The organism is Sinomonas flava (genome assembly GCF_039531875.1).
GTDB classification, from domain to species: domain Bacteria; phylum Actinomycetota; class Actinomycetes; order Actinomycetales; family Micrococcaceae; genus Sinomonas; species Sinomonas flava.
This window is the reverse complement of record NZ_BAAAQW010000006.1, coordinates 105,590-156,162: the sequence shown is the minus strand read 5'-3', so window position 1 is coordinate 156,162 and position 50,573 is coordinate 105,590. Positions and strand designations below refer to the sequence as shown.

Below are 50,573 nucleotides of genomic sequence, written 5' to 3'. Positions count from 1 at the left end.
CCTTGACGCAGCGTCAACTCCTACCGTGGAACACGGAAGGAGGAACGCATGGACTGGAGCATCCAGGAGGTCGCCCGCCTCGCCGGGACCACGAGCCGGACCCTGCGCCACTACGGCAGCATCGGCCTGCTCGAGCCGACCCGCACCGGCGCCAACGGCTACCGCTACTACGATCGGGACGCGCTCGTGCGCCTCCAGCGCATCCTCCTCCTGCGCCAGCTCGGCCTCGGGCTGGACGACATCGCGGCGGCGCTCGCGCACGACGGCGACCCGGCCCGCGCGCTGCGCCGCCACCTCGCGTGGCTGGGCGCCGAGCAGGAGAGGCTCGCCCGGCAGGCGCGCGCGGTGGAGCAGACGATCGAGGCATTGGAGACAGGAGGGCCGGTCATGGCCAAGGACATGTTCGACGGATTCGACCACACCCAGTACAAGGGGGAGGTCGAGCAGCGCTGGGGCGCGGCGGCGTACGCCGACTCCGACGCGTGGTGGCGCGGCCTCGGCCCCGAGGGGCAGGCCGAATGGAAGGAGCGCTCGCGCAGGCTCGGGGAGGACTGGCTCGCCGCCGCCCGGAGCGGTGAAGCGCCCGACGGCGAGGCCGCCCAGGCGCTCGCCGCCCGCCACGTGCAGTGGCTCGGCGCCATCCCCGGCACGCCGGGCTACCCGCACGGCCCCGCGAAGGAGTACGTGCTCGGCCTCGCCGACATGTACGTCGCCGACCCGCGGTTCGCCAGGAACTACGGCGGTGAGCAGGGCGCGGAGTTCGTCCGTGACGCGCTGCACGCGTTTGCGGAACGGGAGATGTAGGCGCGGCCGGGCCGCCACGGGTCGCGGTCCGTCGTCCCCAGCTCTAGCGGGGTGCCGCGGCTCGGAAAGTGCCTCCATCCGCTTGCCCGCGCGGAGGGACCGGGCCGGAAGCTGGGGAGGACGGCCCAAAGCTGGGGAGGACGGCCCCGTCCCGAGGCGTCCACGCGCCGCTCACGTACCCGGGCCGCTCAGAGGGTGAGCAGCACCTTGGTGACGCGGCTGGAGTGTCCGGCCGGCGGAACAGGAACGCGGCGGCGGCCAGGGCGGCGAGGGCAATGACGACTGCCGCGACCAGCCCGAGGGGGAGGATGCTCAGCGCGCCGGCGACCCCGACGAAGGGCGCCGCGATCCCGCCGAACGCGAACCGCGCCGCGCCGAGCACGGACGACGCCGTGCCCGCCATCTGCGGGTAGTCCGCCAGCGCGAGGGTCGTGGAGGGCGGGCTCACGGAGGCGGCGCCGCCCACCACGAGGAACAGGGAGGCCATGACGACGGCGAGGGGCACGTGCGCGAGCCCCGCCACGAGGAGCCCTGCCGCCCCCGCCCCGCACAGCGAGAGGCCGACGGCGAGCATGCCAGTTACGCTCCAGCGCTCGCTGAGGCGGCCGGATAGGTAGCCGAAGGCCATGAACCCGGCCGAGTTGAGGCCGAAGGCCATCGCATACTGCTGCGGGGAGAGCCCGTAGATGCCCTGCAGCACGAACGTTGCGCCCGCGAGGTAGGCGAAGATCGCCGCATTGACGAACCCCTGCACGAGCACCGCGCCGACGAAACGCCGATCGGCGAGCAGGAGGCCCATGTTCCGGCGGTTCCGGGCGAAACCGCCCGAGGCCCGCGCGTGGGGCGGGTGCGTCTCGCGGAATCCCGTGGCCACGCACACGAGGATCGCCGCGCCGATCACTGCGAGGACGAGGAACAGGCCGCGCCAGTCCATGACCGCGGTGAGTGCGCCGCCGAGCATCGGCCCGACGATGGCGGCGAAGCCGCCCGTCACGGTCAGCCGTCCGTAGAACCGGACCAGCTGGCCCCCGTGGTAGACGTCGCGTCCGGCGGCTTGGGCCATCACGATCCCGACGCCGCCGGCCAGCCCCTGGAGGAGGCGGGCCGCGACGAGGGCCTCGACCGTGGGGCTCGCGGCGCACAGCGCCGAGACCGCGACATAGGTGGCGACGCCGGTCAGGAGCGGCCTCCGCCGGCCGAACCGGTCGGAGAGCGGGCCGGCAATCAGCTGGCCTCCGGCGAGGCCGAACAGGCATGCCGTGATCGTCAGCTGGGCGAGCGAGGTGGAGGCGCCGAGTTCGTCGGTGAGGGCGGGCAGGGCGGGCAGGTAGAGGTCCATCGAGATCGGCCCGAACACGGTCAGGACCAGCAGGAGGGCTGCGAGCCACCCGCCGGCACCGGCCCGGGGTGCCGCTTTCACGGAGGCAAGGGTTTCTGTCACCCCTCCAGCAAACCGTGGCCCGGGCGCCGCAGGGAGTCCCTGCTGAGGCTGGTACTGACAGGGCACCCCTCGCGGCGGGGCGCCATCACGGAGGATGCCTAGGCGTATCCGCGGCCCGCGCGCATACTGGCAGGACTTTCAGAGGCGACCTGCTCGAGGAAGGGGCGTCATGTCTCGGCCGAATCAGTCAATACTGCGCCGCAAGCCCATCGGGGAGATCGAGGAGGAGCCGGGCATCGGCCACCTGTCCCGGACCCTCGGCCTCTGGCAGCTGACCGCGATCGGCGTGGGCGGCATCATCGGCGCCGGCATCTTCTCGCTCGCCGGCGCCGTGGCCAACAAGACCGCCGGACCCGCCGTGCTGATCTCGTTCCTCATCGCCGGGGTCGCAAGCGCCGCGGCGGCCCTGTCCTACGCGGAGTTCGCGGGCATGATCCCCAAGGCCGGCTCGGCCTACACCTACGGGTACGCGTCGCTGGGCGAAGTCGTGGGGTGGTTCATCGGCTGGGACCTGCTGCTCGAGTACACCGCCATCGTGGCCGTGGTCGCGATCGGCATCTCGGGGTACTTCGGCTTCCTCGTGGGGCAGTTCGGGGTCGACCTGCCCGCGTGGATGCTCGGCGCGCCGGGGACCGGGCCGGGGCATGTGGTGGACGTCTTCGCGATCGTGCTGTGCCTGGTCACCGCGTGGATCCTCACGCGGGGCATCCAGAGCACCGGCCGCTTCGAGCTGGTGATCGTCGGGCTCAAGGTGCTGCTCGTCGTCGTGATCGTGGTGCTCGGGGTCCTCCACATCAACACGGCCAACTACCAGCCCTACTTCCCGTTCGGCTTCGGCGGGGTGATGACCGGCGCGGCCACCGTGTTCTTCGCGGTCTTCGGCTACGATGCCATGAGCACCGCCGCGGAGGAGTCGAAGGACGCCAGGAGGCACATGCCCAAGGCGATCATCTACTCCCTTGTGATCGCGATGGTCCTCTACGTGCTGGCGACCCTCGTGCTCACCGGGATGCAGAACTACAAGGACATCGACCCCAAGTCCGGCTTCGCCACGGCGTTCGAGTCGGTGGGCCTCGCGGGGGTGGCCGACGTGATCGCGATCGGGGCGATCATCTCCATCCTGACTGTCATGATCACGTTCATGCTCGGGGTGACCCGCGTGTGGTTCTCCATGAGCCGCGACGGGCTGCTGCCCAAGTGGTTCGCCAAGACCGACCCCAAGCGGCACGTCCCGACCCGCGTCACGTGGATCGTGGGCATCGGCTCTGCGCTCCTCGCCGGCGTCCTGCCGATCACCACCGTGGCGGAGCTGACCAACATCGGCATCCTGTCCGCGTTCGTGGTGGTGTGCCTGGCGGTCATCGTGCTGCGCTACCGCAGCCCCGAGATCCCGCGCTCGTTCAAGACCCCCTTGATGCCCGTGATCCCCGCGGTCGGGGTCCTGTTCTCCCTCTGGCTCATCATCTCCCTGCCCTGGGAGACATGGGTCCGCTTCGCGGTCTGGCTCGTGGTCGGACTGGCCATCTACTTCGGCTACTCGCGGCGGCACTCGCTCCTCAACCCGGAGAGCCCCCGGCACGCCAGCGAGCAGCGCACCGCTCCGTCCTCCGAGCGCTGAGCGCGCTGCCGGGCGCACGACGGCGGGTGCGCACCCGCCGTCGTCCGCGGGCCTTCCCCAGCTTCAGCTGTTGCGCCCGCGCGCCGCGACGCGCCACCGGTCCACGACCTCGCCTCCGCTGACCACGGCGACCTCGTCGACGAGGTTCACCGCGACGCATACGTGGTTGGGGATGACGCGGACGCGCTCACCGAGGGCCGGGAGGTCCGCGCCGTCGGGGAACACCACCGTCGCGTGGTGCTCCGACAGGGCCGTGATCCGGGCGTCCGGGAAATCCATGAGCCGCCCGAAGCCGGTCGCCCACGCGGGCCGGCCGCCCCCGACCACCTTGGTCCCCGCGTCGAGGACGATCCGGCGGGGAGTGGTGCCGTCGCCCTCATGCCGGCTCGTGACCGTGGCGGCGATCGTGAGCGCGATGTCCCCGCGGGCGCAGCGGCCGAGCTCGAGCTGCTGCGCGTCGCCGAACACGTACACGCCGGGGCGGACCTCGGTCGTGGCGCCGGGCTCGGTCAGCAGTGCGCTCGGCGTCGAACCGCCGCTCACCCGCGTGGCCTCGAATCCGGCGTCGGCAAGCAGCGCCGCGGCCGCGGCGAGGGCCTGCTGTTCCTGGTGCGCGGCCTCCGTCGGCATGCCGGGGGCGTAGGAGTGGCCGGGGAACGTGAAGACGCCCGCGACGCGCAGCCCCGCGTCCGCCGCGGCCCGGGCCACCGCGACGGCCCGCGCCGGGGCGACGCCGCTGCGGTGGTGGCCGCTGTCCACCTCGACCAGCACGTCAAGCGTCCCGGCCGCGTCCCCGAGTGCCGCGCCCATGGCGCGGGCGGCCTCGGCGGAGTCCGTGCCGACCGCGATCCTGGCCCGCTCGGCGAGGCGTCGCAGCCGCTCGGCCTGCCGCGGGCCCACCCACAGCGGGTACGCGATGAACAGGTCCTCGACGCCGTGCTCCGCGAAGACCTCCGCCTCCCCGATGGTCGCGACGGTCAGCCCGACGGCGCCGGCCGCGAGCTGGAGCGCCGCGATCTCGGGGATCTTGTGGGTCTTCGCGTGCGGGCGCAGCGCAATGCCCTTCGCGGCAACCGCCTCCGCCATCCGGGAGATGTTCCGCTGCAGGACATCCCTGTCGACCATGATCTCGGGGGTGTCGATGTCGTGCGGGACCGTGGACATGCTCTGAATCTCCTTTGCCGGGGGCTCGTGCGTCGCCCAGCTTAGGCGAGGCGGCGATGCGGGGCCTCGGTCGCCGCCCTGCCCGGGCGCCCACCCGGCGTCGTGCGCTTCGCCGCGCCTACCCCTTTGAGACTGCCGCCGGCTCGCGGACGGGCGGGCGCGCCGTGGAGGCGCGCGGGATGAGCGTCGGCGCCACCACGCGGGCCGCCCCCGCCGCGGTCCCCGTGCGTCCGGCGACCTGGTCGAGGAGGGAGTCCACCGCAGCGGTCGCTATCTCGCGGAACGGCACGCGCACGCTCGTGAGCGGGACGGCGAGCCGGCCCACGAGCGGGATGTCGTTGTAGCCCACCACAGAGAGGTCCGCAGGGATCCGCAGGCCGGCCCGCTGGACCATGGAGGTGAAGCCGATCGCGGTGTTGTCGTTGACCGCGAAGACGGCGGTGGGCCTGCGGGCGGCGGCGAGGAAGGCCTCGGCCGCCGCCTCGCCGCTCTCCATGGAGAACGTCGAGGAGTAGACGAACTCAGGCATCTCCGGAATCCCGGCCTCGGCCAGGGCGCGCCGGTATCCCTCCCGCCTGGCCAGGGCGGTCGGCGCCTCGTCGGGGCCGGTCAGGATGCCGATCTCGCGGTGGCCGAGGTCCACGAGGTGCCGCGTGGCGAGGTATCCGCCCAGGGCGTCGTCGCCGGTCACGCTCGGACTGGAACCGTAGGCCCGCAGGGCGAGCACGTGCGGCACGCCCCGCTCGAGGAGCTCCGTGCACAGGCCGCCATCCGTGGTGGCCGTCGTCAGGATCAGCCCGTCCACGCGCGAGGCGAGCATCGTGTGGCCGTTGTCGCGCTCGAGGCCGGGGTCGCCGTAGGTCGTCGCGACGAGCGCGTGGTAGCCGCGCCCGGCGCAGGCGGAGGCGATCTCCTCATAGAGGGTGGCCATGACCGTGTCCGTGAGCCGCGAGACCAAGACGCCGATGGTGTTGGTCTGCCGGCGCCGCAGGTTCGCCGCGGAAGGGTTCGGCTCGTAGCCCAGCGACTCGGCCACCGCGCGGATGCGGGCCGCGGACTCGCTCCGGTAGAACGTGTGCTCGCGGTTCATTGCGCGGGACACGGTCGAGCGCGCCACCCCCGCAGCCGCGGCCACGTCCGCGATGGTGGGCCGCGAGCCCGCCCTGGCCTCCTTGCCCTCCATCGTTTCCTCCTCGGAACGGGACCCTTGACGTGCTGACGTGACCCAGCTTACCGTTGAAGCAATCGATAACGGAATCGATTCCCTATCTCGAAACGTCCCTACTCGAAGAGGAGCAACCATGAGCAGCATCGACCTCCGCGGCCTCGTCCCCGCCCCGGTCACCCCGTTCACCCGCGAGGGCGACGTGGACGTCGCCGCGATCCACCGCCTCGGCGGGTGGCTCGGCAGCGTCGAGGGCGTCAAGGGCCTCGTGGTCCTCGGCCACGCCGGCGAGGGCACCTTCCTGACCCAGGCCGAGCAGGCGCTCGTCATCTCCGCCTTCCGCGACGCCGTGGACGGCCGGCTGCCGATCATCGCCGGCATCACAGGCGAGGGCAACAAGGTCGCCGCCGAGGAGGCGCAGCGCGCGGTCGACGCCGGTGCTTCCGCCGGCCTCGTCTACCCCTCCCACGGCTGGCTCCGGTTCGGCTACCAGGAGGGCGCGCCGCAGACGCGCTACCGCGAGATCTACGAGACGAGCGGCCTGCCGCTGATCCTGTTCCAGTACCCGGACGCCACCAAGGCCACCTACAACCTCGACACCCAGCTCGAGATCGCCGCCCAGGAGGGCGTGTTCGCGACCAAGAACGGCGTGCGCAACATGCGCCGCTGGGACACCGAGATCCCGGTGCTGCGCGCGGCGTTCCCCGAGCTGCAGGTGCTCACCTGCCACGACGAGTACCTGCTGCACACCATGTTCGACGTCGACGGCGCCCTGGTCGGCTACGGTGGCCTCGCCCCGGAGCCGCTCGTGGAGCTCATCGCCGCCGGCAAGGCCAAGGACTACGCCAGGGCCCGCGAGATCCACGACCGCCTCCTGCCGGTGACGAAGAACGTCTACCACCGCGGCTCGCACATGGAGGGCACGGTCGCGCTCAAGGAGGGCCTCGTGGCCCGCGGCATCCTCGAGCACGCCACCGTCCGCCCCCCGCTCCTGCCGCTCGCCCCCGGCGCGCACGAGGAGATCGCCCTGGCCCTGTCCTCGGCGAACCTCGGCCGGGCCACGGTCCCGGCCCGCGCCTGAGCCCCAGCGCCACAGGGCGCACGACGGCGGGTGCCCGCCCGCCGTCGTGCGCCGCCCCCGCCCGGCCCTGCCCGGGCACCTTCCCGTCCGCTGCCGGCGCCCACGCCCCGGGGCGGTTCGGCGACAACGACGTCCCGACAACTCCGCGCCCATGCGCGGAGGGGAGGAATCCCACCACAATGACTGCTATGGCCAGCGGACAGACCTCCGCGACGCAGACCGACATCGTCGCGCGCCTCGAGAGGCTGCCGATCACCCGGCGTCTCACCATGATCCGCGTCGTGATCGGCTCTGCCACCTTCTTCGACGCCTACACCGTCCTCGCGATCGCCTTCGCGATGCCCCAGCTCGTCTCCGAGTGGCACCTCACGCCCGGGGAGGTGGGCCTGATCCTCTCGTCCGGCTACCTCGGGCAGCTCTTCGGCTCCGTCTTCTTCGGCAGCCTCGCCGAGAAGATCGGCCGCATGCCCACCCTGTTCATCACGATCGTCCTGTTCGTGAGCATGGACCTCGCCTGCCTGTTCTCGTGGGGTGCCTGGTCCATGATCGCGTTCCGCTTCCTCCAGGGCATCGGCACCGGGGGAGAGGTGCCCGTGGCGAGCGCGTACATCAACGAGTTCGTCGGTGCCCGGCGCCGCGGCCGCTTCTTCCTGCTCTACGAGGTCATCTTCCCGGTGGGCCTCATGTTCGCTGGTATCGCCGGGTTCTTCCTCGTCCCTGCCTTCGGCTGGAAGGCGATGTTCATCGTCGGGCTCGTCCCCGCGATCCTCACCATCCCGCTGCGGTGGATCATGCCCGAATCGCCGCGCTGGCTCGCCTCCGTGGGGCGCGGGGAGAAGGCCGACGCCGTCGTGTCGATGCTCGAGCGCGAGGCCGTCAAGGCCGGCCACACCCTCGCCGAGCCCGTCGCGCGGCCCCTGCCCGCGGCTGAGGCCAAGTCCGACTGGCGCGATCTGTTCCGCGGCATCTACCGCCGGCGCACCTTCATGATCTGGGGCCTGTGGGTCAGCGTCTACGTGGTCAACAACGGCCTCATCACCTGGCTGCCGACCCTCTACAAGGAGGTCTTCAACGTCCCGCTGCAGACCAGCCTCGCGTACGGCTGGGTGACCTCAGGGGTCGGCGTCGTGGCGTCCGTGCTGTGCGCCCTGCTCATCGACCGCGTGGGACGCAAGCGCTGGTACTCGGTCGCGTTCGTCGCCGCGACCGTCCCGCTCGTGGTCCTCGGGGCCCTCGGCGCGGTCTCGGCGGTGCAGGTGGTCCTCTTCGCGAGCATCGCCTACGCGATCCTCCAGACCATCTCCTTCTCGCTCTACCTCTACTCGGCCGAGCTCTACCCGACGCGCCTGCGCGCCATCGGGACCGGCTTCGGGAGCGCGTGGCTGCGCGCCGGCTCGAGCGCCGGGCCGCTCCTGGTCGCGTGGATCATGGACGGCTTCGGGATCGGGTGGGTCTTCATCGCCTTCGCGGGGATCGCCCTCCTCGGCGGGCTCGTCACGATCTTCTTCGCGATCGAGACCAAGGGGCGGGTCCTCGAGGAGCTCGCGCCGTAGGGCTGGCTGTACCGACGCACCAGACGAGCGCACGACGGCGGGTGGGCGCCCGCCGTCGTGCGCTGTGCCCTGACGGATGTCGGAGCCTCTGCGTAGGCTGGGCGCATGCGGATCAAGATGTGCTCCATCCACGTGACCGACCCGGCCTCGGCCCATGCCTTCTACACGGAGACGCTCGGCTTCGACACCCTCATGGCGATGCCGGAGGGGAACCTCTTCATCGTCACCTCGCCGGACTCGGGCGGGGTGGGCCTCCTGCTCGAGCCCAGCGACAACCCGATCGGCGAGACGTACCGCACGAGCGTGTATGACGCCGGCATGCCTGCCATCGTGCTCGGCTCGCCGGACGTGCGGGCCGACTACGAGAGGCTCACGGCGGCCGGCGTGGCGTTCCGCGGCGAGCCCGCCGAGGATCCGTACGGGGTCTCGGCCGTCTTCGACGACCAGCACGGCAACCTGATCCAGCTCCACCAGGACTGACCGCGGGCCTGCGGCCGCCGCTTGGCACCGTGCGGAATACTGTCCTCCATGAGACGCGCCGTGATGACCGCTGCCGCCGCCCTGACCCTCGCCTTGGCCACCGCTGCGCAGCCTGCATTGGCCGCACCGCCGGGCGGCAAGGGCCCCGCGCCCTCGACCCTGGGCATCGATGTGTCGTGGCCGCAGTGCGGCACCACGCTGCCGAGCGGCCAGGCCTTCGGGATCGTGGGAGTCACCGGGGGCCTCGCCACGACAACGAATCCCTGCCTCGCCGACCAGCTGGCCTGGGCTGCGAAGTCGACCGGGGCCACGAAGCAGGCCAAGGTCCAGCTCTACGTCAACACCGCCAACCCGGGCGGCCTCGGAACGGCGTCGTGGCCCACGTCCTCGACCTCCGGGAACCCGTACGGAACCTGCGACGGCAGCGACAGCCTCGCGTGCGCCTGGCAGTACGGCTGGAACCGCGCCGAGGAGGACGTCGACCAGCGCTTCGCGCCCGCGGCCCAGACGGCCAAGGTCTCGGCGAACCCGGCGGACTACGTGTGGTGGCTCGACGTCGAGCTCGACAACACGTGGAAGACGGGCGGCACCGATGCCGACAGGGCAAGCAACCGTGCCGTCCTGGAAGGCATGACCGCGCATTTCGTCTCCCGCGGCGGCGCCGTCGGTCTCTACGCGACGCCCTACCAGTGGGGCCAGATCGCCGGCATCGTGCCGGCAGGCAGCAACCTCGCCGGGCGCGACGAATGGCATCCGGGGGCGAGGACCCAGCGAGGCGCCGAGCGGGCCTGCACGGAGGCCACGCTCACGCCGGGCGGCCGGATCTCGCTGGCGCAGTTCGTCTCGGGCGGCCTGGACTACAACGTCTCCTGCATCGGGTAGCGCCTCCGGCGCATTCAGGAGAGCGCGGCGTCAGCCGTGCCGGCCGCCGCGCAGGGACCGCTCCGCCGCCGCGCCGTGGGTGGCACGGGCCGCCTTGGCGGCCTTCTCCTCTGCCTGGGCCTTGACCCGCCGCGTCTCCTCGCGGACCGCCGCCATGTTGGCCCGCTCGTCCTGCAGCCACTGCGGCCGATCCTTCAGCAGCGCGGCGATCTCGTCCGTGGTGAGCGCCTCGGTGATGCCCGCCCGGGCGAGGCCCGAGATCGTCACGTTGAGCTTCTGCGCCACGACCGGGCGCGGGTGCGGGCCGTTCTCGCGGAGCTCGGTGAGCCACGCCGGCGGGTTCTCGCGGAGGGCGTCGAATTCCTCGCGCGTCACCTCGCCCTCCTGGAACTCCGCAGGGGTGGCGGGGAGGAAGATCCCGAGCTTCTTGGCCGCGGTGGCCGGCTTCATGGACTGGGACGCGCTGCCCTTGGGGTTCGAGCTCATGGATCAAGGCTACCGTTGACCCATGCAGTCCGAGAGCGAGAGCGCCCAGGCCCTGAACGTGGCCTTCGTCGCGGGCGTCGCGCCCGGCAAGTGGTTCCACCGCTGGGAGGAGCGCTTCCCAGACGTCCCCCTGGCCTCGCAGATGGTCGACGACGGCGAGCAGCTCGCCGTCCTGCGGGACGGCCGCGCGGACGTCGCGTTCGTCCGCCTCCCCGTGGACAAGGACCGCGAAGGCCTCCACGTCATCCCGCTCTACGAGGAGCTGCCGGTCGTCGTCGCGCCCAAGGGCCACGAGATCCAGGCCTTCGAGGAGATCCCGCTCGCCGAGGTCGCGGACGAGCTCTTCGAGTACGACGGCGGGCCCTCAGAGCGCCTGGACCTCGTCGAGGGCGGGGCGGGGCTCGCGATCATGCCGATGAGCGTGGTGCGGCACTTCAACCGCAAGGACCTCCGCTACCGCCCGGTGACCGGGGTGAAGCCCTATGGGGTGGGGATCGCGTGGCGCAGGGACAACGAGTCCAGCGCGATCCAGGAGTTCATCGGCGTGGTCCGCGGGCGGGGAGCGAACAGCTCGCGGCAGGAGTCGGTGCAGCGCGACCAGCAGGAGGCCGCCAAGCAGCGCCGCGAGGACCGGGCTGCGGCACAGTCCAAGGCGGCCCGGGCTCGGAACGATGCGAGCCGGGCGGCGAAGGCCGCCCGCGGCGGGAAGCCCGCAGCCCGCGGAGCCAAGGGCCGCCCGGGCTCAGGGAAGCGGCGCGGCCGCTGAAGCGGCGCACGAGCCCGTCGGATTCTGCCCAGCCTGAGGACGCGGACGGTCCGCGAGCGCGCATGTCGCCCCTCCCGCCGAGGGCGTGTCGGCGGCTAGCCTGAGCAGCATGGAACGCCCTCCAGCGGCGGCCGGCCCTGACTCGTCCCGGATCACGGTAGTCCCCGCCAACGAGGCCTCGTGGGAGGACCTCGCGGCGGTCTTCGGGGAGCGCGGCGACCCTGCCCGGTGCCAGTGCCAGTGGTTCAAGGTCACGGGTCGGGAGGAATGGCGGCTCCTGTCCCGCGAGGCCCGCGGGCAGGCGCTCCGCGAGCAGACGGACTGCGGCCACCCCGACGCCCCGCAGACCTCCGGCCTGGTCGCCTATCTCGACGGGGAGCCTGCCGGCTGGGTCGCGGTCGAACCCCGCACCGCCTATCCTCGGCTGGCGGCGAAGCGGATCCCGTGGACCGGCCGCGACGAGGACAGGGAGGATCCCGCTGTCTGGGCGGTCACCTGCTTCGTGACCCGCGCCGGGTACCGCAAGCGCGGCGTCGCGCGGGCCCTCGCCGCCGCGACGGTGCCGTACGCGAAGGAACGGGGCGCCCGCGCGGTCGAGGGCTACCCGATGCTCACCGAGCCCGGCAAGGACGTCCCGTGGGGGGAATTGTTCGTGGGCAGCCGGGGAATCTTCGAGGAGGCGGGCTTTGACGAGGTCAGCCGCCCGTCGCCGCGCCGGGTCGTCATGCGGGTCGACTTCCCGTGAGCGGCGCAGGCGCGGCCGGGGCGCCCGGGCCCCCGGCGGAGAGCGGGTACCTGCCGCCGGGGCTGCCGTTCTTCCGGGTGGGGACGGGACGGCCGCTCGTGGTCCTGCCGGGCCTCGGCGCGCCCCACGAGGTGCCCCGCGGCTTCGAGCGCGCCGCCGAGGCGGGCCCGCTGCGGGCCTTCGCCCTGTCCCGGGAGGTGTGGTGGATCGGGCGCCGCTCGGGGCTGCCGCGGACCACGACCATGGGGGACCTCGCCGCGGACACGGCCCAGGCGCTCGCCGCCTTCGATGGGCCCGTGGACGTGGTCGGCATCTCGACCGGCGGGAGCGTAGCGCTGCAGCTCGCCGCGGACCACCCCCGGCTCGTCCGGCGCCTCGTCCTCGTCGCGGCAGGGTGCCGGCTCGGGGAGCTCGGCAGGAGGGGCCAGCGCGCGGTCCTGGACCGGCTCGACGGCGGGGACCGCCGGGGCGCGGGCGCCGAGATGGTGCGGCTCATCGGGGTGCGGCCCGTGGCCAGACAGCTGGAGGCCTGGATCGGATGGCTCGCAGGGCCCTTGATGCTGCCCCGGTTCACTGACGACCTCGCCGCAGTGATCCTGGCCGAGGACGCCTTCGACCTCACCGCCCGGCTGCCTTCGATCACGACGCCGACCCTCGTCGTCGGCGGCGACGAAGACTCCCCTTACGGGCCCGCGGTGTTCAGCGAGACGGCGGCGGGCCTCCCGAACGGCCGCCTCCGCCTCTACTCGGGCAGGGGCCACGTCGGGGTCCAGCGGGCGCCGGGCTTCGCCCGCGACGTCCTCACCTTCCTCGACACCCCCTGAGGTGCGCACGACGGCGTCGCACCCGCTCTGGCTCTCGGCTCACCGGAGGCGTATCGTCCCAGCTACGTCTCGGGTACCCGGCCGCACGCATCGGCGAGGAGCATCGATGGGCATCGTTTCGTCCGGCTTCAGGGGCCGCAGGAAGAGGGACGTCCCGGGCCTGCCTCCGGGACAGTACGTGACCGAGGACTTCCCGGTGCTGTCGGCAGGCCCCACGCCGCGCATCGACCCTCGGGAGTGGACCTTCTCCTTCACGGGCGCCGCGGCGCGGCGGCTCTGGGACTGGAACGGATTCCTGTCCCTGCCCCACGAGCACGTCACCGTGGACATCCATTGCGTCACGAGCTGGTCCAAGCTGGGGACCAGGTGGCGGGGCGTTCCGGTGGATGCGCTCTTCGATGGGACCGACGGCGCCTCCGTGTCCGCCAGGGAGGGCTTCGCGCTCTTCCACTCCTACGGCGGCTACACGACCAACCTGCCGCTGACCGACGTGCTGGACGGGAAGGCGTGGCTCGTGCACGAGTTCGAGGGCGAGCCGCTGGCCGCCGAACACGGCGGTCCTGTCAGGCTCCTCGTTCCCCACCTGTACTTGTGGAAGAGCGCGAAGTGGGTGGACGGCCTTGAGCTCGTCGACCGGGACATTCCTGGGTTCTGGGAGAGCCGCGGTTACCACATGCACGGCGACCCGTGGACCGAGGAGCGCTACGGGTGAGCGGCGCGTGGAACGTGGCCGACGTCGTGGCGCTCGAGGCCGAGACCCCCACTGCACGGACCATACGCCTGCGGCTTCCGGGCCCCGTGCACGCGGCCGCGGGCCAGCACGTCGACGTCCGCCTCACAGCGCCCGACGGGTATCAGGCGGTGCGCTCCTACTCCGTGTCCGCCTCGGTGCCCCCGGACGCTCTCGACATCACCGTCGAGGAACTGCCCGACGGCGAGGTGTCGCCGTACCTCGTCCGGGACCTCGCCGTGGGCGACCAGCTCGAGGTGCGCGGCCCGGTGGGCGGCTGGTTCGTGTGGCGGCCCGAGGAGCAATCTCCGGTGCAGCTCATCGGGGGAGGGTCAGGCGTCGTGCCCCTCATGGCGATGGTCCGCGCTCACCGGGCCGCCGCGCACCCGGCCCCGATCCGCCTGCTGTACTCGGTGCGGAGCCCGGACTCCGTGTTCTTCCGCCGCGAGCTCGACTCTCTCGCCGCCGATCACAGCCCCTTCAGCCTGACGGTGGTGTACACGCGGGCTGCTCCGGAGGGCCACCCGGTGGGCCGGCTCGATGCGCCGACGCTCGCGGAGCACGTGCTCGGCAACGGCGCCGACCCCTTGGTGTACATCTGCGGCGCCACCGCGTTCGTCGAGGCGGTGTCCGGGTGGCTCGTGGCCCTCGGCCATGCTCCCGCGAGGATCAAGACGGAACGCTATGGGGGTCTGGGAGGCACATCATGAGCGACTGGACGCCTCGGCCGGGCACTCTGGGGACGGACGACTACCTCGACGGCAACGCCCTCGCGGGCCCGCTGTCGGAGGTCTTCGCGATCGACATCACCGCCGCTGTTGGCACGTGCTCCGGCTGCGGGACCGTCCGTGCGATCGCCGAGGCGCGCCTCTACGTCAACGCGCCGGCCAAGCTGCTCCGCTGCCCCGAGTGCGACGGGGTGTGGCTGCGGCTGGACGAACGCGACGGCCGCGTCATCGTCGACTTCCGGGGGCTCACCCAGCTCACGATCACGCTCGGCTGAGCGGAGGCGATCCCCTGGCCGCGGGGCGTTCCCGGGCCGCGGAGGTGCTACCCGTTGACCACCGGGGCGCCGGGAGGGTCATCGGAGGCGGTCCAGGAGGGCGTCGAGGATGGGGACCTGACCCTTGACGAGCTTGGTCCTGGCCACCTCCTCGGGGAACCACTCGGCGCGGTCGATCTCGGGGACATCGATCACCCGCCCCGACCCCCTGGGCCACTCGAGCGGGAACGTGTTGCTCGTGATCTGCTCTGGGGCGAAGTCCGCCTCCGCCGCGAAGGCGCTCAGTCGTTTTCCCGAGGGCTGGCGGAACTCGCCGAGGGGGATGTAGTCAGCGTCCGGGGGAAGGGTGCCCATCTCCTCGGCGAACTCCCGCCGCGCAGCGGAGAAGGGGTCCTCGCCTTCGTCGTAGAGGCCCTTGGGGATCGACCATGCGTGCTCGTCCTTGCGCGCCCAGAACGGGCCTCCCATGTGGGCGATCCACACCTCGAGTCCCTCGTCGGCCCGCCGGTACAGCAGGATCCCTGCGCTCAGAACGGCCATGGGCTTCAGCCTACCCACCGCCGCCTTCTGGGGGTCACGTTCTGGGGGTCACCCGATGCGACCCCCAGAACGTGAGGTGCTGCCGTGCTTCCCTCAGCGACCGTGCTTCGCCGAAGCGCCCTGGCCGGCAGGGTGCGCCTGCGCTGCGGGCTTCGCGGCGGGCTGCGCCGCGGATGGGGCTGCAGCCTGGGGAACGGAGTCCGGAGCGGGCTTCGACGCCGCGGGCACGTACTGGAGGACGACATCCGAGACGGACCCGGGGTACCGGTCTTCGCCCTGGGCATGCGCCGCTGTGGTGGCCTGCTGAGCCACCACCGAGGCCTGCGCCGCCGGGACCCCTGCGTCAGGCGCCTCCGGGGCGTCAGCCTCCGGTGCTTCTGTCTCGGGCGCCTCAATCTCCGGTGCTTCAGTCTCCGGTGCCTCGGCTTCCGGAGTCTCGGTCTCGGACGACTCGGCCTCGGGTGACTCAGTCTCGGGAGCCTCCGTCTCCGGTGCCTCCATTTCGGGGGCCTCCGACTCCGGGGCCTCCGCTGACTCGGACGACTCAGCCTGCGGCTCGTCCGCTGCATCGAGCGCATAGGTCTCGGACGCGGCCCGGGCGCTGACGGGCTGGTCGACGGTCGACTCATCGGGTGCCGCCACGGCCGCTGCACTGGCGCCGCCGAGGACGAGCGCACCGGCGGACACCGCGGTGAGGACCGCCTTCTGGGTGACAAGGTTGGCTAGCTTGGGCATCAGATCTCCCTGGTGTCGGTTCCCGCGTAGAGCGGATTGCGTCCCTATCGTGACCACAGGTGATTGACGGATGCATTAAATTCGATGACAAACACTGTAACTCTTAAATTGAACGACTCATATTGCCTGTCATCCCTTGACGAAGGCGCCCCCCAGTGCCAGCGACCGCCGACCGCGCGCGCTGTCAGAAGACGGACCACCCGAGGTGCGAGCTGAGATCAGCGAGGGCCGCGGCGCCGGCAACGGAGTTCCCCTTGGCGTCGAGGCCTGGGCTCCAGACGCAGACCGTTCCCCTGCCCGGCGCCACGGCCATGATCCCGCCGCCGACTCCGCTCTTCCCCGGCAGCCCGACCCGGTAGGCGAACTCCCCGGCCGCGTCGTACAGGCCGCAGGTGAGCATGATCGAGTTGATCCGTCTCGTCTGCTCCGCGGTGAGCGCCGACCACGGCTCGCCGGCCCACGGACCCACCCTCCCGCCGTCGGCCAGGAAGGTCCCCGCCCGGGCGAGGTCGCGGCAGCTCATGGTGATCGAGCAGTGCCCTACGTAGTGCTCCACCACCTGGCGGACATCGCAGCGCAGGTTGCCGAAGTCCGCGAGGAAATTTGCCAGTGCGAGGTTCCGGCTGCTGCGTTCGAGTTCGCCGGCGGCGGCGGCTCCGTCGATGGCGGGCTCGCTGCTCCCCGAGAGCGCCTGGACGAACGCGAGCACCTGCCCGCGTGCATCCCCCCGCTGTTCCTGCAGGACATCGGTGACAACCAGTGCGCCTGCGTTGATGAACGGGTTGCGGGGGATGCCCGACTCGGCTTCGAGCTGGACGAGGGAGTTGAAGGCCGTTCCCGACGGTTCGCGCAGCACGCGCCGCCACAGGGTGTTGGCGGAATCCTGGCGGAGCGCCAGCGCGAGCGAGAAGACCTTGGAGATGCTCTGGATCGAGAAGGGCACGTCCGAATCACCCGCGGCATAGACGTCCCCGCCGACCGTGGCGACGGCGATGCCGAAACTCGTGGGCTCCACGCGCCCCAGATGCGGGATCGAGGCGGGAACTGACCCTACAGGCCCCCGTGGCCGGTGGGCGACGACGAGTTCCTCGAGGAGCTCCTGCATCCCGGTGGCGACGGCCGTCGTCATGCCCGCCCCGCGGGCGACGAGAGCCGGCGGGAAGCCCACAGCTCGAGGTGAAGCAGCGCGATGGTGGAGTGCGCAGGCTGGCTGAAGTCCAGACCCGTCAACCGGCTCGCCTTCGCCACCCGGTAGTACACCGTGTTCCGGTGGAGGTTCAGCCGCCTTCCGCACTCGCCCACGTCCAGCCCGGAGTCCAGGTAGCCCCGCAGCGTCCGGGCCAGTTCCTCCTCCTCCAGACACAGTCGGGTCAGCGCGCGGTGGCGGAACGGCGACGCGTCAAGCCCCCGGATGACCTCGTCCAGGATGATCTCCGCCTCGAAGTCATCCAGCGTCGCGACCCGCTGGCTGCCGTCAACCCGCATGGCCCGGAGCAGGGCTGCGGTCTCCACGCTGGTGGAGCGGAGCGCGGTCAGGGTGGGGGCGACCTCGCCCACGGCGACGTGGACCTTCAGGCCCAGGTGCTCGCGGGCGTCCTTCACCACGGCGTCGGCGAGGACGCGGAGCGCGGCCTCGGGGCTGTCGGACCGCAGGTCGGGCACGATCACCGCAGTCTGGCCCTGGTGCTGGCCCACGACCGCTGAGTCCTTGAACGCTGCCGCGCGGATTGAGGCAAGGTTCGCCAGCTCACCGTGCTTGAGCTCTGCATCCGCCGACCGCTGGTCCTCGTGGGAGAGCCCCACGAGGAGGAGGCAGGCGGGGCGCTCTGGGTCGATCCGCGAGAACTGCGCGCTCGCGGTCGCCTCATCCGGTGTGGAGAGGAGGCGCGCGATGGCGTCTTCCCGGAGGTGGACGGACTGCTGGTTCCGGTGCCGGACGAGCTCTGCCGCTGCCCGGCGGGCCGCCCCCACGAGCACGGCATCGGTGCCGGGAGCGAAGCCCGATCCCGTCTCCTGGAGCCAGATATAGCCGAGCACGCGTTCCCCGGCGAAGATCGCCACGGCAGCCCGCTCCTTGAGCGCATCCTCCTGCCGCTCGGGCACACGCACCACGCCGCGGCTGCGGTGCAGTTCCCGGTAGGCGCCGAGGTCCTTGAGCAGCGCCTCGTACTTCCGGGGACCCCGACGGCTCAGGATGGAGGCCCTCCGGAGCTCGTCGAGGTCGTTGCCCACAGTCGAATAGGCCAGAACCTTGTTGGCCGCGTCCTCGATGACCACATGGCTCGAGGTCATCTTCGCGGTGGTCTGTGCGATGGCGTACAGATCCTCCTGGATCAGCGCCAGGACGTCACTGTGGTAGTCGGTGGTCTGGATGCGGCCGTTGGCGACGGACAGGAAGGTGTCCCAGCCGCTCGACGGCTCCACCAGCAGCAGCCCGACGCCGGCAGCCCGGAGCAGTTCCTCGATCTCGAGCGCTTCCCCGGCCGTGCCCTTCACGGCGACGGCGACGGGTCGGCTCTGGGCGAGCCGCCGCACCATGGGCAGGGCGGCCCTGCCCCGGACTCCCATCAGGCACACCAGAGCGCCCGCAACGTCACGATCCGTCTCCTCCGAGTCGAGGATGAGAGCCTGTGCCACCGGGGAGTCGGTGGGGCTGGGCCGGCTGATGAGCCTGCACAGGCTCGCCGGAAGGTCTTCCAAGATGTCGTCGACGGTGACTGATCCCACGCTGGTCCTTCATTGCCTCAGTGGCACGGCGCCCCGTTGCGCCGTCCACAGTTCATGGTAGGGACGCCGAGAGGGACGGGTTCTGTGCACGGCGCCGTCGTGCACGCCGAATGTTGGGCGGCTGCCCAAATCTAGGGGGCGGGGCCCACGTGCTCGAGGCCGGCGCCGCCAGGGCGGAACACCGGCCTCGAGCCCTCCTCTGCGGGGGAAGGTGTTAGACCCGGGCGCCGAGGGCCACGGGATTCGGGTTCCCGAAGCGGAACGCTTCAATCGCCGTGGTTCGGTATTGGTCGCCGGCGAAAGCCGCACTTCATGTGGCTCGTTGATTCAGGACACCGCTGGGGCAGTGATCTCCCGGGCGGGCACGACAGCGGCGTTCAGGACGGCACGGTCACCGAGCGGCCGTTCGAGATCGACCGTGAACGGTGTCGCCGGGTTTCCCTGGCACGAGGCCTCCTGCGCATCCGACGGCCGCACCCCTATGACGACCTCGACCGTGGATTCTGTTTCGGTGAGCTTGACGAGCTCGACCCGTCCGGCGGCGTTCTGGCCTGAATTGCAGACGAGCTCCATGACGAGCAGCGCGAGGCGGTCGGAGTTAGGAGCGGGCGGCAGCGAGGGATCGAGAGTGACTGCGCCGACACTCAGCTGGCCAAGGTCGAGTGTGGGGGTGCAAGTCGATGACTCTACAACTGCCCATACCGGCCTTCCAGGCTCCGACGCCATGGAGTTCGTGGAGATGACGATGTACATGTAACCGCGAATATCGCCTTTGCCATGATTGTCGGGAACCGGAAGCTTGGTCATGAGCATCACGCGATCGCTGCTCTCCTGCGCAATCAGCCAATCGACTGGGTTGAACTTCGAGACACCGAGGCCCTTCAGCGCCGGCGTGGCCTCGGGGGCGAGCTCGCTCGCCGGCCTGGGGTTGTTCAGCGCCTGAAGCGGCACCTTGTTGCCCTGACACAGCAGCGCATCGGGTCGATCGACTGAGCTCTCGAGACCGGCGGTTCGCTCAGGCGATGCGCACCCAGCCGCCAAGAACACCATGGCCGCGACGACCACCATGAGTCGCGCGGCGCGCCCTGGCCGTTTCCCCATGGCGCCAAGGCTAGGTCTTCACTCGGTGGGCGTCACGCGTCGGTGTTCTAAGAGACGTCGTCCAGTAGCTCAGAACCCCCGGAGCTCGTATCGGGGGGTTCTGGGCTACTAGGCTGGCCCCGCCCAAGGACCGGTAGCCGCGCCGCTATGTGCTAGACGGTGAGTGCCAGAAAGTCCGGGTTCGGGTTCCCGAAGCGGTGCGCGGTGATGGACACGGCCTGCTCATGCACGAACGGCAGCATCTCGACCCGCCCCGCGGAGACAACGGGGTGCGCGTACACCGCGATGTCTGGCGTGCCTCCCACCGCGTCGGCGAGGGCGCGCACGGCGGAGGCCGCGGCGTCGCCCGTGCCGGCGATGAGCCGCACCCGGCCGGCCCCGAGGGCTGCAGCCCTGCGCAGCCACGCCGCAGAGTCCTCGACCGTCACGCCGATGCGGTGCCGGAGCAGGACGTCCGCGGCAGTGCCGGGAAGCCCGACGGCGGTGCTCACGGTCACCCGCGCTCCGGCCGTGAGTCCGGCGGCGGCCACGCGCAGGAGCTCGGCGACGCCGTGGCCCGAGGTCCCGGCCTCGAAGCGGACGGTCACGGGGAGCGGCCGGTAGCGGAACACGTTGCGCTCGCAGGCCAGGCCGGAGACGTCCTTTGACACGCCGAACTCCGAGGCCCACGCCGCGGCGTCGGAGCCGAGCGCGGAAGCCAGCCACGCGGCGTCGTGCGCGGGGAGAACGGCGTTCGCGGCGGCGAGCAGCTCCCCGGCCGCGCCGCCGACCCGCGCGCCGCCGGCCACCGGCGCGTCCTCCCACGAGCCGAGGCCCACGAGGTAGTTCGGGCCGCCGGCCTTGGTCCCGGCGCCCACAGCGGACTTCTTCCACCCGCCGAACGGCTGCCGCTGCACGATTGCACCCGTGATGCCGCGGTTCACGTAGAGGTTGCCGGCCTGGATGTGCTCGAGCCAGTAGTCCAGCTCGGCCGGGTCGAGGGAGTGCAGGCCCGAGGTGAGGCCGTAATCGATCTGGTTGACCAGGGCCACGGCCTCCTCGAGGGTCTCGGCGGTCATGACGCCGAGGACCGGGCCGAAGTACTCGGTGAGGTGGTACTCGGAGCCGGGCTTCACGCCGACCCGCACGCCTGGGCTCCACAGCTTGCCGGACCCGTCGAGCTGGCGCGGCTCGAGCGCCCAGCTCTCGCCCTCGCCGAGCACCGTTAGGCCGCGGCGCAGCTTCTCGCCGGGTGCCTCGATGACCGGGCCCATCTGGGTGCGCGCGTCCCACGGGTACCCGACGTGGAGGGACTGGACGGCGTCGAGAAGCTGGTTGCGGAACCGCTTGGAGGTGGCGACGGACCCGACGAGCACCACGAGGGAGGCTGCCGAGCACTTCTGGCCCGCGTGGCCGAACGCGGAGTAGGCGACGTCCTTCGCGGCGAGGTCGAGGTCCGCGGACGGGGTCACGATGATGGCGTTCTTGCCCGAGGTCTCGGCCAGGAGCGGCAGGTCCGGGCGGAAGGAGCGGAACAGCTGGGCGGTCTCGTACCCGCCGGTGAGGATGACGCGGTCCACGTCCGGGTGCGCCACGAGCTGGCGGCCGAGCTCGCGCCCTGGCTGTCCCTGCGGGAGCTGGACGAGCTGGAGCGCCTCGCGGCCCACGCCCGTCTCCGCCCGGGTCTCGTCGAAGGCCTCCCACAGCGCCTCGACCATGACGGCGCCCGAGCGGCGGGCCTGCTTGGCGGGCTTGATGATCACTGCGGTGCCGGCGGCGAGGGCCGCGAGGGTGGACCCGGCCGGGATCGCGACGGGGAAGTTCCACGGCGGGGTCACCACGGTGAGGCGGCCCGGGACGAACGTCGCGCCGTCGACCTCGTCGAGCCCGCGGGCGAGCTGGGCGTAGTAGTGCGCGAAGTCGATCGCCTCGGAGACCTCGGGGTCGCCCTGGTCGAGCGTCTTGCCGGCCTCGCTGGCCATGACCTCGAGCAGCTCGGCGCGGCGGCGCTCGAGCGCGCGGCCGGCGGCGTCGAGCACCACGGCGCGCTGGGCACCGGTGAGGGCACCCCACCGCCCGCCGGCGTCCACCGCGCTGCGCACGACGGCAGCGAGCTCGCCCTCGGTGGAGAGCTCGGCGGCGTCGGCACTCGCCTGGCCGAGGTCCGAGGCCTCGGCGCGGTTGATGATGGCCCGGCCCCACGCGCGGTTGCCCGGGAGGTCCGGGTCCGTGTCCGGGGTGTTCGCGAAATGGTTGCCCGTCTCGCCCCCCGCCCCCGCCCCTCTGGGGGTCAGGTCCTGAAGGTCACCTGACGTGACCCTCGGGAGGTGACCCCCAGACGGGTGGCGGCGGTCCTGGATGCGGTGCGGCTGCGGCACGGTGCGGTGGCCGTCGGCGTCGGCGAACGGGGGCTCCCCCAGTGCGGCGAGGGAGGCGCGGAACCGCTTCTCCTCGCGCTCGAAGAGCGCTGGGCTGGAATCGAGGTCGAACACCGCGGACATGAAGTTGTCCTGGCTCGCGCCCTCCTCGAGGCGGCGGATGAGGTAGGCGATCGCGACGTCGAACTCGCCCGGGTGCACCACCGGAGTGTAGAGGAGGAGGTGGCCCACGTCCTTCAGGACGGCCTGGGCCTGCGCGGAGGCCATGCCGAGGAGCATCTCGAACTCCACCTGGGCGGCGCCGTCGCGGACCCCGAGGTCGACGCCGCGCGCCTTCGCGAGCAGCCACGCGAGGGCGATGTCGAAGAGGTTGTGCCCGGCGATCCCGACGCGCACGGCGGCGAGGCGGTCCGGGTGGAGGGCGTAGTCGAGGACGGCCTTGTAGGACGTGTCCGAGTCCTGCTTGGAGTGCCACGTGGCGACCGGCCAGCCGTGGATCTCCGCGTCGACGTGCTCCATGGGCAGGTTCGCGCCCTTGACCACGCGGACCTTGATCGGCGCACCGCCGGCGGCGATGCGGCGGGAGGCCCATTCCTGAAGGTGCATCATCGCGCCAAGGGCGTCGGGGAGGTAGGCCTGGAGCACGATCCCGGCCTCGAGGCCGCGGAACTCCGACCGGTCGAGGAGGCGCGTGAAGACCGCGATCGTGAGGTCGAGGTCCTTGTACTCCTCCATGTCGAGGTTGATGAACTTCGGCTTGCCCTCCGCGCAGCTGTCCGCGGCGAGGCGGTAGAGCGGCGCGAGGCGCTCGGTGATGTGGTCCACGGCCTCGTCGAAGGCCCAGTGGTTGTGCGGGGCGACGGTCGAGGAGACCTTGATGGAGACGTAGTCGACGTCGTCGCGGGCGAGCAGGCGGCGCGTGCCCTCGAGCCGGCGTGCAGCCTCGCCCTCGCCGAGGATGGCCTCGCCGAGGAGGTTGACGTTGAGGCGGATGCCGGGCTTGCGGATCTTGGCGATCGCGGGCCCGAGCTTCGCGTCCGAGGCGTCGACGATGAGGTGGCCGACCATCTCGCGCAGCACGCGGCGGGCGATCGGGACGACGACGCCGGGCATCACCGGGGCGAGCGAGCCTCCGAGGGCCACGGCCCGGCGCATGTACCACGGGAGGAATCCCGGGACCTTGGGGGCGATGGCCCGCAGGTTCCGGGCCGCGACGGAGAGGTCCTCGGGGCGCACGACTCCGTCCACGAACCCCACCGTGAACGCGAGGCCGTTCGGGTCCTTGAGAACGCCGGCGAGCTGCGCGGCGGAAGCATCCACGGGAAGCTTCGCAGCTTCGTCGAGCCACGCACGCACCTGGGCGACCGCGGCGTCGGCGAGGTCCTGCGGACGGATGGGGGCGGCCGCTGCCGGCGGCGGGGTGGTGAAGGCGCTCGTGGAGCTCATTGCGGCGGTCCTGTCTGGTGCTCGAGGGGTCGAAGGGTGGCCCACGGGAGGGGCGTGCTGGCTCCAGTATGTGACGGTCCTTACGGAAGCAAAAGCGATCTTTCGTGATGGATAATGGTGAGCAGAAGTGAATGATCCGGAAGGTTTCCCATGCTCGAAATTCGCCGGCTGAGGCTGCTGCGGGAGCTGAGCATCCGCGGCACGCTGGCCGAGGTCGCCGAGGCTCTCGCCTACAGCCCGTCCTCGGTGTCCCAGCAGCTCGCCCTCCTCGAGAAGGAGACGGGGGTCGAGCTCCTGCGCAAGTCCGGTCGGGGGGTGCTGCTCACCCCGCAGGCGCAGGTCCTCGTCGCCCACACGGAGGAACTCCTCGACTCGTTCGAGCGCACGGAGGCCGCGCTCGCCGCGAGCCAGAGCGAGGTCAGCGGAACAGTGCGGCTTGCCGTGTTCCAGACAGCCGCGCTCGCCCTCATGCCGGCGGCCCTGCGGACGCTGCGGCAGCAGCACCCGGCGCTGCGCGTGGAGATGGTCCAGCACGAGCCCGAGACCGCCCTGCGGGAGACCTGGGCGCGCAGCTTCGACCTCGTCGTCGCCGAGCAGTACCCGCACCACGCGGCGCCCCACTACGAGGGCCTCGACCGCCAGGGCCTGACCCGGGACGCCATCCGCCTCGCCCTCCCTCCGCGCAGCTCCGGGGCCGAGTTCGACGCCGTGCGGCGGCTCCCCGACGCCGCCCGCGTGCCATGGGTCATGGAACCCCACGGCGCGGCGTCGCGCCACTGGGCGGAGCAGGCCTGCCGGTCCGCCGGATTCGAGCCCGACGTCCGCTACGAGACGGCCGACCTCCAGGCCCACGTGCGCCTCGTCGAGTCGGGCAACGCCGTGGCCCTGCTGCCGGATCTGGTGTGGGTGGGGAGGACGCCGGCCGCGCGCCTCGTGATGCTCGAGGGGACGCCCCAGCGGACCGTGTTCACGGCCATGCGGTCCTCGAGTTCGCAGCACCCCGTGATGCTCGCCGTCCGCCGCGCGCTCGAGGAGACGGCGCACCGCCTCGCCGGGCCGCCGGCCACGTGATCTGCATCTCAAAGCGGTAACGGCGCCGCGTGGCCCTGCGGCCGCTGCAACACTTGACCCTGTCCCCGGCGTCTCGCACCCTGCGGCGCCATGCCATCCGGAGGAAGACATACAGCATGACTGAGCAGACCTTCCAGCTGATTGCCATCGCGGTGTACCTCGCCGCGATGCTGGGCATCGGCTACTACGCCTACCGTCGAACGACGAGCATCGACGGCTACATGCTCGCCGAGCGCGGCCTCCGCCCCTCGGTCGCCGCCCTGTCCGCCAACGCGGCGGACATGTCCGGATGGCTCCTCATGGGCCTGCCGGGCGCGATCTATGCCTCGGGGCTGATCGAGGCATGGATCGCCATCGGCCTGACGATCGGCGCGTGGCTCAACTGGAAGTTCGTCGCCCCCCGGCTGCGCGCGTACACCGAGATCTCGGACAACGCGATCACCATCCCGAGCTTCTTCGAGAAACGCCTCAAGGACCACTCGCACCTGCTGCGGATCGCCGCCGCCCTCGTGATCCTCGTCTTCTTCACCTTCTATGTCTCCTCCGGCATGGTCGCCGCGGGCAAGTTCTTCGTGAGCTCGTTCGGCTGGCCGTACCTGTCTGGGATGCTCGTCGTCGCCGGCATCACCCTCCTGTACACGCTCTTCGGCGGCTTCCTCGGCGCGACACTCACTGACGTCGCCCAGGGCCTGCTCATGTTCGTGGCGCTCATCGCCGTGCCGATCGTCGTCGTGCTCAACATGGGCGACCTCGGCGGGGCGGTGACGACGATGCAGTCCGTCAACCCCGAGGCGCTCGACCTCTTCGCCGGCCTCCAGGACAAGGGCGGCCTCCTCTGGGGCCTCGCGATCTTCTCGACCGCCGCGTGGGGGCTGGGCTACTTCGGCCAGCCGCACATCATCGTCCGCTTCATGGCGCTGCGCACCCCGGGCGAGGCGCGCATCGGCCGGCGCGTCAGCACCACGTGGATGGTCCTCACCGCGCTGGGCGCGATCGGCACGGCCCTCATCGGCATCGCCTACTTCGCCGGCAGCCCTGAGCGCGCGCTCAAGGACCCGGAGACGGTGTTCCTCATCCTGAGCCAGATCTTCTTCCACCCGTTCGTCGCGGGTCTCGTCCTCGCCGCGGTCCTCGCCGCCATCATGTCCACGATGTCCAGCCAGCTCATCGTCTGCTCGTCCGCGCTCGTCGAAGACCTGTACAACATCGTGGGCCGCACGGCGTCCCCCAAGGCCCAGCTGGCCCTCGGACGGCTCGGCGTCCTGCTGGTCGCGCTCGTCGCAGCCCTCCTGGCCCTCGACTCCGACTCGAAGATCCTGGACCTCGTCTCCTTCGCCTGGGCCGGGTTCGGCGCCGCCTTCGGCCCGGTCGTCCTGCTCAGCCTGTACTGGCGCCGCCTCACCGCGGCGGGCGCGTTCGCGGGCCTCATCACGGGGGCTGTGACGGTGTTCGTGTGGGGCAACATCGCGGTCCTGCACAAGGCGATGTACGAGATTGTCCCGGGTTTCCTGCTCAACATCCTCGTCGCCGTGGTCGTCTCGCGGCTCACCCGGCCGCACGAGGACGTGGACGCCGAGTTCGAGGCCATGGAGCGCGAGGTGGGCGTCAAGGAGGCCGCCGCAGCCACTGCGCGCTGACGCCGCAGGGGGCACCACCCGCACGACGCCGGCCCGGTCGCCTGGGGGAGGCGACGGCCGGCGTCATGCGTGGGACCGTGGTGCGGGGCGCGAGGCTACGCCTTCGTGGGCTTCATCTTCTCCGCGCCGATCATCCAGGAGAACTGCTCGAGCTGGAGGATGATCTGGTTGAGCTCGTCGGTCGTGGCCGCGTCGGCTTTCTCGACGGCGTCGTAGATGCCGCGCACGGTCGCGACGGTCTTGTCGAGGGCGGCGACGATGGCGTCCACCGCCTGGCCGGTCGTGATGAGGCCCTCCTCGGCATCCGCGAGGGAGCTCGTCTTGGCGATGGTCTCCGAGCGGCCGTCCGGGACGGCGTGCAGCGCGCGCATGCGCTCGGCGATCGTGTCGGTGTGCAGGCGTGCCGCCGCGACCACCTCGTCGAGCTGGAGGTGCAGGTCGCGGAAGTTCGGGCCGACGATGTTCCAGTGGGCCTGCTTGCCGACCAGCGACAGGTCGATGAGGTCCACGAGCACGGCCTGCAGGCCCTTGGCGAGTTCCTCGGAAGCCTTCATGGGTCAGTCCTTTCCCTCGGGGTTGTGCACTGTCCCTACCCGGCCCGCGCGGCAGTCAAAAGTGAGGCGGGCTACCCTTGGGCGGCCCGGTTGGACTGCGTGGCGGCCTTGGCCTGCATGGACTCCTCGGGCAGGGGGCGGCGCGCGAGCCACGCGGCCACGACCGCGCCGGAGAGGTTGTGCCACACCGAGAACACCGCGGACGGCAGCGCTGCGAGCGGCGTGAAGTGCGCGGCCGCGAGGGTCGCCGCGAGGCCGGAGTTCTGCATGCCGACCTCGAACGCGAGGGCGCGGCGGGCCTTGTGGTCGAGCCGGCCGACCTTGCCCGCGAGGTATCCGAGCCCGAGCCCGAACCCGTTGTGGAGCACGACGGCGAGCAGCACGATCCCGCCCGCGGCGACCAGCTTCGACGCCGATCCCGCGACCACGATCGCCACGATCGCGGCGATGACCAGGGCCGAGATCCACGGCAGCGCGGGCAGGACCTTCGCCACGGCCTTCTTGAGGAACAGGCGCACGGCGAGGCCGAGGACCACGGGGATGAGCACGGTCTTGACGATGTCCAGGATCATCCCGCCGGCGTCGACGTCCAGGAGGGACCCCGCGAGCAGGAGCGTGAGGGCGGGGGTGACGAGGGGTGCGACCAGCGTGGAGACCGTGGCTACGGCGACGGACAGCGCGACGTCGCCCTTCGCGAGATAGGCCATGACGTTCGACGCCGTGCCCGACGGCGCGCAGCCGACGAGGATGACGCCGACGGCAAGCTCGGGCGGGAGCTGCAGCGCCATGGCAATCCCCCAGCCGGCGCCGGGCATGATCACGTAGTGGGCGACCAGCCCGAGCGCCACGGCCCACGGCCGCTTCGCGACCGACGCGAAGTCCGGCGGCGTGAGCGTGAGCCCCATGCAGAACATGATGACGCCCAGGAGGTACGGCACGGACGGGGCGGCCGTCTTGATGGCGTCCGGCGCCAGGAAGCCGATGAGGCCCGCGACGATCACGAGCGCGGGGAAGACCGTGACCGCGAGCTTCGCGTCGCGGTCTGCGGCCGTGGGCGCGGGGGCATGGCTGGTCTGTTCAGTGTGCGAAGGGGTCACGCACCCTATCGTTGCATCGGGCACCTAACAGATGCCAGCCGGCCGCGCCGGTCAGGTGAGCCGGTAGCGCTCGATCTGCTTGAGCCGGCGCAGGAGCGAGTCGCGCCGCGGGTGGGCGTCGGCGTCGGCCGGCTCCGCGGTGAGGTCGATGTGCTCCGGACCGAACCGCCACAGGAGCAGGTCGTCCAGGAGCCGGTCGGGGCCGGGGGAGTACCGGTGGTCGAGGGCCTTGCGGACGTCCGTGATGCGTTCGGCGTCGAGCAGCTCGACGAGCTGCCGCGTCTCGGTCAGCCCGTGCGCGGCGAGGAGTTCGGCTGCCCAGCCCCAGTCGTCGTCGACTTTGCGGTCCACGTGGGGCAGGAGGGTCAGCCACACCTCGCGGATGCGGTCCGGGGTCAGGGGGCTGCCGCCCTCGCCGGCCGCGTCCCAGTAGCTCACGACTGTCTCGTACCGCTCGTGCAGCTCGGCGAACTCCTTCTCGACCACCTCGAGCATCGCCGCGGTGGCCGTGAACTGCCGGTCGAACTGCGGGCTCCAGGCGCGCGGATCCTGGCTCTTGAAGCGGATGTCGTGCTCGATCTCGCTCCACGCGTGGGCGAAGATCGTGCGGATCTGGCACTCGAAGAAGTAGGACCCGTTGGCCGGCAGCTCCGGGTTGAAGACCGCCTGGTAGGCCCGGACGGCGTCGTTCTGGAGCGTCCTCAGGATCAGGTGCCGGCTGGAGTACCCGTAGGTGCCGGATTCGATCGAGCCGATGGCCTTCTCCCGGTCACCGCGGCAGTCGAAGATCTGCCGCTGGCGCTTGACCAGGTTCGCCACGACCGCGTTCTCGCTGGGGAGCTTCGTGATGACGCGGACCCCGACCATGTCGTTGAGCGTGCGGAAGGGGTCCGGGAACTTCAGGGTGGGCTCGCCCCCCGGCTCGGCCGGCGGGTCGAGGCGGGAGATCTTCTGCCTGAACGACTCGACCGTCTTGGTCCGGCCGGTGACGAAGAGCGGCGTCACGTCGGCCTCCTTGAAGATGTCGCGCAGGGTGTACAGGACGTCCCTCGTGACGTTCTTCAGCTCGGGCCTCACGCGCTCGTACGTCGTGACGGACGCGTCGACGATTGCGCGCTGGCCGGCGTCGAGCCGGTCGTAGTTCGTGGCCATGGGAAGAACGGTAGCAACCGGGGCCGACACCGTTCGTGTCAAGGCCCGGCGCCCACCGTGCCGAGGCCAACCCACCCGTGGCTTTAGCCCCTAGGCGACCGGCTCTGCCCGTCCGACAGTGGGTACACGGGGCTGCGGCGCGCTCACTCCGCGCCGCCCGGGCCCCACCCCCAGGACGAGGGATTCCCATGGCCGCTCCAGCAGCACCCGCCAATGCCTATCCGTATTCCGGTCGGCCGGTGTACCGCATGAAGCCGGGGCACTGGATCCTGCTCGTCCTCGGCGTGCTGCTCGCCGCTGCCGGCGCCGGGCTGACGCTCGCAGGGAGCGGCCTCCTCGCGAGCGACGCGGCCCAGCACGACGGCCGGTACCTCGTGTCGCAGCAGGAGCGGCTGCGCACGACCGGCTACGCGCTGGTCTCCCGGTCCGCCCGCATCGACTTTGGCGGCGCAGCGGTCTCCGGGATCCCCGGCGTGTCATCGCTCGGTGACCTCGCGGGCCTGCAGGTGCGCGTGACGCCGGTGGTCCCGGGCCAGGAGGTCTTCGTGGGCATCGGCGACGCCGCCCAAGTCGCCGCCTACCTCAAGGACGTCCCGCAGGCCTCTCTCAGCGACGTCTCATGGTGGGCCGGCGGATTCCGGAGTCCGCGCGTGACCTCGTCCGCGGCAGACGACCTGCGGCCCACCGCCGGCAGCCAGACTCCGGCGGCCCCGGCCCAGCAGACGTTCTGGGCAGCCTCCGCCTCCGGTGCCGGCACCCAACAGCTGGCCTTCGACCTGCGCGAGGGCGAGTGGACCCTCGTGGTGATGAACGCGAACTCGGTCCGGCCCCTCTGGGCGGACGTCCAGTTCGGCGTGCGGTCCCACCTCCTCGGCCCGCTCGGAGGCGGCCTCCTGGCAGGGGGCCTGGTCGGCCTCGTCGTGGGCGTGCCGCTGCTGCTGTTCGGCGCGGCGGGCATGGGACGCGACATCGGCCTCGCCAGCCGCGCTGCGGGTCCGGGGACGCCGGGCTACCCGGTGCTCTTCACCGGCTTCCTCGATCCCCCGCTGTCCCGCGGACTGTGGCTCGTCAAGTGGCTCCTCGTGATCCCCCATGCCATCGTGCTCGGCATCCTCTGGCCGGCGCTCTTCGTCACCACGATCGCCGCCGGCATCGCGATCCTGTTCACCGGCCGCTACCCGCGCTCGCTGTTCACGTTCAGCGTGGGGGTGCTGCGGTGGACCTGGCGCGTCGGCTTCTACGCCTACGCCGCCCTCGGCACCGACCGCTACCCGCCCTTCACTCTGGCCTCCGCCCCGTACCCCGCGGACCTCGACGTCGCCTACCCGGAGCGGCTGTCCCGCGGGCTCGTGCTCGTGAAGTGGTGGCTCCTGGTGCTCCCGCAGCTCCTGATCGTCGCCGCGCTGACCGGCAGCGCCGGCAGCAGGGGAGCCGGGGTGTGGTGGGACGCGGACGGCCGGTGGGCGGGAGGCGGCGGATTCTCGCTGCTCGGCCTCCTGGTGCTCATCACCGCGGTCATCCTCCTGTTCACCGGGCGCTACCAGCAGGGGATCTTCGACTTCGTCATGGGCATCAACCGCTGGCTCACCAGAGTCGGCGCCTACGCGCTCCTCCTCCGGGACGACTACCCGCCCTTCCGCCTCGACCAGGGGGCCGTCGATCCGCCCGCGAAGGTGCCCACCGGGCCGGTCCCGCCGGTGCCGCCAGGCCCGCCAGGCCCGCCGGGCCCGCCGCCCCCGTCCGGCTCCGGCGAGCAGCCCGGGCCGCCGCCCGCATGAGACGCACGACGGCGGCACTCACCTCCGGTGCCGCCGCGGCGATGCTCCTGGCCGGCTGCGGCGCGGGGTACGTGGCGCGGCCGACGGCGGAACCCAGCCCGCCGTCGTCGTCCGCGCCGAGCGCATTGCCGAACCTGGGCGAGCCATCCACCCCGCGCACCCCGAGCATCACGTGCGACCCGGTGGGCGGGCTGCCCGCCTGCGTGGACTTCGTGTCCGTGTCCGGCAGCGATGCGAGCGGCCCCCTGGCGTGGGTCGGCACCGACCCGCTGGCCTTCCGGCTTGAGGAGGTTGACGGCCAGGTGCACGCCCGCCTGAAGACCCCGTGCAACGTCGGGGACGGACTGGCGTCACTCGACGGGTCGGCACTCACGGTCACCCGCCTCGCCGTCTCCGCGAAGGGCTGCTCCGAGCCGGCCGCTGCGTACGAGCACTGGACGTGGAACCTCATCGGAGCGCCCGTTCCCTACACCTACGACGGCGCGACGCTCACCTGGACCAGCGCCCGCGGCACGGTCGTGTTCCGCAGCTGAGCTACTTCCTGGTGACCACGTAGATCGCGCCGGTCGTGACGTCCTCCTCGAGGGCCTCGAGGGTCCGGCCGCGCGTCTCCGGGACCTGGGTGATCACGAAGAGCAGCGCGAGCGCGCCGACGGCTGCGAAGAGGAAGAACGTCCCCGTGATCCCGGTGGCCTGCACGAGCGAGGGGAAGTAGAGGGAGAGGAAGCCGTTCACGACCCAGAGCATGAAGATTGAGACGCCCGTGCCGATCCCGCGCATGTGCAGTGGGAAGACCTCGGAGAGGTACACCCAGACGGCGATGTTGAGGAAGGTCTGCATCGAGCCGACGAACGCGACGACGAGGAACAGGATGACGAACGGCCGGGCGGGGCTGTCCGCTGGCAGCGCCATCGAGGCGACGCCGATCAGCACGTGGCACACGGTGGTCAGGGACAGCCCGGTGATGAACGTCCTGCGGCGGTCGAGGCGGTCCATGAGCGAGAGGCCGATGACGCCGCCGACCACCGCGATCACGCCGGGCGCGATGTTCGCGATGAGCGCGCCGCTCTCGCTGAAGCCGGACTCCTTGAGCACGGTCTGGCCGTAGTACATGATCGAGTTGATTCCGGTCAGCTGCTGCGCCACGCCGAGCCCGATGCCGATCAGGAGGATGCGGAGCAGGTTCCTGTTGGAGAAGATTGCGCGCCAGCCGATCTGGTGGCTCTCGAGCTCTTCCTTGGCGACGTGCTCGACGTCCGCGAGCTCGGCCCGGGCGCGGTCCTCGGAGCGGACGGTGCGCAGCACCGACAGGGCGTCCTCGTGGCGGCCCTTCTCGACCAGCCAGCGGGGGGACTCGGGCATGCGCAGCATGCCGAAGAAGAGGGCGATCGCCGGCAGGGCGCAGATGGCGAACATGATGCGCCAGACGCCCTCGATGTGGCCGTAGACATTGCCGATGATGGCGTTGACGACGAAGGCCGCGAGCTGGCCCACGACGATGGCAAGCTCGTTGCGGCCAGCAACCGAGCCGCGGATCTCGTACGGCGCGAGTTCGGCGAGGAAGACCGGCACCACCGTGGACGCGCCGCCGACCGCAAGGCCGAGGAGGACACGGCCGATCACGAGCACCGCGAAGTTGGGCGTGAACACCACCGTGAGCGTGCCGACGAAGAACAGGACTGCGAGCAGGATGATCGTCCTGCGGCGTCCCCAGCCGTCGGAGAGGCGGCCGCCACCCATCGCGCCGAGGGCAGCGGCGAAGACGAGCGAGCTGGTGACGACGCCCTCGGTGAAGGCTGTCAGCCCGAGCTCGGCGGACATAGGGCTCAGGGCGCCGTTGATCACGCCGGTGTCGTACCCGAAGAGCAGGCCGCCGAAGGTCGCGACCAGGGCGACCAGCCCGAGGCGCCTCGTGTGCGGCCCGGAGGTGAGCGGCGGGAGGGTCGACGGCGCCGACGAGCGGTGCGCGGCCGGGTGGGAGGACATCAGGACTCCTTTGTCGGATGGCTGCGGGGGTGCGTGACCCGCGTCTCACGAACGAGAATAGCCGACTAAAAGTAAGAATGTAAGGTCATATTCACAATCACGTCATGAGGGGCGTGCGTCCGCGACCGGGCCGGCACTGGGCCGGAGCGCCGCCGAAGGCCGGACTGCTACCGTAAGGCCATGCTGACAGTCATCGGCGAGGGCCTCATCGACGTCGTCCGCCGCCCCTCGGGGACCGAGTCCCATCCCGGCGGCAGCCCCCTGAACGTGGCGATCGGCCTGGCCCGGCTCGACCACCCTGTCCAGTTCATCGGCCGCTACGGCGACGATGCCCACGGCCGCATGCTCACCGAGCACCTCAAGGGCTCCGGCGTCCTGGTCCCGCTCCCGGCGGACACCGCCCCGACATCGGTCGCCACGGCCCAGCTCGACCACCACGGAGCCGCGAGCTACCACTTCGACCTCGACTGGCACCTGCCCGACCTGCGGGACCGCCTCGACACGCTCCTCTCCGCCACCACGCTGGTCCACACCGGCTCGATCGCCGCGGTCCTAGAGCCGGGCGCCGACCAGGTGCTGCACGTCGTCGAGCGGGCCCGGCCGCGCGCAACCATCGGCTTCGACCCGAACTGCCGCCCCACCATCACGAGCGATCCCGACGTGGTGCGCGGGCGCGTCGAGCGCTTCGTCGCGCTGGCCGACGTCGTCAAGGCCTCCGACGAGGACCTCGCCTGGCTCTACCCGGGGGTCGACCCGCTCGAGTCGGCCCGCCGGTGGCTCACGCTGGGTGCCCCCGAGGGGCCTGCCATCGTCGTCGTGACCCGCGGCGCCGACGGCCCCTGGGCTGCGTGCCGGGCCGGCGAGGCCCAGGCGAACCCCCCGCGCGTGCGCGTCGCGGACACCGTCGGCGCCGGAGACTCGTTCATGGCCGCGCTGCTCTCCGGCATCGTGGACCGCGAGCTCGACGGCGCGCAGCGGCGCCCCGAGTTGCGCCGCCTCGACGTCCGCGAGCTGCAGCGCATCCTCGAGTTCGCGGCCCGGGCAGCCGCCGTCACCGTCTCCCGTCCCGGTGCCAACCCGCCGAACCGCGCCGAGGTCCGGGCCGGTGCGCCGGCGCCGTCGTCCGCACCGGCCGAGGGAGGTGCGCTGTGACGTTCGAGGTGACCAGCCAGGACCTGGTCGACGGCGGCGAGCTGCCGCGGTCGCAGGCCAGCGCGTACTTCGGCCTGGACGGGCAGGACCTCTCCCCGCAGGTGTCGTGGTCGGGGGCGCCCGAGGGCACCCGCAGCTTCGCCGTGACCGTGATGGACCCGGACGCGAAGCGCGCCGGCGGATTCTGCCACTGGGCGGTCGTGAACATCCCCGCCGCCGTGGACGAGCTCCCCGAGGGCGCCGGCGGCGCCCCCGACGGCATGGGGCCGTCGGGCGACGAGGCGGGCCTCCCCGTGGGCTCGGTCGAGCTCACGAACGACGCCGGGTTCGCCGGTTTCGTGGGCGCCGGGCCGCCGAAGGGCTCAGGCCCGCACCGCTACGTCCTGACGGTGCACGCCGTGGGCGCGGAGCGGCTGCCTGCGACCCCGCGCAGCACCGGCTCCCGCGTCCTGAAGGACATCCGGGACCACGAGCTCGCGTCGGCGAGCATCACCTGCACGTTCGAGGTGCGCTGAATGGCTGCTTCGGGCCGGGCGAAGGCCGGTGTGGTAGAGCAGCTCATGCGCCTCGTGGCCAGCGACATCGACGGAACGATCCTGCGCCGCGACGGGCGCATCAGCGACCGTACCGTGCAGGCGCTGCATGCGTGCGAGGCGGCGGGCGTGGAGCTCGTGTTCGTGACCGGGCGCCCGGCACGGTGGCTCACCCCGCTGAGCGAGCAGCTTGGGCACTCCGGCACGGTGATCTGCTCCAACGGCGCTCTCGTGTACGACCTGGAGACCATGTCCGTCGTGTCCTCCGAGGCGATCCACAGGGACACCGTGCTCGAGGTCCGCGAGATCGTGCGGGGGCTCTTCCCCGAGACTGCCTTCGCCGCGGAGACGCCCGCGGAGTTCGTCATGGAGACCGCGTTCGCGGAGCCGCGGCACCAGCGGCTCCTCGATGAGGTGCGCCACGGCGACCTCGAGGACCTCATTGACGGCGACGAGGTCGTGAAGTTCATGGCCAAGATCGAGGGGATCACCGCCGACGAGTACCTGCGCGTGGTGGCCCCGCACGTGGCGCACCTCGTGTCCATCACCCATTCCGCCGTGGACATGACGATGCTCGAGATGGCCCCGCTCGGGGTCAACAAGGCCGTCACCCTGGCCGAGTACGCTCACGCGCTGGGGATCGCCCCTGCCCAGGTGGTCGCGTTCGGGGACATGCCGAACGACGTCGAGATGCTCGCCTGGGCGGGCGAGGGCTACGCGATGTCCTCGGGCCACCCGGACGCGCTCGCCGCGACAGAGCTGCACGCACCGGGCATCGAGGACGACGGCGTCGCGCAGGTTCTGGAGCGCAAGCTCGGCGGGCTGCGCAGGGCCGGCTAGCCGAGGCAACAGGGCGGGCCAGCCGGGCCGGGACACACAGCTGGGGACGGAGCACGGGCCCATGCGGGCCTGTCCTCCGTCCCCAGCCGTGAGTCCCCCGAGGCTCTGCCCCGCTGCTACACGGTGCTTCGGCCCCTGACGAAGTGGAAGATGAGTGCGATGATCGCCAGGACGATCAGGATGTGCACCACCCAGCCGAGGCTCGGGAGGGCGATGAAGCCCAGCAGCCAGAGCACGAACAGAATGACAGCGATCCAGAGAAGCACGGTGAACTCCTTTTCTCGGGTTGTGGTCTTCAAATACCCCGGCACCCGTCCTGCGAAACCGAACTTCTGTCATCCAAGTGGCCTCTCGCGGCCTCGCCGGGCCAAGATGGGTCAATGATCACCACCCGAGACGAACTCCGCGCCGCCCAGGCGCCCCTGAAGCAGCAGTACCGTGACACCCCGGAATCCGCCATGGCGGCGGTCCACGCCTCGGGCACGTTCTCCGAGCCCGGGATCACGGCCACGGTCGAGACGTGGTCCGAGCCCGTGCGGGCCGGCCTGCACCCCTCTACCGGCGGTGACGGCGCCGACGCGTGCTCCGGGGACATGCTCATGGAAGCCCTCGTCGGCTGCGCCGGGGTGACGCTCCGCAGCGTCGCCACGGCCATGAGCATCCCCGTCCGCTCGGCCGAGATCCGTGCCGAGGGCGTGTTCGACGCGCGCGGCACGCTGGGGGTCGACCGCGAAGCCGAGGTCGGAGTCCAGAACGTCCGGATCGTCGCCATCATCGACGCCGATGCCACCGACGAGCAGCTCGAGCGCCTCGCGACGTCCACCGAGCGGTACTGCGTCGTGGGCCAGTCCCTCAAGACCCCGCCGGCTGTGGAGGTCAAGCGCCTCTGAGCCTCTGCCGCCCGCCCCGCGGCCGCCGTACAATCGCCGCATGTCCACCGTGGTGGTCGTGGGCGCGGGGCAGGCGGGCCTCGCGGTGAGCCACGAGCTCGGCCAGCGAGGCATCGAGCACACCGTCCTCGAACGCTCCCGGATCGGCCAGGCGTGGCGGGACCGCTGGGACTCCTTCACCCTCGTCACCCCGCACTGGTCCCTGGGCCTTCCTGGGAACCCGTACGAGGGCGACGACCCGGAGGGGTTCGTGCCGCGGCACGAGGTGGTCGGCTACCTCGAGGGCTACGCCGCCGCACAGGCGGCACCGGTTCGGGAGGGCGTTGAGGTCACGCGCCTCGCGCGCACGGAAGGCCGGCGGCTCCGCCTGGACACCACGGAGGGCCCGCTGGAGGCCGACGCCGCGGTGGTCTGCACCGGGTCGTTCCGCCGTCAGCACCGCCCCCAGGCCCTGGCCGGCATCCCAGACGACCGCGTCACCCGCTCTGCCGACTACCGGTCCCCGGACCAGCTCCCCGACGGCCCCGTCCTGGTGGTCGGTGGCGGCCAGTCCGGCTGCCAGATCGCCGAGGAGCTCCGGCTCGCGGGCAGGGACGTCACCCTCGCGTGCGGCCGCGCGCCCTGGATCCCCCGTCGGCTCGACGGCGTCGACACGGTCACCTGGCTCGCGCGCACCTCGTTCTACGACCTGCCGCTCTCCGCCCTCCCGACGCCGGCGGCGCGCCTGCTCTCCAACCCCCTCGTGAGCGGCGCCCGCGGCGGGCACGACCTCAACTGGCGCACGCTCGCGGCCCTCGGCGTGCAGCTCGCCGGCCACGTCGCCGCTGTCGACGACGGCGTGGTCGCCTTCGCCGACGACCTCGCCGACTCCGTCGCGTTCGGCGACGCCCGCTGGGCCGACCTGCGCGACGTCCTCGCGGCGCAGCTGCCCGCGAGGGGCTACCCGGTCCCCGAGCTCCCCGTCCCGGCGCCCTTCGCCGCGGAGCCGGTGGCGCCGATCCCGCTCGGCGAGCTCGGCGCCGTCGTGCTCGCCTCCGGCTTCCGTCCGGACTACAGCTGGATCGAGGCGCCGGCCTGCGATGCGCTGGGCTTTCCGCTCACCGACGACGGCGAGAGCACGGAGGTGCCCGGGCTGTACTTCTGCGGTGTCCACTTCATGCGCACCCGGGCCTCGGCGGTCCTGTTCGGCGTGGGCCGGGACGCCGCCGTGGTGGCGGGACGGGTGGCCCGGGGGCTCGCCGAGGCAGCCCGCCTGTAGGCCCATCGGCCCTACTGCCCGGCAGTGCGCCCTCGGTAGCGTTGGCCCTGTCCGAGGCGGGAAGCGCCGGCAACCGCGGCGCTGGTGAGGGGTCTGGCGATGAGCTCCGAGACGGTGGGCGTGGGCCATGCGGCGGAGCCTTCGGCGCTGGCCGGACTCGACCTCTCGGGGACGGTGACCAACTTGAGCCGGGTCCGCGCCAAGAACCGTGCGCGGCTGGCCAATTCGGACCTCACCCGTGCGTTCCTCGAGGCAGGGCTCGCCCTCACCGACCACGCCTTCACGGGGTCCCGCGAGGCAGAGGGCGCCCGGCAGATCCTCTCCTACGTCTCGCGCCCGCGCATCGTCGCGAGGGCGCAGGCCGACTGCCCCGACCTCGCGCCCACCGAGGCCAAGTTCAGGGACCGGTGGGCCGGACAGCAGGACTTCCTGGACGACTTCGTCTCCTACGCCCTCGTCTCACGCGGCGTGACGCTGGAGTCCGCGATCGACCGCTGGGCGGAGGACCTCGCCGCCGCGGACGGCGACGTCGCCGGCGTCGTGCGCAGGATCGCCGACGAGAGCGTGGAGCTCTTCCTCGACCTGCCCTCGTACCGGCTCCAGCTCCTGACCGTGACCTCGGCCGCGGCCGACACCGTCCTCGCGGGGGCAGCGGCCGGGCTGTACGCCGCCCTCGGGGAGGCGTGGCACGGCCTCCTGGAACGGTTCCTCGGCCCACGCGGGCTGCGGCTGCGCCCCGGCCTCACGGCCGAGCAGGTCGCCGCGCTCATCCAGGCGGTGGGCGAGGGCGCGGGGCTGCGCCTCCTCGCGGGGATCGGCTACCGAGCGCACGACGGCGAGGGGCCGGGGGCGCTCCTCGCCTCGGCCCTGCTCGGGCTGCTGCTGGGCGCGATCGACGACGGCGGCGGGCTCAGCCTCGACGACGCAGTCGACGCGCGCTTCGGGCGGTAGACCCGGAGACACGGGCCAGACGCGGCGCGGGGTGGGCGACCTTCACGAGCCCCATCGGCACGAGGACTGCAGCGACCACGAGGAACATGTGGATTCCCGGCCCGATGTTGATGATCATCCCCAGGATCCAGACGGCGAGGGACAGCAGGCCCGACACGAGCATCAGCATCTCGAACTCCTCCTCTGACGTGCACTCGACGCTCACATTGTGCGCCCCCCGCGTCGCGGAGGCTACGTTCGCCCAAGGAGAACCCCGGAATCGGAGGGCGGGCGGCGTCGTTCTCCCTGCTGTGAGCGAGGACACATCCGGCGCCGTGGACGCCGAGGCGATGGACGCCTACTCCGAGGTGGTCGTCCGGGTGGCGCGGCACCTGACGCCGCGGGTCGCGTCGGTGCGGACCGAGCGGGGGGCGGGCTCCGCCGTCGTGCTCAGCGCCGAGGGGCACTTGGTCACGAACGCGCACGTCGTCGCCCGGTTCTCCCACGGCGAGGTGGCGTTCGCGGACGGCTCGAGCGGGCTCTTCGCGGTCGTGGGCCGGGACCCACTCTCCGATCTGGCCGTGCTCCGCACCGGCATGGAGACCCCCGAGCCGCCCGAGTTCGGCGACGCCGACCGGCTCCTCGTGGGTTCGCTCGTCGTGGCCGTCGGGAGCCCGCTGGGGCTCGAGGGGAGTGTGACCGCGGGTGTCGTGAGCGCGGTGGGACGGTCGATGCCCGCCCGCGGGCGGACGGCCTCCCGGCTCATCGAGGACGTGATCCAGACCGACGCCGCGCTCAACCCCGGCAACTCCGGGGGCGCGCTCGCCGACTCGCGCGGACGCGTTGTCGGGATCAACACCGCCGTCGCAGGGTTCGGGCTGGGCCTCGCCGTGCCGGTCAACGCCACCACCCGGCGCATCCTCCACTCCCTGCGCGAGGACGGGCGTGTGCGGCGCGCCTACCTCGGAATTGTGAGCGTGCCGACCCCGCTCGATGAGCGATGGGCCGCCCGCGCCGGCAGACGCCGCGCGCTGCGCGTGGCCGAAGTCCTGACCGGGAGTCCCGCCGCGATGGGCGGCCTCCACCCCGGCGACGTTCTGCTGGCGATCAACGGCGCCCCCCTCACCGATGCCCAGTCCCTCCAACGGCACATGTTCGAGGAGGCGATCGGCCGCCGCACCGAGATCACGGTGCTGCGCGGAGAGGCGATGGTCGACGTCGTCGCGGAGCCGACCGAGCTGGCCGACTGACCACACGCAGGGGCTGCTCCCGGGGAGCCGGATGGCGGGACCCGGCGCCCGTGCGGGCTCACAGCTCGACGGTGCCCCGGACGCCGACGACGGTGTCCCCGCCCACCCAGATGTCCCCGCCGTCCGCGGACACCCTGACGAGGCCGCGCCTGCCGAGGGCCGTGCCCTGCTGGGCGACATAGGAGGAAGGCGCGCGCCCGCTGCCGATGAGCCACTGGGCGAGCCCGGCGTTGAGGCTGCCGGTGACCGGGTCCTCGGGGACGGCGATTCCGGGGCAGAAGGCCCGGGCCTCGAAGGCGGCGTCGTCGCCGTCTGGACGAGGGCCGATCACGCCCACCTGGAAGCCGCCCATGGCCGCGAAGTCCGGTGCGAGCCCGAGGACTGTGTCGGCGTCCCTCAGGAGCAGCCCGACCCAGCCGGGGCCGTTGTCCACCCAGGCCGCGTCGACGATGTCGTCCGCCGTCAGGCCCAGGGCATCCGCTATGGCGCGCACGTCCCGGGCGTCCACCGGTCCCGAGCGGCGCAGGGGCGGCGCCGCGAAGGCGAGCCGGCCGGCGTCGTCCTTGAGCGTGACCAGGCCCACCTCGCACTCCTGGACGATCCGGCCCGAGGCTGCGGGGACGCCCCCGGCCTCGAGCCAGGCGCGGGCTGAGCCGAGCGTCGGGTGGCCCGCGAACGGCAGCTCGCCGCCCGGGGTGAAGATGCGCAGGCGGTAGTCGGCCCCGGCCTGGGTGGGAGGCAGGAGGAACGTGGTCTCCGAGAGGTTGGTCCAGCGGGCGAACGCAGCCATCTCCTCATCCGGGATGCCCTCGGCGTCGTGCACCACGGCGACCGGGTTGCCGCGCAGGAACTCGGACGTGAAGACGTCCACCTGGCTGAAGGGCCTCACAGGACCTCGACCCCGTCCTCGAGCTCGAGGGTGCGCGCCTCCGCCAGCCCAGTCAGCGCGGCCTGGATGTGCAGGGCGCCGTGGTCCCCGAAGTACTCGACGAATTCGCCGGGCGCGACGAACCGCCACTCGGTGAGCTCCTCCTCCTGCAGGGTCACCTGCGCGCCCCCGGGGAGGCTGCCGCCGTCGTACAGGAAGCTCAGCCCGTCCCCGATGGGGTCCGGGAAGGCCGAGTGCGCGATCAGCAGCAGCGCCCCGGGCTCGATGTCCAGCCCGAGCTCCTCGCGGCCCTCGCGGCGCGCGGCCTTGCGGGGGGCCTCGCCGGGGTCCACGGTCCCGCCGGGCAGGAGCCAGCCCTCCTTGTAGTTCGGCTTGACGGCCAGGACGTGGCCCTGCTCGTCACGGATCACGAGGCCGGCGGCGACCCGCCGGCGCGGAAGGGTGCGGAAGTACTCGCGGCTCACGGGGCTCAGCTGCTCCATGGCGTCCAGCCTACCGGCGTACCGTGGGCGCGTGCCCTACCTCCACCCGGGCCCCATGGCCTTCGCCCACCGAGGCTTCTCCCTCGAGGGCCTCGAGAACACGCTCACCGCGTTCCGGGCCGCGTGGGAGCTCGGATTCACCCACCTCGAGACGGACGTGCGGGCCACGCGCGACGGCGCGCTGGTCGCCTTCCACGACGAGCGGCTCGACCGCGTCGCGGACCGGTCTGGGGAGGTGGCCAAGATGTCGTGGCCTGAGGTCGCGGCTGCACGCGTGGGCGGCGTGGAGAGGGTCCCGCTGCTCGCCGAGCTCGCCGAGGAACTGCGCGGCGCGTTCCTGAACATCGACGTGAAGTCCGCAGCCGCCGTCGTGCCCCTGGCCGAGGCCATCGAGCGGATGCGGCTGCACGAGCGGGTCCTCGTGACCTCCTTCTCGGAGGCCCGGCGGCGGGCCGTCCTGGCGCGTGTCTCGCGGCCGGTGGCGTCCTCGGCCGGGATGCGCGGTGCGGCGGCGTTCCGGGTCCTCGGATCCGCCCTGCCCGAGGCGGTGCTGCGGCGGATGCTGCGCGACGTCCAGGCACTGCAGGTGCCCGAATGGACCGGGCGCCTGCGGGTCGTGACGCCGGCGTCCGTGGCACGGGCCCACCGACTCGGCCTCCAGGTGCACGTGTGGACCGTCAACGAGGCCGCGGACATGGGCCGGCTGCTCGACGCCGGCGTCGACGGGCTCGTGACCGACCGAGCGGATGTGCTCCGGAGCGTGCTCATCGGCCGGGGAGCCTGGCCCCCGCCCGCCCCCGGTGAGGAGGGGCGTCCCGCCGGTCGGTGAACCGCATCGCGCCCGTCGGGGCCACATCCCGCCGGTGACGGACGCGCCGCCCTACGCGCCGTCGTCGCCCGCTGCGACCGCCCGCTCGATCCGCCGGTCCGGCACGATCCAGATCGCGGCGACCGCGACGTACGCGGCCACGCTCACCCACGGCGAGAGGAAGGCGCCTGCGGATCCGACCACGTACAGGCCCATGGACCACTTGCCCTTCGCGTCGTTGCGGATGGCCCGGGCCAGGCGGCTCTCAGCGCCCTGGATCCTGATGAGCCGGGCCTGCAGGATCGTGTACGAGACGGCGGCGGCGAGCAGGTTGATCCCGTACACGAGCACCGGCAGCTTCGCGAGGCTGCTCTCGTCCATCCAGCGGGTGGTGAACGGGACGATCGAGAGCCAGAACAGCAGATTGAGGTTGGCCCACAGCGCCGCACCGTCGATCCTCTGCGTCAGGTGCATGAGGTGGTGGTGGTTGGTCCAGTAGATCCCGATGTACACGAAGCTCAGCACGTACGTGAGAAGGGTCGGCAGGAACTCTGCGAGGCCGTGGAGGTCCGGTGTGTCCGGGACCTTGAGCTCGAGCACCATGATGGTGATCGCGATCGCCAGGACGCCATCGCTGAAGGCCTCGACGCGGTTGGTCTCCACGGGGACATTCTGTCAGTGCGTGCTGGCAGGATGGGGGAATGCGCATCCTGATCGCCCCCGACAAGTTCAAGGGCTCCCTCACCGCCGCGGAGGCGGCCGACGCCATGGCGGAGGGCGCCCACGCGGTCTACCCCGACGCCGAGACCGTCCGGGTCCCGGTCGCCGACGGCGGCGAAGGCACGCTCGAGGCGGCCGTCGCGGCGGGCTTCGAGGAGCGCATCCGCGCGGTGACCGGGCCGCTGATCAAGCCGGTCGGCGCGGCGTGGGCGCTCAAGGGGACGGTCGCCGTCATCGAGACCGCCCAAGCCTCCGGACTGGCCGCCCTCGGCTCCGAGCCGGACGCTGAGACGGCGCGCCGCGCCCACTCCTACGGTGCCGGGCAGCTCATCGCAGCGGCGCTCGACGCCGGTGCTACCGAGATCGTGCTCGGCGTCGGCGGGTCCGCGATGACCGACGGCGGTTCCGGCGCGCTGCGCGCCCTCGGGCTCCGTCCCCTCGACGCTGCGGGCAACATCGTCCCGCTCGGAGGCGCCGCGCTCGCGGACATCGCCACCGTGGACACCTCTGCCCTCGACCGCCGGCTCGCCGGTGCCGACCTGCGCATCGCGGTTGACGTCCGCAACCCGCTCACCGGCGAGGACGGCGCCGCACACGTCTTCGGGCCCCAGAAGGGTGCCGACCCGGAGACCGTCGCGGCGCTCGACGCCGGCCTCCGCACCTGGGCGAAGGTCCTCGCCGAGGCGACCGGACGCGACGTCGACGTCCCCGGGGCCGGTGCGGCCGGCGGCTTCCCCGCGGCGTTCCTCGCGTTCACGGACGCGAGGCTCGAGAGCGGCTTCGACCTCGTGGCCGAGCTGGTCGGGCTCGACGCGCAGCTGGCCGGGGCGGATTTGGTGATCACGGGGGAGGGTTCCCTGGACGGGCAGTCCCTCACGGGAAAGGCGCCGATCGCGCTCGCGGACCGGGCACGTGAGCGCGGCATCCCCGTGGTCGCGGTCGCCGGGCGCATCCTCGCCACGCCCGAGCAGCTCGCCGAGCATGGCATCGAGGCCGCGGGCGCCCTCGTGGACCTCGCGCCCACTCCCGCCGACGCCATCGCCAACGGCGCCCAGTACCTCCGCCGCGCGGTGGCGGAGCTCCTGGCCGGCGCCTGAGGCCCCTCTCGCCGCCGCCCTCCGTTTCGGGTACGCCAAATCTCCCTGGAGGGCGTTTCGGGTACGCCAATCCCCCCGGACTCCGTTTCGGGTACGCCAAATCCCCCCGGACTCCGTTTCGGGTACGCCAGATCCCCGTCAGCCGGGGCTCCCGGTGGCGAGACGTCTTATTGCAGGGAAGGCGCCTTGAGGCCGCCTCCACGGCGACAAGGCGTCTCACACCGCGCCCGAAGGCGTCTCAGCTGCCAGAAGCCTTCCCATCGAGCGGGCCCGGCTCCCCGACCCAGCCGACGCACCGCGCACAAGCGACCGGTCGTCGTCGTGCGCCCGGCCCGGGGCACAGCAGAGGCCGCCGGTGCTAGCTCCCTTGCGCGGCCAGGGCGTCGAGCTGCAGGACGAGCCACGGGCTGAAGGCGTAAGGGGCGGCGGCGACGGCGGCGCGGAAGTCGTCCGGGTCGGTCCAGGCCCACTCGGCGACCTCATCGTCGGCGGGCGCCGGGTCGGAGGCGGCGACGGCCCGATAGACGGGACACACCTCATACTCGACGATCCCGGACGCGTCCACGGCCCGGTACCGGAAGTCGGGCAGCACCGGCTCGATGGACTCGACGTCGAGCCCGAGCTCCCGCTGCGCGCGCCGCCGGATGGCCTCCTCGAAGGGCTCACCCGGCGCGGGGTGGCCGCAGAAGGCGTTGCTCCAGACCCCGGGCCACGTCTTCTTGCCGAGCGCCCGGCGGGTCACGAGGACGCGCCCGTCCGGGCTGTACACGTGGCACGAGAAGGCGAGGTGCAGCGGCGTATCCGTGGTGTGGACGGTTGCCTTGGGCGCGGTGCCGAGGGGCGTTCCGTCGTCGTCCACGAGCTGCACGAGCTCTTCGGTGCTGCTTCCCTCAAAGGTATCCGCGCTGGCCATCTGCCCATTGTCCCAGCTCGCGCACGACGCCGCGTGCCCGCCCGGGTGCGCCGCGCGCCGTCGTGCGCGGCCCCCGGCAGGAGGCGGTCAGCCGGCGCGGCGGGCGGGCTCGACGGCGTCGTCGGTTGCGGTCCCGCGCCACCGCGCAAGCGCGGTCATGCCGTGGAACACGACGAGCGCCGCCGCGGAACCGAGCGCGATGCCGGCGAACGCGAGCTCGCCGACTTTCCACGTGTAGTCCGCGATGCCGACGATGAGGGCCACCGCGGCCGTGGTGAGGTTGACCGGGTTGGAGAAGTTGACCCGGTTCTGCACCCAGATCTTCACGCCGAGCACGCCGATCATCCCGTACAGCATGGTCGCGGCGCCGCCGAGCACGCCGGCCGGAACGGTCGCGATGAGCTCGCCGAACTTCGGGGAGAAGCTCAGCAGGAGCGCCGTGATGCCCGCGACCCAGTACGCCGCGGTCGAGTAGACCTTGGTCGCGGCCATGACGCCGATGTTCTCGGCGTAGGTCGTGGTGCCGGAGCCCCCGCCGAGGCCGGCGAGGACGGTCGCGGCGCCGTCGGCCATGAGCGCCCGCCCGGCCATGTCGTCGAGGTCCTGCCCCGTCATCGCAGCCACGCTCTTCACGTGCCCCACGTTTTCGGCGACCAGCACGAGCACCACCGGCACGAACAGCCCGAGCACGCCGAGGTGGAACTGCGGCGTCTGGAACGTGGGCAGGCCGACCCAGGCGGCGGCGTCGATCTTCGAGAAGTCCACCTCGCCCCGCCACACCGCCACGAGGTACCCCACGACGACGCCCACCAGGATGCTCAGCCGCCCGAGGATGCCGCGGAACAGCACGGAGACGAGGATGATCGCGAGCAGCGTGATGAGCGCGGTGACGGGTGCGGCGTCGAAGTTCTGCTTCGCCGCGGGCGCGAGGTTGAGGCCGATGAGCGCCACGATAGTGCCGGTCACCACCGGCGGCATGACCACGTTGATCCAGTGCGCCCCGAACGCCTGCACCACGCCGCCCACGGCCGCGAGCACGACGCCGGCCACCACCACGCCGCCCAGCGCCCCCGCGACGCCGAACTGCTGCTGCGAGGCGAGGATCGGGGCAATGAACGCGAACGAGGAGCCCAGGTAGCTCGGCACCCGACCTCGGGTGATCACGAGGAACAGCATCGTGCCGATGCCCGAGAAGAAGAGCGTCGTGGCGGGCGGCATGTGGGTGAGGATCGGCACGAGGAACGTTGCCCCGAACATCGCCACGACGTGCTGGAGCCCGACCCCCACCGTGATCGGCCACGCGAGCCGCTCCTGAGGGGCGACCACCTCTCCCGGGCGGACGGAGCGCCCGTCTCCGTGCAGAGTCCAACGGGTTCCGAGCAGGCTCATCGGGCGCCTTCCAAGCGGGGGAGTGGGGTATCGGGGGACATCCTACTCGCCGGCGTGCGGGCCCCGGCCGCGTGGCCAACGTCACCCCGCGTCACGGGATGCCGCGCGCACGACGGCGGGTTGTCACCATGGGAGGGCGGCCGTCCGTGCCGCCGAGAGGAGACCCATGAGCATCGCGCACGAAGAATCCATCCTCGGCACCGAGGCCGTCGACGCCCTGTTCGCGCAGGCGCGCACGGCCAACGCCTTCACCGGCGAGGTCACCGACGCCCAGGCGGAGGCGATCTACGAGCTCGCGAAGTTCGGCCCGACCGCCTTCAACTCGCAGCCCCTACGCGTCACGTACGTCCGCAAGGGCGACGCGCGCGACCGGCTCGTCCAGCACCTCGCCCCCGGCAACCAGGACAAGACGCGCCTGGCCCCGCTCGTGGCGATCCTGTCCTTCGACGCCGACTGGCACGAGCAGTGGGAGACATTCCTCCCCGCCGCCACGCGCGGCAAGGCGCGCTACGACGCCGATGCCGAGCTCCGCGTCCAGACCGGCCGCGACAACGCGCACCTGCAGGCCGGCTACTTCATCCTGGCCGTCCGCGCCCTCGGTTTCGCCGCCGGGCCGATGACGGGCGCCGACTTCGCCGGGATCGACGCCGAGTTCTTCCCCGCGGGGGACCGGAAGGCGTTCCTCGTGGTCAACATCGGCAAGCCCGCCGACGACGCGTGGGGCCCCGCCAAGCCCAAGCTCGCCTACGAGGACGTCGCCGAGATCATCTGATCCCGGCAGCGGCATCCGTTGCGGGGTCTCGTCCGCGCCGTTGCGGGGTCCTGTCCGCGCCGTTGCGGGGTCTCGTCCGCGCGGTTGCGGGGTCTCGTCTGCGCGGTCGAGAGGCACGCCTCACCGGCGGTGGGCCGCGTCCTTCAGGTGCGAGCCGTTCTGCAGTGCAGCCACCGTCGGGCGGGAGCCGGTTGCCGGGGCCGGAGCGCATCGCGTCGGGCGGGCTGCGGGACCGAGGATCGGTGAGGGGTCCGCGGCGGTTCCGGGGCCGCCGTCGTGCGCGGGAGCCGAGCTGGTCGCAGCGCGCCGCGCGGCCCACGCCCCGGCGACCTGCGCGCGGAGGCTCCCCTCGCCCCACCGGGCCAGGAGCACGACGCCGATCGCGCCCGCCACGAGCGCGGCGACGCCCCCGGCGAGGACCGCCCACCGGGTCCCGGCGGTGTTCGCGAGCCATCCGATGAGCGGACCGCCGATCGGCGTTCCGCCCTGGATGACGGCCATGTACAGCGCGAGGACTCGGCCGCGGTACTGCGGGTCCACGCTCAGCTGGACGATGGTGTTCGCCGAGTTCAGGAACGTGAGCGCAGTGACGCCCACGGCAACGAGAAGAACCGCGTACGCGAGGTAGCTGGGCATGGCCGCCGCGACGCTTGAGGCGATGCCGAGCCCCACGGCCGAGGCCACGAGGAGGCTCATTCGCGGCTTCTTCCTGCGCGCCGCGAGCAGCGCCCCGCTGAGCGTGCCGATCGCCTGGACCGAGCCGAGGAGGCCGTAGGCGTCGGCGCCGGTGTGGAAGACGTCCGCGGCCATGAGCGCGTTGGTCACCTGGAAGTTCAGCGTGAACGTGCCGACGATCGCGGCCATGACCATGATCAGCATGATCCGCGGCTGGGTCCGCACATACGCGATGCCCTCGCGGATCTGGTGCTTGCCGCGCGGCAGCGGTGCCGTCCGGTGCAGCAGGTCGACCCGCAGCCGGGTGAGGGAGGACAGGACCGCGGCGAAGGTCGCGGCATTGAGCATGAACACCCAGCCCGTGCCGATGACGCCGATCAGCAGGCCCGCGACGCCCGGGCCCGCGAGCCGCGCGAGGTTGAAGGAGGCGCTGTTGAGCGCGACGGCGTTGGGCAGGTCCGGCCGCTCGACGAGCTCGGACACGAACGCCTGCCGCGGCGGGGCGTCCAGGGCGCTCGCGATGCCGAGGGCGAGCGCGATCGCATAGATGTGCCACAGCTGCGCGACGCCCGTGAGCACGAGCGCGCCCTGCAGGAGCGCGAGGAGACCCATGGCGGACTGCGTGGCGACGAGGAGCTTGCGCTTGTCGAGGCGGTCGCCGAGCACGCCCGCGTAGGGCCCGAGGATGAGGATCGGCAGGAACTGCAGGCCGGTCGTGAGGCCGACCGCCGCGCCGTCGTGGTCTGTGAGCGCGGTGAGGACGAGCCAGTCCTGGGCGACGCGCTGCATCCACGTGCCCACGTTGGAGACCAGCGCGCCCGCGGCCCAGAGTCGGTAGTTGGGGTGGCGGAGTGCGCGGAACATGCTGCTCATCGGGCGGTCATCTCCAGCAGCAGCTCGGCGGCGCGGTGCAGCGCGGCGCGGTCTGCGTCCGGCAGGCCTTCGAGGCGCCCCGCAAGCCATGCGGCGCGCAGGCGGCGGGACTCCTCGAGAACCTGCCGCCCGTCAGGGGTCAGCGAGACGACGACCTGGCGGCCGTCCGTCGGGTGCTCGGCGCGGGCCACGAAGCCGCGCTCACACAGGTGGTTCACGGTCCGGGTCATGCTCGGCGCCTGGACGTGCTCGATGTCGGCGAGCTGGCGCATGGTGAGCGGTCCGCGCTTGTTCAGGAGCGCGAGGACGGTGTTCTGCCCGGGGCTCACGACGTCGCTGCTCGCCTCCGTGCGCAGGATCCGGGAGGTGCGCATGAGCGCTGCGCGGAGTTCGGCGGCCAGTTCGAGGACGTCCGGGGTGGGAGTCATGTCGGGTGGGGGAGCTGTGGCCGGGGAAGGCATTGCGGTTGGCGGAGCGGTTGGCGGAGTCATTGATACTTAGCCTAGCTCATTAGCTTCGCTAAGGATATGACCGCGCTCACCCCCGAACGCCTGAGGGTCACCTCCTGGGGGTCACGCGATGTGACCCTCAGGAGGTGACCCTCAGACGGAGAGGTAACGCCCGGAGCCGCGGAGCGCTAGGCGATGACCGAGTCGACGAGGGCCTTCGCCTCGGCCTGGACCTGCGCCAGGTGCTCGTCGCCCTTGAAGGACTCGGCGTAGATCTTGTAGACGTCCTCCGTGCCCGAGGGCCGTGCGGCGAACCAGGCATTCTCGGTGGTGACCTTGAGGCCGCCGATCTTGGCCCCGTTGCCCGGTGCCTCGGTGAGCTTGGCGGTGATCGGCTCGCCGGCGAGCTCGGTCGCCGTGACGTCGGAAGCGGAGAGCTTGCCGAGCTTGGCCTTCTGCTCCCGGGTCGCCGCGGCATCGATCCGGGCGTACGACGGCGAGCCGTACTTCGCGGTCAGCTCGCCGTAGAGCTCACTCGGGGACTTGCCTGTGACGGCCTTGATTTCCGAGGCGAGGAGGCACAGGAGGATGCCGTCCTTGTCGGTGGTCCACACCCCGCCGTCGAGCTTGACGAAGCTCGCCCCGGCCGATTCCTCGCCGCCGAATGCGCCCTGGCCGCTGAGCAGGCCCGGCACGAACCACTTGAATCCCACCGGCACCTCGACCAGCGGCTTGCCGAGCCCCTCGGCCACGCGGTCGATCATCGATGAGCTCACCAGCGTCTTCCCCACGACGGTGTCCGGGCGCCAGCCCGTGCGGTTGCGGTAGAGGTAGTCGATCGCGACGGAGAGGTAGTGGTTCGGGTTCATGAGGCCCGCGTCCGGGGTCACGATGCCGTGGCGGTCCGCATCGGCGTCGTTGCCGGTCGCGATGTCGTACCGCGCGTCGCCGGAGGCGACCTTCTGGATGAGGGAGGCCATCGCGGAGGGGGAGGAGCAGTCCATGCGGATCTTCTCGTCCCAGTCCAGGGTCATGAACGCCCACTGCGGGTCGACGGTCGGGTTGACCACGGTCAGGTCCAGGTGGTGGCGCTCGCCGATCTCGCCCCAGTAGTCGACGGAGGCCCCGCCCATGGGGTCGGCGCCGATGCGGACGCCGGCGTCGCGGATCGCGGCGATGTTGAGCACCTGCGGGAGGTCGTCCACGTAGGAGGAGAGGAAGTCGAACTGGCCGGTCGAGTCCGCCGAGAGGGCGTCGGCGAGCGGGACGCGCTTGACGCCCGAGAGGTTCGCCCCGAGGAGCTCGTTGGCCCGGTTCGCGATCCAGCCTGTCGCGTCCGTGTCCGCGGGGCCGCCGTGCGGCGGGTTGTACTTGAACCCGCCGTCGGCCGGCGGGTTGTGGCTCGGGGTGACGACGATGCCGTCGGCGCGCCCCGGGTCGTTCTCGGCGCGGCCTGCGTTGTACTTGAGGATCGCGTGGCTGGCCGACGGCGTCGGCGTGTACCCGTGGCGCGCGTCGACGAGGACCTGGACGTTGTTGGCCGCGAGGACCTCGAGCGCGGTGTTGGTGGCGGGCTCCGAGAGCGCGTGGGTGTCCTTGGCGAGGAACAGCGGGCCCTGGATGCCCTGCCCGGCGCGGTACTCCACGATCGCCTGGGTGATGGCCGCAATGTGCTTCTCGTTGAACGAGGCCTTGAGGCTCGAGCCGCGGTGCCCGGACGTTCCGAACGC

50 protein-coding genes (1 of these 50 cut by a window edge) are annotated in these 50,573 nt (G+C 71.9%); 26 read left to right on the top strand and 24 right to left on the bottom strand.

From position 1 onward, the window contains the following. Positions 1–48 precede the first annotated feature (48 nt). Positions 49–804, top strand: a complete 756-nt coding sequence (locus tag ABD298_RS12020) for a MerR family transcriptional regulator (protein ID WP_344299945.1) — start codon at positions 49–51, stop codon at positions 802–804. A gap of 43 nt (positions 805–847) precedes the next feature. Here the strand turns inward: ABD298_RS12020 and ABD298_RS12015 are convergent, their stop codons facing one another. Next, positions 848–2,224: a multidrug effflux MFS transporter gene (locus ABD298_RS12015; protein ID WP_344299944.1), complete on the bottom strand. Its 1,377-nt coding sequence runs from the start codon at positions 2,222–2,224 to the stop codon at positions 848–850. A gap of 190 nt (positions 2,225–2,414) precedes the next feature. Here ABD298_RS12015 and ABD298_RS12010 point away from each other — a divergent pair, with 190 nt between their 5' ends. Next, on the top strand, positions 2,415–3,863 hold the full coding sequence (locus tag ABD298_RS12010) for an amino acid permease (RefSeq protein WP_344299943.1): 1,449 nt from the start codon (positions 2,415–2,417) through the stop codon (positions 3,861–3,863). 63 nt (positions 3,864–3,926) lie between these two features. Here the strand turns inward: ABD298_RS12010 and ABD298_RS12005 are convergent, their stop codons facing one another. Continuing rightward, positions 3,927–5,027: an alanine racemase gene (locus ABD298_RS12005; RefSeq protein WP_344299942.1), complete on the bottom strand. Its 1,101-nt coding sequence runs from the start codon at positions 5,025–5,027 to the stop codon at positions 3,927–3,929. 118 nt (positions 5,028–5,145) lie between these two features. Next, positions 5,146–6,210, bottom strand: coding sequence for a LacI family DNA-binding transcriptional regulator (locus ABD298_RS12000; RefSeq protein ID WP_344299941.1), 1,065 nt, complete (start codon positions 6,208–6,210; stop codon positions 5,146–5,148). Between the two features lie 118 nt (positions 6,211–6,328). On the opposite strand from ABD298_RS12000, the gene ABD298_RS11995 reads away from it, so the two are divergent. The 4 genes from ABD298_RS11995 (at position 6,329) to ABD298_RS11980 (ending at position 10,188) form a co-directional block, all read left to right on the top strand. Then, positions 6,329–7,273 (top strand): dihydrodipicolinate synthase family protein, encoded by a 945-nt coding sequence (locus tag ABD298_RS11995; RefSeq protein ID WP_344299940.1) that lies wholly within the window; start codon positions 6,329–6,331, stop codon positions 7,271–7,273. A 188-nt stretch (positions 7,274–7,461) separates the two neighbouring features. Next, positions 7,462–8,826, top strand: a complete 1,365-nt coding sequence (locus tag ABD298_RS11990; RefSeq protein ID WP_344299939.1) for an MFS transporter — start codon at positions 7,462–7,464, stop codon at positions 8,824–8,826. 105 nt (positions 8,827–8,931) lie between these two features. Continuing rightward, positions 8,932–9,306: a VOC family protein gene (locus ABD298_RS11985; RefSeq protein WP_344299938.1), complete on the top strand. Its 375-nt coding sequence runs from the start codon at positions 8,932–8,934 to the stop codon at positions 9,304–9,306. 48 nt (positions 9,307–9,354) lie between these two features. Next, positions 9,355–10,188, top strand: a complete 834-nt coding sequence (locus ABD298_RS11980; RefSeq protein WP_344299937.1) for a glycoside hydrolase family 25 domain-containing protein — start codon at positions 9,355–9,357, stop codon at positions 10,186–10,188. A 30-nt stretch (positions 10,189–10,218) separates the two neighbouring features. On the opposite strand, the gene ABD298_RS11975 is transcribed toward ABD298_RS11980, so the two are convergent. Continuing rightward, on the bottom strand, positions 10,219–10,638 hold the full coding sequence (locus ABD298_RS11975; protein WP_344300199.1) for a DUF5997 family protein: 420 nt from the start codon (positions 10,636–10,638) through the stop codon (positions 10,219–10,221). A gap of 58 nt (positions 10,639–10,696) precedes the next feature. Here ABD298_RS11975 and ABD298_RS11970 point away from each other — a divergent pair, with 58 nt between their 5' ends. The 6 genes from ABD298_RS11970 (at position 10,697) to ABD298_RS11945 (ending at position 14,742) form a co-directional block, all read left to right on the top strand. Further along, a complete protein-coding gene (locus ABD298_RS11970; protein ID WP_344299936.1) occupies positions 10,697–11,440 on the top strand; it encodes a LysR family substrate-binding domain-containing protein in 744 nt (247 codons plus the stop codon). A 109-nt stretch (positions 11,441–11,549) separates the two neighbouring features. Then, positions 11,550–12,185: a GNAT family N-acetyltransferase gene (locus ABD298_RS11965; protein ID WP_344299935.1), complete on the top strand. Its 636-nt coding sequence runs from the start codon at positions 11,550–11,552 to the stop codon at positions 12,183–12,185. After that, complete coding sequence (locus tag ABD298_RS11960) at positions 12,182–13,009, top strand: alpha/beta fold hydrolase (protein WP_344299934.1); 828 nt, start codon at positions 12,182–12,184, stop codon at positions 13,007–13,009. The genes ABD298_RS11965 and ABD298_RS11960 overlap by 4 nt, the downstream gene beginning before the upstream one ends. 106 nt (positions 13,010–13,115) lie before the next feature. Further along, a complete protein-coding gene (locus ABD298_RS11955; RefSeq protein WP_344299933.1) occupies positions 13,116–13,721 on the top strand; it encodes a molybdopterin-dependent oxidoreductase in 606 nt (201 codons plus the stop codon). Further along, the gene (locus tag ABD298_RS11950) at positions 13,718–14,449 is read left to right on the top strand and encodes a ferredoxin reductase (RefSeq protein WP_344299932.1); all 732 of its coding nucleotides are present in this window, start codon (positions 13,718–13,720) and stop codon (positions 14,447–14,449) included. Before ABD298_RS11955 ends, ABD298_RS11950 begins: the two co-directional genes overlap by 4 nt. Continuing rightward, the gene (locus ABD298_RS11945) at positions 14,446–14,742 is read left to right on the top strand and encodes a DUF6510 family protein (protein WP_344299931.1); all 297 of its coding nucleotides are present in this window, start codon (positions 14,446–14,448) and stop codon (positions 14,740–14,742) included. The genes ABD298_RS11950 and ABD298_RS11945 overlap by 4 nt, the downstream gene beginning before the upstream one ends. 78 nt (positions 14,743–14,820) lie before the next feature. Here ABD298_RS11945 and ABD298_RS11940 read toward each other — a convergent pair whose 3' ends face one another. The 6 genes from ABD298_RS11940 to ABD298_RS11915 all read right to left on the bottom strand — a co-directional run bounded on the left by ABD298_RS11940 (position 14,821) and on the right by ABD298_RS11915 (position 23,648). After that, positions 14,821–15,282 (bottom strand): NUDIX hydrolase, encoded by a 462-nt coding sequence (locus ABD298_RS11940; protein WP_344299930.1) that lies wholly within the window; start codon positions 15,280–15,282, stop codon positions 14,821–14,823. Between the two features lie 93 nt (positions 15,283–15,375). After that, positions 15,376–16,017, bottom strand: coding sequence for a prolipoprotein diacylglyceryl transferase (locus ABD298_RS11935; RefSeq protein WP_344299929.1), 642 nt, complete (start codon positions 16,015–16,017; stop codon positions 15,376–15,378). A gap of 184 nt (positions 16,018–16,201) precedes the next feature. Beyond that, complete coding sequence (locus tag ABD298_RS11930) at positions 16,202–17,146, bottom strand: glutaminase (RefSeq protein ID WP_344300198.1); 945 nt, start codon at positions 17,144–17,146, stop codon at positions 16,202–16,204. Then, positions 17,143–18,744 (bottom strand): PucR family transcriptional regulator, encoded by a 1,602-nt coding sequence (locus ABD298_RS11925; protein ID WP_344299928.1) that lies wholly within the window; start codon positions 18,742–18,744, stop codon positions 17,143–17,145. The genes ABD298_RS11930 and ABD298_RS11925 overlap by 4 nt, the downstream gene beginning before the upstream one ends. Positions 18,745–19,071: 327 nt before the next feature. Further along, positions 19,072–19,845 carry a hypothetical protein gene (locus ABD298_RS11920; protein ID WP_344299927.1) on the bottom strand — a complete coding sequence of 258 codons (774 nt, stop codon included), beginning with the start codon at positions 19,843–19,845 and terminating at the stop codon, positions 19,072–19,074. A 152-nt stretch (positions 19,846–19,997) separates the two neighbouring features. After that, on the bottom strand, positions 19,998–23,648 hold the full coding sequence (locus ABD298_RS11915; protein WP_344299926.1) for a proline dehydrogenase family protein: 3,651 nt from the start codon (positions 23,646–23,648) through the stop codon (positions 19,998–20,000). 150 nt (positions 23,649–23,798) lie between these two features. Between ABD298_RS11915 and ABD298_RS11910 the strand changes: the two genes are divergently transcribed. Beyond that, entirely contained in the window at positions 23,799–24,719 is a 921-nt protein-coding gene (locus tag ABD298_RS11910; RefSeq protein WP_344299925.1) for a LysR family transcriptional regulator, read from the top strand. A gap of 116 nt (positions 24,720–24,835) precedes the next feature. Next, a complete protein-coding gene (putP, locus tag ABD298_RS11905) occupies positions 24,836–26,356 on the top strand; it encodes a sodium/proline symporter PutP (RefSeq protein ID WP_344299924.1) in 1,521 nt (506 codons plus the stop codon). A 95-nt stretch (positions 26,357–26,451) separates the two neighbouring features. On the opposite strand, the gene ABD298_RS11900 is transcribed toward putP, so the two are convergent. The 3 genes from ABD298_RS11900 to ABD298_RS11890 all read right to left on the bottom strand — a co-directional run bounded on the left by ABD298_RS11900 (position 26,452) and on the right by ABD298_RS11890 (position 29,159). Beyond that, positions 26,452–26,910 carry a Dps family protein gene (locus ABD298_RS11900; protein ID WP_344299923.1) on the bottom strand — a complete coding sequence of 153 codons (459 nt, stop codon included), beginning with the start codon at positions 26,908–26,910 and terminating at the stop codon, positions 26,452–26,454. Positions 26,911–26,981: 71 nt separating this feature from the next. After that, a complete protein-coding gene (locus tag ABD298_RS11895; protein ID WP_344299922.1) occupies positions 26,982–28,007 on the bottom strand; it encodes a bile acid:sodium symporter family protein in 1,026 nt (341 codons plus the stop codon). Between the two features lie 51 nt (positions 28,008–28,058). Beyond that, positions 28,059–29,159, bottom strand: a complete 1,101-nt coding sequence (locus ABD298_RS11890; RefSeq protein ID WP_344299921.1) for a GTP pyrophosphokinase — start codon at positions 29,157–29,159, stop codon at positions 28,059–28,061. 188 nt (positions 29,160–29,347) lie between these two features. On the opposite strand from ABD298_RS11890, the gene ABD298_RS11885 reads away from it, so the two are divergent. Further along, complete coding sequence (locus ABD298_RS11885) at positions 29,348–30,937, top strand: DUF4389 domain-containing protein (protein WP_344299919.1); 1,590 nt, start codon at positions 29,348–29,350, stop codon at positions 30,935–30,937. After that, positions 30,934–31,470, top strand: a complete 537-nt coding sequence (locus tag ABD298_RS11880; RefSeq protein WP_344299918.1) for an META domain-containing protein — start codon at positions 30,934–30,936, stop codon at positions 31,468–31,470. The genes ABD298_RS11885 and ABD298_RS11880 overlap by 4 nt, the downstream gene beginning before the upstream one ends. Position 31,471: 1 nt before the next feature. Here ABD298_RS11880 and ABD298_RS11875 read toward each other — a convergent pair whose 3' ends face one another. After that, a complete protein-coding gene (locus ABD298_RS11875) occupies positions 31,472–32,923 on the bottom strand; it encodes a sugar porter family MFS transporter (RefSeq protein WP_344299917.1) in 1,452 nt (483 codons plus the stop codon). Between the two features lie 180 nt (positions 32,924–33,103). Between ABD298_RS11875 and ABD298_RS11870 the strand changes: the two genes are divergently transcribed. The 3 genes from ABD298_RS11870 to ABD298_RS11860 are packed head-to-tail and all read left to right on the top strand — an operon-like array spanning position 33,104 to position 35,448. After that, on the top strand, positions 33,104–34,075 hold the full coding sequence (locus ABD298_RS11870; RefSeq protein WP_344299915.1) for a carbohydrate kinase family protein: 972 nt from the start codon (positions 33,104–33,106) through the stop codon (positions 34,073–34,075). Continuing rightward, positions 34,072–34,590 carry a YbhB/YbcL family Raf kinase inhibitor-like protein gene (locus ABD298_RS11865; protein ID WP_344299913.1) on the top strand — a complete coding sequence of 173 codons (519 nt, stop codon included), beginning with the start codon at positions 34,072–34,074 and terminating at the stop codon, positions 34,588–34,590. Before ABD298_RS11870 ends, ABD298_RS11865 begins: the two co-directional genes overlap by 4 nt. A gap of 45 nt (positions 34,591–34,635) precedes the next feature. After that, positions 34,636–35,448 (top strand): HAD family hydrolase, encoded by an 813-nt coding sequence (locus tag ABD298_RS11860; RefSeq protein WP_344300196.1) that lies wholly within the window; start codon positions 34,636–34,638, stop codon positions 35,446–35,448. A 116-nt stretch (positions 35,449–35,564) separates the two neighbouring features. On the opposite strand, the gene ABD298_RS11855 is transcribed toward ABD298_RS11860, so the two are convergent. Further along, on the bottom strand, positions 35,565–35,714 hold the full coding sequence (locus tag ABD298_RS11855; RefSeq protein WP_208711191.1) for a lmo0937 family membrane protein: 150 nt from the start codon (positions 35,712–35,714) through the stop codon (positions 35,565–35,567). A 114-nt stretch (positions 35,715–35,828) separates the two neighbouring features. On the opposite strand from ABD298_RS11855, the gene ABD298_RS11850 reads away from it, so the two are divergent. The 3 genes from ABD298_RS11850 (at position 35,829) to ABD298_RS11840 (ending at position 38,547) form a co-directional block, all read left to right on the top strand. Next, positions 35,829–36,338, top strand: a complete 510-nt coding sequence (locus tag ABD298_RS11850) for an OsmC family protein (protein ID WP_344299912.1) — start codon at positions 35,829–35,831, stop codon at positions 36,336–36,338. A 40-nt stretch (positions 36,339–36,378) separates the two neighbouring features. Next, a complete protein-coding gene (locus ABD298_RS11845) occupies positions 36,379–37,596 on the top strand; it encodes a flavin-containing monooxygenase (RefSeq protein ID WP_344299911.1) in 1,218 nt (405 codons plus the stop codon). Positions 37,597–37,695: 99 nt separating this feature from the next. Next, entirely contained in the window at positions 37,696–38,547 is an 852-nt protein-coding gene (locus ABD298_RS11840) for a hypothetical protein (RefSeq protein ID WP_344299910.1), read from the top strand. Here ABD298_RS11840 and ABD298_RS11835 read toward each other — a convergent pair. Next, on the bottom strand, positions 38,507–38,716 hold the full coding sequence (locus tag ABD298_RS11835) for a hypothetical protein (RefSeq protein ID WP_344299909.1): 210 nt from the start codon (positions 38,714–38,716) through the stop codon (positions 38,507–38,509). The two genes, ABD298_RS11840 and ABD298_RS11835, sit on opposite strands and share 41 nt — an antisense overlap. 160 nt (positions 38,717–38,876) lie before the next feature. On the opposite strand from ABD298_RS11835, the gene ABD298_RS11830 reads away from it, so the two are divergent. Next, complete coding sequence (locus ABD298_RS11830) at positions 38,877–39,776, top strand: S1C family serine protease (RefSeq protein ID WP_344300195.1); 900 nt, start codon at positions 38,877–38,879, stop codon at positions 39,774–39,776. Between the two features lie 58 nt (positions 39,777–39,834). On the opposite strand, the gene ABD298_RS11825 is transcribed toward ABD298_RS11830, so the two are convergent. Both ABD298_RS11825 and ABD298_RS11820 read right to left on the bottom strand, forming a co-directional pair. Continuing rightward, entirely contained in the window at positions 39,835–40,665 is an 831-nt protein-coding gene (locus ABD298_RS11825) for a PhzF family phenazine biosynthesis protein (RefSeq protein ID WP_344299908.1), read from the bottom strand. Next, the gene (locus ABD298_RS11820) at positions 40,662–41,147 is read right to left on the bottom strand and encodes an NUDIX domain-containing protein (RefSeq protein WP_344299907.1); all 486 of its coding nucleotides are present in this window, start codon (positions 41,145–41,147) and stop codon (positions 40,662–40,664) included. The genes ABD298_RS11825 and ABD298_RS11820 overlap by 4 nt, the downstream gene beginning before the upstream one ends. 31 nt (positions 41,148–41,178) lie before the next feature. Here ABD298_RS11820 and ABD298_RS11815 point away from each other — a divergent pair, with 31 nt between their 5' ends. Next, positions 41,179–41,976, top strand: a complete 798-nt coding sequence (locus ABD298_RS11815; RefSeq protein ID WP_344299906.1) for a glycerophosphodiester phosphodiesterase family protein — start codon at positions 41,179–41,181, stop codon at positions 41,974–41,976. 51 nt (positions 41,977–42,027) lie between these two features. On the opposite strand, the gene ABD298_RS11810 is transcribed toward ABD298_RS11815, so the two are convergent. Further along, on the bottom strand, positions 42,028–42,618 hold the full coding sequence (locus ABD298_RS11810; protein ID WP_344299905.1) for a TMEM175 family protein: 591 nt from the start codon (positions 42,616–42,618) through the stop codon (positions 42,028–42,030). 38 nt (positions 42,619–42,656) lie between these two features. On the opposite strand from ABD298_RS11810, the gene ABD298_RS11805 reads away from it, so the two are divergent. Beyond that, on the top strand, positions 42,657–43,772 hold the full coding sequence (locus tag ABD298_RS11805; RefSeq protein ID WP_344299904.1) for a glycerate kinase: 1,116 nt from the start codon (positions 42,657–42,659) through the stop codon (positions 43,770–43,772). A 358-nt stretch (positions 43,773–44,130) separates the two neighbouring features. Here the strand turns inward: ABD298_RS11805 and idi are convergent, their stop codons facing one another. Next, complete coding sequence (gene idi / locus ABD298_RS11800) at positions 44,131–44,685, bottom strand: isopentenyl-diphosphate Delta-isomerase (protein WP_344299903.1); 555 nt, start codon at positions 44,683–44,685, stop codon at positions 44,131–44,133. Positions 44,686–44,772: 87 nt separating this feature from the next. Then, positions 44,773–46,074, bottom strand: coding sequence for a uracil-xanthine permease family protein (locus ABD298_RS11795; protein WP_344299902.1), 1,302 nt, complete (start codon positions 46,072–46,074; stop codon positions 44,773–44,775). Between the two features lie 166 nt (positions 46,075–46,240). On the opposite strand from ABD298_RS11795, the gene ABD298_RS11790 reads away from it, so the two are divergent. Next, positions 46,241–46,846 (top strand): malonic semialdehyde reductase, encoded by a 606-nt coding sequence (locus tag ABD298_RS11790; RefSeq protein WP_344299901.1) that lies wholly within the window; start codon positions 46,241–46,243, stop codon positions 46,844–46,846. A 120-nt stretch (positions 46,847–46,966) separates the two neighbouring features. Here ABD298_RS11790 and ABD298_RS11785 read toward each other — a convergent pair whose 3' ends face one another. From ABD298_RS11785 to pgm, 3 genes are all read right to left on the bottom strand, one after another. Next, positions 46,967–48,394 (bottom strand): MFS transporter, encoded by a 1,428-nt coding sequence (locus tag ABD298_RS11785; RefSeq protein WP_344299900.1) that lies wholly within the window; start codon positions 48,392–48,394, stop codon positions 46,967–46,969. Beyond that, entirely contained in the window at positions 48,391–48,822 is a 432-nt protein-coding gene (locus ABD298_RS11780) for a MarR family winged helix-turn-helix transcriptional regulator (protein WP_344299899.1), read from the bottom strand. The genes ABD298_RS11785 and ABD298_RS11780 overlap by 4 nt, the downstream gene beginning before the upstream one ends. Positions 48,823–49,031: 209 nt before the next feature. Next, positions 49,032–50,573: the 3' portion of a phosphoglucomutase (alpha-D-glucose-1,6-bisphosphate-dependent) gene (gene pgm, locus ABD298_RS11775; RefSeq protein WP_208711206.1), read on the bottom strand. The gene runs 114 nt beyond the window's last position; the window shows 1,542 of its 1,656 coding nt (coding positions 115–1,656); its start codon lies beyond the right edge, outside the window; the stop codon is at positions 49,032–49,034.

Excerpts from the sequence above, each read along its gene's own strand:
- ABD298_RS11990 (WP_344299939.1), top strand. The coding sequence starts at position 7,462 with ATGGCCAGCGGACAGACCTCCGCGACGCAGACCGACATCGTCGCGCGC.
- ABD298_RS11970 (WP_344299936.1), top strand. The coding sequence starts at position 10,697 with ATGCAGTCCGAGAGCGAGAGCGCCCAGGCCCTGAACGTGGCCTTCGTC.
- ABD298_RS11785 (WP_344299900.1), bottom strand. The coding sequence starts at position 48,394 with ATGAGCAGCATGTTCCGCGCACTCCGCCACCCCAACTACCGACTCTGG.
- ABD298_RS11850 (WP_344299912.1), top strand. The coding sequence starts at position 35,829 with ATGATCACCACCCGAGACGAACTCCGCGCCGCCCAGGCGCCCCTGAAG.
- idi (WP_344299903.1), bottom strand. The coding sequence starts at position 44,685 with ATGGCCAGCGCGGATACCTTTGAGGGAAGCAGCACCGAAGAGCTCGTG.
- ABD298_RS11845 (WP_344299911.1), top strand. The coding sequence starts at position 36,379 with ATGTCCACCGTGGTGGTCGTGGGCGCGGGGCAGGCGGGCCTCGCGGTG.
- putP (WP_344299924.1), top strand. The coding sequence starts at position 24,836 with ATGACTGAGCAGACCTTCCAGCTGATTGCCATCGCGGTGTACCTCGCC.
- ABD298_RS12005 (WP_344299942.1), bottom strand. The coding sequence starts at position 5,027 with ATGTCCACGGTCCCGCACGACATCGACACCCCCGAGATCATGGTCGAC.
- ABD298_RS11835 (WP_344299909.1), bottom strand. The coding sequence starts at position 38,716 with ATGCTGATGCTCGTGTCGGGCCTGCTGTCCCTCGCCGTCTGGATCCTG.
- ABD298_RS11965 (WP_344299935.1), top strand. The coding sequence starts at position 11,550 with ATGGAACGCCCTCCAGCGGCGGCCGGCCCTGACTCGTCCCGGATCACG.
- ABD298_RS11985 (WP_344299938.1), top strand. The coding sequence starts at position 8,932 with ATGCGGATCAAGATGTGCTCCATCCACGTGACCGACCCGGCCTCGGCC.
- ABD298_RS11875 (WP_344299917.1), bottom strand. The coding sequence starts at position 32,923 with ATGTCCTCCCACCCGGCCGCGCACCGCTCGTCGGCGCCGTCGACCCTC.
- ABD298_RS11915 (WP_344299926.1), bottom strand. The coding sequence starts at position 23,648 with ATGAGCTCCACGAGCGCCTTCACCACCCCGCCGCCGGCAGCGGCCGCC.
- ABD298_RS11805 (WP_344299904.1), top strand. The coding sequence starts at position 42,657 with ATGCGCATCCTGATCGCCCCCGACAAGTTCAAGGGCTCCCTCACCGCC.
- ABD298_RS11930 (WP_344300198.1), bottom strand. The coding sequence starts at position 17,146 with ATGACGACGGCCGTCGCCACCGGGATGCAGGAGCTCCTCGAGGAACTC.
- ABD298_RS12000 (WP_344299941.1), bottom strand. The coding sequence starts at position 6,210 with ATGGAGGGCAAGGAGGCCAGGGCGGGCTCGCGGCCCACCATCGCGGAC.
- ABD298_RS11780 (WP_344299899.1), bottom strand. The coding sequence starts at position 48,822 with ATGACTCCCACCCCGGACGTCCTCGAACTGGCCGCCGAACTCCGCGCA.
- ABD298_RS12010 (WP_344299943.1), top strand. The coding sequence starts at position 2,415 with ATGTCTCGGCCGAATCAGTCAATACTGCGCCGCAAGCCCATCGGGGAG.
- ABD298_RS11830 (WP_344300195.1), top strand. The coding sequence starts at position 38,877 with ATGGACGCCTACTCCGAGGTGGTCGTCCGGGTGGCGCGGCACCTGACG.
- ABD298_RS11920 (WP_344299927.1), bottom strand. The coding sequence starts at position 19,845 with ATGGGGAAACGGCCAGGGCGCGCCGCGCGACTCATGGTGGTCGTCGCG.
- ABD298_RS11820 (WP_344299907.1), bottom strand. The coding sequence starts at position 41,147 with ATGGAGCAGCTGAGCCCCGTGAGCCGCGAGTACTTCCGCACCCTTCCG.
- ABD298_RS11840 (WP_344299910.1), top strand. The coding sequence starts at position 37,696 with ATGAGCTCCGAGACGGTGGGCGTGGGCCATGCGGCGGAGCCTTCGGCG.
- ABD298_RS11995 (WP_344299940.1), top strand. The coding sequence starts at position 6,329 with ATGAGCAGCATCGACCTCCGCGGCCTCGTCCCCGCCCCGGTCACCCCG.
- ABD298_RS11795 (WP_344299902.1), bottom strand. The coding sequence starts at position 46,074 with ATGAGCCTGCTCGGAACCCGTTGGACTCTGCACGGAGACGGGCGCTCC.
- ABD298_RS11790 (WP_344299901.1), top strand. The coding sequence starts at position 46,241 with ATGAGCATCGCGCACGAAGAATCCATCCTCGGCACCGAGGCCGTCGAC.
- ABD298_RS11885 (WP_344299919.1), top strand. The coding sequence starts at position 29,348 with ATGGCCGCTCCAGCAGCACCCGCCAATGCCTATCCGTATTCCGGTCGG.
- ABD298_RS11880 (WP_344299918.1), top strand. The coding sequence starts at position 30,934 with ATGAGACGCACGACGGCGGCACTCACCTCCGGTGCCGCCGCGGCGATG.
- ABD298_RS12020 (WP_344299945.1), top strand. The coding sequence starts at position 49 with ATGGACTGGAGCATCCAGGAGGTCGCCCGCCTCGCCGGGACCACGAGC.
- ABD298_RS11870 (WP_344299915.1), top strand. The coding sequence starts at position 33,104 with ATGCTGACAGTCATCGGCGAGGGCCTCATCGACGTCGTCCGCCGCCCC.
- ABD298_RS11955 (WP_344299933.1), top strand. The coding sequence starts at position 13,116 with ATGGGCATCGTTTCGTCCGGCTTCAGGGGCCGCAGGAAGAGGGACGTC.
- ABD298_RS11975 (WP_344300199.1), bottom strand. The coding sequence starts at position 10,638 with ATGAAGCCGGCCACCGCGGCCAAGAAGCTCGGGATCTTCCTCCCCGCC.
- ABD298_RS11890 (WP_344299921.1), bottom strand. The coding sequence starts at position 29,159 with ATGGCCACGAACTACGACCGGCTCGACGCCGGCCAGCGCGCAATCGTC.
- ABD298_RS11910 (WP_344299925.1), top strand. The coding sequence starts at position 23,799 with ATGCTCGAAATTCGCCGGCTGAGGCTGCTGCGGGAGCTGAGCATCCGC.
- ABD298_RS11860 (WP_344300196.1), top strand. The coding sequence starts at position 34,636 with ATGCGCCTCGTGGCCAGCGACATCGACGGAACGATCCTGCGCCGCGAC.
- ABD298_RS11900 (WP_344299923.1), bottom strand. The coding sequence starts at position 26,910 with ATGAAGGCTTCCGAGGAACTCGCCAAGGGCCTGCAGGCCGTGCTCGTG.
- ABD298_RS11945 (WP_344299931.1), top strand. The coding sequence starts at position 14,446 with ATGAGCGACTGGACGCCTCGGCCGGGCACTCTGGGGACGGACGACTAC.
- ABD298_RS11940 (WP_344299930.1), bottom strand. The coding sequence starts at position 15,282 with ATGGCCGTTCTGAGCGCAGGGATCCTGCTGTACCGGCGGGCCGACGAG.
- ABD298_RS11935 (WP_344299929.1), bottom strand. The coding sequence starts at position 16,017 with ATGCCCAAGCTAGCCAACCTTGTCACCCAGAAGGCGGTCCTCACCGCG.
- ABD298_RS11980 (WP_344299937.1), top strand. The coding sequence starts at position 9,355 with ATGAGACGCGCCGTGATGACCGCTGCCGCCGCCCTGACCCTCGCCTTG.